The 55,963-nt window shown below is 71.5% G+C and carries 51 protein-coding genes and 3 tRNA genes (2 of these 54 cut by a window edge); 32 read left to right on the plus strand and 22 right to left on the minus strand.

The window, feature by feature from the left end; genetic code table 11:
- The 4 genes from gyrA to ACIF8S_RS17610 all read left to right on the plus strand — a co-directional run.
- On the plus strand, positions 1 to 2,245 hold the 3' portion of the coding sequence (gyrA, locus tag ACIF8S_RS17595; protein WP_399999966.1) for a DNA gyrase subunit A. It extends 353 nt beyond the left edge of the window; only the last 2,245 of its 2,598 coding nucleotides appear in the window; its start codon lies off the left edge, out of view; the stop codon is at positions 2,243 to 2,245.
- A gap of 18 nt (positions 2,246 to 2,263) precedes the next feature.
- Positions 2,264 to 3,010, plus strand: a complete 747-nt coding sequence (locus ACIF8S_RS17600; protein WP_349795597.1) for a DUF3566 domain-containing protein — start codon at positions 2,264 to 2,266, stop codon at positions 3,008 to 3,010.
- Positions 3,011 to 3,130: 120 nt separating this feature from the next.
- Positions 3,131 to 3,204: transfer RNA gene (locus ACIF8S_RS17605), tRNA-Ile, on the plus strand.
- 202 nt (positions 3,205 to 3,406) lie between these two features.
- Positions 3,407 to 3,784, plus strand: coding sequence for a VOC family protein (locus ACIF8S_RS17610; RefSeq protein ID WP_399999967.1), 378 nt, complete (start codon positions 3,407 to 3,409; stop codon positions 3,782 to 3,784).
- Positions 3,785 to 4,081: 297 nt separating this feature from the next.
- Here the strand turns inward: ACIF8S_RS17610 and ACIF8S_RS17615 are convergent, their stop codons facing one another.
- Positions 4,082 to 4,525, minus strand: coding sequence for a DUF6344 domain-containing protein (locus tag ACIF8S_RS17615; protein WP_399999968.1), 444 nt, complete (start codon positions 4,523 to 4,525; stop codon positions 4,082 to 4,084).
- A 339-nt stretch (positions 4,526 to 4,864) separates the two neighbouring features.
- Between ACIF8S_RS17615 and ACIF8S_RS17620 the strand changes: the two genes are divergently transcribed.
- Complete coding sequence (locus tag ACIF8S_RS17620; protein WP_003999697.1) at positions 4,865 to 4,993, plus strand: DLW-39 family protein; 129 nt, start codon at positions 4,865 to 4,867, stop codon at positions 4,991 to 4,993.
- Between the two features lie 142 nt (positions 4,994 to 5,135).
- Positions 5,136 to 6,476 (plus strand): hypothetical protein, encoded by a 1,341-nt coding sequence (locus ACIF8S_RS17625; protein WP_399999969.1) that lies wholly within the window; start codon positions 5,136 to 5,138, stop codon positions 6,474 to 6,476.
- A gap of 213 nt (positions 6,477 to 6,689) precedes the next feature.
- On the opposite strand, the gene ACIF8S_RS17630 is transcribed toward ACIF8S_RS17625, so the two are convergent.
- Both ACIF8S_RS17630 and ACIF8S_RS17635 read right to left on the minus strand, forming a co-directional pair.
- Positions 6,690 to 8,234 (minus strand): protein kinase, encoded by a 1,545-nt coding sequence (locus ACIF8S_RS17630; protein WP_399999970.1) that lies wholly within the window; start codon positions 8,232 to 8,234, stop codon positions 6,690 to 6,692.
- Positions 8,235 to 8,385: 151 nt separating this feature from the next.
- Positions 8,386 to 8,934 (minus strand): DNA-binding protein, encoded by a 549-nt coding sequence (locus ACIF8S_RS17635; RefSeq protein ID WP_215210635.1) that lies wholly within the window; start codon positions 8,932 to 8,934, stop codon positions 8,386 to 8,388.
- A gap of 182 nt (positions 8,935 to 9,116) precedes the next feature.
- On the opposite strand from ACIF8S_RS17635, the gene ACIF8S_RS17640 reads away from it, so the two are divergent.
- Positions 9,117 to 9,189, plus strand: a tRNA-Ala gene (locus ACIF8S_RS17640).
- A gap of 241 nt (positions 9,190 to 9,430) precedes the next feature.
- On the opposite strand, the gene ACIF8S_RS17645 is transcribed toward ACIF8S_RS17640, so the two are convergent.
- A complete protein-coding gene (locus ACIF8S_RS17645; RefSeq protein ID WP_399999971.1) occupies positions 9,431 to 10,129 on the minus strand; it encodes a DUF5324 family protein in 699 nt (232 codons plus the stop codon).
- Positions 10,130 to 10,482: 353 nt separating this feature from the next.
- Here ACIF8S_RS17645 and ACIF8S_RS17650 point away from each other — a divergent pair, with 353 nt between their 5' ends.
- Both ACIF8S_RS17650 and ACIF8S_RS17655 read left to right on the plus strand, forming a co-directional pair.
- A complete protein-coding gene (locus ACIF8S_RS17650; RefSeq protein ID WP_399999972.1) occupies positions 10,483 to 11,010 on the plus strand; it encodes a peptidylprolyl isomerase in 528 nt (175 codons plus the stop codon).
- A gap of 100 nt (positions 11,011 to 11,110) precedes the next feature.
- Positions 11,111 to 11,998 (plus strand): rhomboid family intramembrane serine protease, encoded by an 888-nt coding sequence (locus ACIF8S_RS17655; RefSeq protein WP_399999973.1) that lies wholly within the window; start codon positions 11,111 to 11,113, stop codon positions 11,996 to 11,998.
- Between the two features lie 302 nt (positions 11,999 to 12,300).
- Here the strand turns inward: ACIF8S_RS17655 and crgA are convergent, their stop codons facing one another.
- Positions 12,301 to 12,555 carry a cell division protein CrgA gene (gene crgA / locus ACIF8S_RS17660; protein WP_024886287.1) on the minus strand — a complete coding sequence of 85 codons (255 nt, stop codon included), beginning with the start codon at positions 12,553 to 12,555 and terminating at the stop codon, positions 12,301 to 12,303.
- 140 nt (positions 12,556 to 12,695) lie between these two features.
- Between crgA and ACIF8S_RS17665 the strand changes: the two genes are divergently transcribed.
- From ACIF8S_RS17665 to ACIF8S_RS17685, 5 genes are all read left to right on the plus strand, one after another.
- A complete protein-coding gene (locus ACIF8S_RS17665) occupies positions 12,696 to 13,478 on the plus strand; it encodes a DUF881 domain-containing protein (RefSeq protein WP_366280341.1) in 783 nt (260 codons plus the stop codon).
- Positions 13,479 to 13,699: 221 nt separating this feature from the next.
- A complete protein-coding gene (locus tag ACIF8S_RS17670; protein WP_156700673.1) occupies positions 13,700 to 13,861 on the plus strand; it encodes a hypothetical protein in 162 nt (53 codons plus the stop codon).
- Positions 13,858 to 14,496, plus strand: coding sequence for an aminodeoxychorismate/anthranilate synthase component II (locus ACIF8S_RS17675; protein ID WP_399999974.1), 639 nt, complete (start codon positions 13,858 to 13,860; stop codon positions 14,494 to 14,496). The genes ACIF8S_RS17670 and ACIF8S_RS17675 overlap by 4 nt, the downstream gene beginning before the upstream one ends.
- Positions 14,493 to 15,599 (plus strand): class E sortase, encoded by a 1,107-nt coding sequence (locus ACIF8S_RS17680; RefSeq protein ID WP_399999975.1) that lies wholly within the window; start codon positions 14,493 to 14,495, stop codon positions 15,597 to 15,599. Before ACIF8S_RS17675 ends, ACIF8S_RS17680 begins: the two co-directional genes overlap by 4 nt.
- A gap of 13 nt (positions 15,600 to 15,612) precedes the next feature.
- Positions 15,613 to 16,377, plus strand: a complete 765-nt coding sequence (locus tag ACIF8S_RS17685) for a class E sortase (protein WP_399999976.1) — start codon at positions 15,613 to 15,615, stop codon at positions 16,375 to 16,377.
- Positions 16,378 to 16,498: 121 nt separating this feature from the next.
- Here the strand turns inward: ACIF8S_RS17685 and pknB are convergent, their stop codons facing one another.
- The 6 genes from pknB to ACIF8S_RS17715 all read right to left on the minus strand — a co-directional run bounded on the left by pknB (position 16,499) and on the right by ACIF8S_RS17715 (position 24,641).
- Positions 16,499 to 18,469, minus strand: a complete 1,971-nt coding sequence (gene pknB / locus ACIF8S_RS17690) for a Stk1 family PASTA domain-containing Ser/Thr kinase (protein ID WP_399999977.1) — start codon at positions 18,467 to 18,469, stop codon at positions 16,499 to 16,501.
- 169 nt (positions 18,470 to 18,638) lie between these two features.
- Entirely contained in the window at positions 18,639 to 20,114 is a 1,476-nt protein-coding gene (locus tag ACIF8S_RS17695) for a peptidoglycan D,D-transpeptidase FtsI family protein (protein ID WP_399999978.1), read from the minus strand.
- Positions 20,111 to 21,547 carry an FtsW/RodA/SpoVE family cell cycle protein gene (locus ACIF8S_RS17700; RefSeq protein ID WP_349795561.1) on the minus strand — a complete coding sequence of 479 codons (1,437 nt, stop codon included), beginning with the start codon at positions 21,545 to 21,547 and terminating at the stop codon, positions 20,111 to 20,113. The genes ACIF8S_RS17695 and ACIF8S_RS17700 overlap by 4 nt, the downstream gene beginning before the upstream one ends.
- A 27-nt stretch (positions 21,548 to 21,574) precedes the next feature.
- On the minus strand, positions 21,575 to 23,113 hold the full coding sequence (locus ACIF8S_RS17705; protein ID WP_400000068.1) for a Stp1/IreP family PP2C-type Ser/Thr phosphatase: 1,539 nt from the start codon (positions 23,111 to 23,113) through the stop codon (positions 21,575 to 21,577).
- Positions 23,114 to 23,245: 132 nt separating this feature from the next.
- Positions 23,246 to 23,755 (minus strand): FHA domain-containing protein, encoded by a 510-nt coding sequence (locus ACIF8S_RS17710; RefSeq protein WP_024886297.1) that lies wholly within the window; start codon positions 23,753 to 23,755, stop codon positions 23,246 to 23,248.
- 10 nt (positions 23,756 to 23,765) lie between these two features.
- Positions 23,766 to 24,641 (minus strand): FhaA domain-containing protein, encoded by an 876-nt coding sequence (locus tag ACIF8S_RS17715; RefSeq protein WP_399999979.1) that lies wholly within the window; start codon positions 24,639 to 24,641, stop codon positions 23,766 to 23,768.
- Between the two features lie 650 nt (positions 24,642 to 25,291).
- Here ACIF8S_RS17715 and ACIF8S_RS17720 point away from each other — a divergent pair.
- From ACIF8S_RS17720 to ACIF8S_RS17735, 4 genes are all read left to right on the plus strand, one after another.
- A tRNA-Leu gene (locus ACIF8S_RS17720) sits at positions 25,292 to 25,375 on the plus strand.
- A gap of 464 nt (positions 25,376 to 25,839) precedes the next feature.
- Positions 25,840 to 27,324 carry a DUF2252 domain-containing protein gene (locus tag ACIF8S_RS17725; protein ID WP_399999980.1) on the plus strand — a complete coding sequence of 495 codons (1,485 nt, stop codon included), beginning with the start codon at positions 25,840 to 25,842 and terminating at the stop codon, positions 27,322 to 27,324.
- 81 nt (positions 27,325 to 27,405) lie between these two features.
- A complete protein-coding gene (locus ACIF8S_RS17730; RefSeq protein ID WP_399999981.1) occupies positions 27,406 to 28,245 on the plus strand; it encodes a hypothetical protein in 840 nt (279 codons plus the stop codon).
- A 53-nt stretch (positions 28,246 to 28,298) separates the two neighbouring features.
- On the plus strand, positions 28,299 to 28,628 hold the full coding sequence (locus ACIF8S_RS17735; RefSeq protein ID WP_024886301.1) for a rhodanese-like domain-containing protein: 330 nt from the start codon (positions 28,299 to 28,301) through the stop codon (positions 28,626 to 28,628).
- A 58-nt stretch (positions 28,629 to 28,686) separates the two neighbouring features.
- Here the strand turns inward: ACIF8S_RS17735 and ACIF8S_RS17740 are convergent, their stop codons facing one another.
- Genes ACIF8S_RS17740 through paaA form a run of 5 tightly spaced genes read right to left on the minus strand, consistent with a single transcriptional unit; the run spans position 28,687 to position 32,312 of the window.
- Positions 28,687 to 29,745: a 2Fe-2S iron-sulfur cluster-binding protein gene (locus tag ACIF8S_RS17740; RefSeq protein ID WP_399999982.1), complete on the minus strand. Its 1,059-nt coding sequence runs from the start codon at positions 29,743 to 29,745 to the stop codon at positions 28,687 to 28,689.
- The gene (paaD, locus tag ACIF8S_RS17745; protein WP_399999983.1) at positions 29,745 to 30,284 is read right to left on the minus strand and encodes a 1,2-phenylacetyl-CoA epoxidase subunit PaaD; all 540 of its coding nucleotides are present in this window, start codon (positions 30,282 to 30,284) and stop codon (positions 29,745 to 29,747) included. Before paaD ends, ACIF8S_RS17740 begins: the two co-directional genes overlap by 1 nt.
- The gene (gene paaC / locus ACIF8S_RS17750) at positions 30,278 to 31,015 is read right to left on the minus strand and encodes a 1,2-phenylacetyl-CoA epoxidase subunit PaaC (protein ID WP_399999984.1); all 738 of its coding nucleotides are present in this window, start codon (positions 31,013 to 31,015) and stop codon (positions 30,278 to 30,280) included. The genes paaD and paaC overlap by 7 nt, the downstream gene beginning before the upstream one ends.
- Positions 31,012 to 31,299, minus strand: a complete 288-nt coding sequence (gene paaB / locus ACIF8S_RS17755; protein WP_024886305.1) for a 1,2-phenylacetyl-CoA epoxidase subunit PaaB — start codon at positions 31,297 to 31,299, stop codon at positions 31,012 to 31,014. The genes paaC and paaB overlap by 4 nt, the downstream gene beginning before the upstream one ends.
- The gene (gene paaA, locus ACIF8S_RS17760; RefSeq protein WP_399999985.1) at positions 31,296 to 32,312 is read right to left on the minus strand and encodes a 1,2-phenylacetyl-CoA epoxidase subunit PaaA; all 1,017 of its coding nucleotides are present in this window, start codon (positions 32,310 to 32,312) and stop codon (positions 31,296 to 31,298) included. Before paaA ends, paaB begins: the two co-directional genes overlap by 4 nt.
- 314 nt (positions 32,313 to 32,626) lie before the next feature.
- Here paaA and ACIF8S_RS17765 point away from each other — a divergent pair, with 314 nt between their 5' ends.
- The 3 genes from ACIF8S_RS17765 to ACIF8S_RS17775 are packed head-to-tail and all read left to right on the plus strand — an operon-like array spanning position 32,627 to position 35,743.
- Entirely contained in the window at positions 32,627 to 33,709 is a 1,083-nt protein-coding gene (locus ACIF8S_RS17765) for a DUF5819 family protein (RefSeq protein ID WP_399999986.1), read from the plus strand.
- Positions 33,706 to 34,950: an HTTM domain-containing protein gene (locus ACIF8S_RS17770; protein ID WP_399999987.1), complete on the plus strand. Its 1,245-nt coding sequence runs from the start codon at positions 33,706 to 33,708 to the stop codon at positions 34,948 to 34,950. The genes ACIF8S_RS17765 and ACIF8S_RS17770 overlap by 4 nt, the downstream gene beginning before the upstream one ends.
- A 10-nt stretch (positions 34,951 to 34,960) precedes the next feature.
- On the plus strand, positions 34,961 to 35,743 hold the full coding sequence (locus ACIF8S_RS17775) for a TrmH family RNA methyltransferase (protein ID WP_399999988.1): 783 nt from the start codon (positions 34,961 to 34,963) through the stop codon (positions 35,741 to 35,743).
- A gap of 7 nt (positions 35,744 to 35,750) precedes the next feature.
- Here ACIF8S_RS17775 and paaN read toward each other — a convergent pair whose 3' ends face one another.
- Positions 35,751 to 37,442 (minus strand): phenylacetic acid degradation protein PaaN, encoded by a 1,692-nt coding sequence (gene paaN, locus ACIF8S_RS17780; RefSeq protein ID WP_399999989.1) that lies wholly within the window; start codon positions 37,440 to 37,442, stop codon positions 35,751 to 35,753.
- A 160-nt stretch (positions 37,443 to 37,602) separates the two neighbouring features.
- Between paaN and ACIF8S_RS17785 the strand changes: the two genes are divergently transcribed.
- Entirely contained in the window at positions 37,603 to 39,117 is a 1,515-nt protein-coding gene (locus tag ACIF8S_RS17785; protein WP_399999990.1) for a 3-hydroxyacyl-CoA dehydrogenase, read from the plus strand.
- Positions 39,114 to 39,704: a TetR/AcrR family transcriptional regulator gene (locus tag ACIF8S_RS17790; protein WP_399999991.1), complete on the plus strand. Its 591-nt coding sequence runs from the start codon at positions 39,114 to 39,116 to the stop codon at positions 39,702 to 39,704. Before ACIF8S_RS17785 ends, ACIF8S_RS17790 begins: the two co-directional genes overlap by 4 nt.
- 48 nt (positions 39,705 to 39,752) lie before the next feature.
- On the opposite strand, the gene ACIF8S_RS17795 is transcribed toward ACIF8S_RS17790, so the two are convergent.
- Positions 39,753 to 40,238, minus strand: a complete 486-nt coding sequence (locus tag ACIF8S_RS17795; RefSeq protein ID WP_190096499.1) for an Lrp/AsnC family transcriptional regulator — start codon at positions 40,236 to 40,238, stop codon at positions 39,753 to 39,755.
- 189 nt (positions 40,239 to 40,427) lie between these two features.
- Between ACIF8S_RS17795 and pdhA the strand changes: the two genes are divergently transcribed.
- From pdhA to ACIF8S_RS17825, 6 genes are all read left to right on the plus strand, one after another.
- Complete coding sequence (pdhA, locus tag ACIF8S_RS17800; RefSeq protein ID WP_399999992.1) at positions 40,428 to 41,570, plus strand: pyruvate dehydrogenase (acetyl-transferring) E1 component subunit alpha; 1,143 nt, start codon at positions 40,428 to 40,430, stop codon at positions 41,568 to 41,570.
- Positions 41,567 to 42,571 carry an alpha-ketoacid dehydrogenase subunit beta gene (locus ACIF8S_RS17805; protein WP_399999993.1) on the plus strand — a complete coding sequence of 335 codons (1,005 nt, stop codon included), beginning with the start codon at positions 41,567 to 41,569 and terminating at the stop codon, positions 42,569 to 42,571. The genes pdhA and ACIF8S_RS17805 overlap by 4 nt, the downstream gene beginning before the upstream one ends.
- Positions 42,571 to 44,031: a dihydrolipoamide acetyltransferase family protein gene (locus ACIF8S_RS17810; RefSeq protein ID WP_399999994.1), complete on the plus strand. Its 1,461-nt coding sequence runs from the start codon at positions 42,571 to 42,573 to the stop codon at positions 44,029 to 44,031. Before ACIF8S_RS17805 ends, ACIF8S_RS17810 begins: the two co-directional genes overlap by 1 nt.
- An 82-nt stretch (positions 44,032 to 44,113) precedes the next feature.
- Positions 44,114 to 45,145, plus strand: coding sequence for an NTP transferase domain-containing protein (locus ACIF8S_RS17815; protein ID WP_399999995.1), 1,032 nt, complete (start codon positions 44,114 to 44,116; stop codon positions 45,143 to 45,145).
- Positions 45,142 to 46,548 (plus strand): molybdopterin molybdotransferase MoeA, encoded by a 1,407-nt coding sequence (locus ACIF8S_RS17820; protein WP_399999996.1) that lies wholly within the window; start codon positions 45,142 to 45,144, stop codon positions 46,546 to 46,548. Before ACIF8S_RS17815 ends, ACIF8S_RS17820 begins: the two co-directional genes overlap by 4 nt.
- Positions 46,545 to 47,639 carry a potassium channel family protein gene (locus tag ACIF8S_RS17825; RefSeq protein ID WP_399999997.1) on the plus strand — a complete coding sequence of 365 codons (1,095 nt, stop codon included), beginning with the start codon at positions 46,545 to 46,547 and terminating at the stop codon, positions 47,637 to 47,639. The genes ACIF8S_RS17820 and ACIF8S_RS17825 overlap by 4 nt, the downstream gene beginning before the upstream one ends.
- Positions 47,640 to 47,712: 73 nt before the next feature.
- On the opposite strand, the gene ACIF8S_RS17830 is transcribed toward ACIF8S_RS17825, so the two are convergent.
- Complete coding sequence (locus ACIF8S_RS17830; protein WP_145829393.1) at positions 47,713 to 48,561, minus strand: ABC transporter permease; 849 nt, start codon at positions 48,559 to 48,561, stop codon at positions 47,713 to 47,715.
- A complete protein-coding gene (locus ACIF8S_RS17835) occupies positions 48,558 to 49,574 on the minus strand; it encodes an ATP-binding cassette domain-containing protein (RefSeq protein WP_399999998.1) in 1,017 nt (338 codons plus the stop codon). The genes ACIF8S_RS17830 and ACIF8S_RS17835 overlap by 4 nt, the downstream gene beginning before the upstream one ends.
- A 451-nt stretch (positions 49,575 to 50,025) precedes the next feature.
- On the opposite strand from ACIF8S_RS17835, the gene ACIF8S_RS17840 reads away from it, so the two are divergent.
- The gene (locus ACIF8S_RS17840) at positions 50,026 to 51,009 is read left to right on the plus strand and encodes an NAD(P)H-quinone oxidoreductase (RefSeq protein ID WP_399999999.1); all 984 of its coding nucleotides are present in this window, start codon (positions 50,026 to 50,028) and stop codon (positions 51,007 to 51,009) included.
- Positions 51,010 to 51,033: 24 nt separating this feature from the next.
- Here ACIF8S_RS17840 and ACIF8S_RS17845 read toward each other — a convergent pair whose 3' ends face one another.
- Entirely contained in the window at positions 51,034 to 51,753 is a 720-nt protein-coding gene (locus tag ACIF8S_RS17845; protein WP_400000000.1) for a hypothetical protein, read from the minus strand.
- A 210-nt stretch (positions 51,754 to 51,963) separates the two neighbouring features.
- Here ACIF8S_RS17845 and ACIF8S_RS17850 point away from each other — a divergent pair, with 210 nt between their 5' ends.
- Positions 51,964 to 52,503: a bacterial proteasome activator family protein gene (locus ACIF8S_RS17850; RefSeq protein ID WP_349795518.1), complete on the plus strand. Its 540-nt coding sequence runs from the start codon at positions 51,964 to 51,966 to the stop codon at positions 52,501 to 52,503.
- A gap of 166 nt (positions 52,504 to 52,669) precedes the next feature.
- On the opposite strand, the gene ACIF8S_RS17855 is transcribed toward ACIF8S_RS17850, so the two are convergent.
- The gene (locus tag ACIF8S_RS17855) at positions 52,670 to 54,310 is read right to left on the minus strand and encodes a protein kinase (RefSeq protein WP_400000001.1); all 1,641 of its coding nucleotides are present in this window, start codon (positions 54,308 to 54,310) and stop codon (positions 52,670 to 52,672) included.
- 353 nt (positions 54,311 to 54,663) lie between these two features.
- Between ACIF8S_RS17855 and ACIF8S_RS17860 the strand changes: the two genes are divergently transcribed.
- Positions 54,664 to 55,963, plus strand: the 5' portion of a protein-coding gene (locus tag ACIF8S_RS17860; protein WP_349795514.1) for a protein kinase. Its footprint extends 281 nt past the window's final position; only the first 1,300 of its 1,581 coding nucleotides appear in the window; it begins with the start codon at positions 54,664 to 54,666; its stop codon lies off the right edge, out of view.

The raw sequence follows: 55,963 nt of genomic DNA on the forward strand, positions 1-55,963 counted from the left end.
CAACGGCAACTTCGGCTCCCCGGGCAACGACCCCGCTGCGGCGATGCGCTACACCGAGTGCAAGATGGCGCCGCTGTCGATGGAGATGGTCCGTGACATCGACGAGGAGACCGTCGACTTCACGGACAACTACGACGGCCGCTCCCAGGAGCCGACCGTCCTGCCGGCGCGCTTCCCGAACCTGCTGATCAACGGTTCGGCCGGTATCGCCGTCGGCATGGCGACCAACATCCCGCCGCACAACCTGCGCGAGGTGGCGGCCGGCGCCCAGTGGTACCTGGAGAACCCCGAGGCCTCGCACGAGGAGCTGCTGGACGCGCTGATCGAGCGCATCAAGGGCCCCGACTTCCCGACCGGCGCCCTGGTGGTGGGCCGCAAGGGCATCGAGGAGGCGTACCGCACGGGCCGCGGCTCGATCACCATGCGCGCGGTGGTCGAGGTCGAGGAGATCCAGAACCGCCAGTGTCTGGTGGTCACGGAGCTGCCGTACCAGACCAACCCCGACAACCTCGCGCAGAAGATCGCCGACCTGGTGAAGGACGGCAAGGTCGGCGGCATCGCCGACGTGCGCGACGAGACGTCCTCGCGCACCGGTCAGCGCCTGGTCATCGTGCTGAAGCGGGACGCGGTCGCCAAGGTCGTCCTGAACAACCTGTACAAGCACACGGACCTGCAGAGCAACTTCGGCGCCAACATGCTGGCCCTGGTGGACGGCGTGCCCCGCACGCTGTCCCTGGACGCCTTCATCCGGCACTGGGTCACGCACCAGATCGAGGTCATCGTCCGCCGTACGCGCTTCCGGCTGCGCAAGGCGGAGGAGCGGGCGCACATCCTGCGTGGTCTGCTGAAGGCCCTGGACGCCATCGACGAGGTCATCGCGCTGATCCGGCGCAGCGACACCGTCGAGATCGCGCGCGGCGGCCTGATGGACCTCCTGGAGATCGACGACATCCAGGCCAACGCCATCCTTGAGATGCAGCTGCGCCGACTGGCCGCCCTGGAGCGCCAGAAGATCGTCCAGGAGCACGACGAGCTGCAGGCGAAGATCAGCGAATACAACGAGATCCTCGCCTCCCCGGTGCGCCAGCGGGGCATCGTCAGCCAGGAGCTGGCGGCGATCGTCGAGAAGTTCGGCGACGACCGCAAGACGAAGCTGATCCCGTACGAGGGCGACATGTCCATCGAGGACCTGATCGCCGAGGAGGACATCGTCGTCACGGTCACGCGTGGCGGCTACATCAAGCGCACCAAGACCGACGACTACCGGGCGCAGAAGCGTGGCGGCAAGGGGGTGCGCGGCGCGAAGCTGAAGGAAGACGACATCGTCAACCACTTCTTCGTGTCCACGACGCACCACTGGCTGCTGTTCTTCACCAACAAGGGCCGCGTCTACCGCGTGAAGGCGTACGAGCTGCCCGACGCCGGCCGCGACGCGCGCGGACAGCACGTGGCCAACCTGCTGGCCTTCCAGCCGGACGAGACCATCGCCCAGATCCGCGCGATCCGCGACTACGAGGCGACGCCCTACCTGGTCCTGGCCACCAAGGCCGGCCTGGTGAAGAAGACCCCGCTGAAGGACTACGACTCCCCGCGGTCCGGCGGTGTCATCGCCATCAACCTGCGCGAGCAGGAGGACGGGACCGACGACGAACTGATCGGTGCCGAGCTCGTCTCGGCCGATGACGATCTGCTGCTGATCAGCAAGAAGGCGCAGTCGATCAGGTTCACGGCGACGGACGACACGCTGCGCCCCATGGGACGCGCGACCTCGGGCGTCAAGGGCATGAGTTTCCGCGAAGGGGACGAGCTGCTCTCGATGAATGTTGTTCGACCCGGTACGTTCGTGTTCACTGCCACAGACGGCGGGTACGCGAAGCGGACCGCAGTCGACGAGTACCGGGTTCAGGGTCGCGGCGGCCTCGGCATCAAGGCCGCCAAGATCGTCGAGGACCGCGGGACCCTCGTCGGCGCGCTGGTGGTCGAGGAGACCGACGAAATTCTCGCCATCACGCTGTCAGGTGGTGTGATTCGCACGCGAGTCAACGAGATCAGGGAAACCGGCCGTGACACCATGGGCGTCCAACTGATCAACCTGAGCAAGCGCGATGCCGTGGTCGGCATCGCCCGTAACGCCGAAGCAGGACGCGAGGCGGAGGAAGTCGACGGCGACGTGGCCGTGGACGAGACCGCCGACGGGGACGCGACCACCGGCACGGACGAGGGCGAGGCGCCCTCCTCCGAGTAGCACGAGGAGTGAGTCAGCGTGAGCGGAGCCACGGGCGCCGGACCGGCCGGTACCAGTACGGGGACGGACGGCGGCGGCCGTGGCTCCGCCGCGCGGGCGGCCGATCCGCACACGACCAATCTCAAAGCGATCAAGGCGCCGGTCTCCGACGCCTCCTCGTCCACCAGGCAGGGATCCCAGGGGGGAACCGTGACGGACACCCGAGGCCCGCAGCAGGCCGCACCCGGGCAGGGTGCCGCCGCTCAGTCGGCCTCACCGCTGCCGGGCGAACGGCAGCCGCAGCAGCAGGCGGGCCCGTACCACCCGCCGCAGGCCTACCCGGCCCAGGCCGGCGCCGCGGCCGGCCGCACCGGGGCGGTGCGCCGGCCCCGCACGGGCGCCAGCACCACCCCGCGGGTGCGCAAGGCGCGCCTGCGGGTGGCGAAGGCCGACCCGTGGTCGGTCATGAAGGTGAGCTTCCTGCTGTCGATCGCCCTCGGCATCTGCACGATCGTCGCGGCCGCGGTGCTGTGGATGGTCATGGACGCCATGGGCGTGTTCTCGACGGTCGGCGGCACCATCTCCGAGGCGACCGGCTCCGAGGGGTCGAACGGCTTCGACCTCCAGTCGTTCCTGTCGCTGCCCAACGTCCTGATGTTCACGACGGTCATCGCGGTCATCGACGTCATCCTGGCGACGGCGCTCGCGACCCTGGGCGCGTTCATCTACAACCTCTCCGCCGGTTTCGTGGGCGGTGTCGAGCTGACGCTGGCCGAGGACGAGTGACCTGCTCAGCGGGCGCGCGCCGCCCGCTGTGACGGCCTCCCGACAATCGATTTTGGGACTGCCCCGGTCGTGCGCTAATCTTCAGGAGTCAGCGCGCGGGACACACACCGCAAGCGCGGCGGGGCTATAGCTCAGTTGGTTAGAGCGCATCCCTGATAAGGATGAGGCCACAGGTTCAAATCCTGTTAGCCCCACAGTGAGAAGAGACCCCCAGTCGGTGCGACTGGGGGTCTTCTGATGTCCCGGGGGTTGTGGGCCGGACGGGGCGAGGTGGGGTGAGTGCCTCGCGCCGGCCCGTCATCGCCCGGTACGGTCGCGGGCGCGTGCCGGGGTGCGGGCGTGAGACTCCCCGTACGGCCGGGCCGGATGATCCCGAGGTGGAAGTGGGTCCCGTTCATGGCGAGCCGTATCGGTGAACTCGTACTCGAATGCCGCGACCCGGAGCTGCTGGCGCGGTTCTGGTGCGAGGTGCTGGACTTCGTGGAGCTGGAACGCGACGGGGACGACATCGAGATCGGTCCCCGTGAAGGGTTCGGGGGCGCGCAGCCGACGATCGTCCTCAGCCGCAACGACGACCCGCAGCCGGGCAAGCCGCGGCTGCACATCGACGTCAACGCCACCGACCGCGACCAGGACGCCGAGCTCGAACGGCTGCTGGAGCTGGGGGCGCGGCCCGCCGACATCGGTCAGACCGGCGAGGAGTCGTGGCACGTCCTCGCCGACCCGGAGGGCAACGTGTTCTGCCTGCTGAGGCGCCGCCTGAACCCGCTCTGAGGGCTCGGAGACGTCGTTGGGGGGCACCCATGGGCCCTTGGTCCCTTTGAGTGCTGTCAGGGCCTGTCAGTCGCTCACATAGCCGTGTGCGGGCGTGTGAGGGGGATCGTCGCGGCGGGCTCATGGCCCGTCGGGCTCGTGTATCGGGTACGCCCCGGACCCCGGTCGGATGCCGACCGGGGTCCACGGGGGTGTTCGGCTCGTGTCGTGCCGTTGTGCTGTACGCAAGTTCGCCAGGACTCCGGGAAGCAGCGACGGCACGAGGAGGGTCGAGTCGGAAACAGCGGGCCGAGGGCCTCAGCGCTGGAGCGGGATGCGGCCGGCGGCGGCGGGCGCGGGCAGGGTGGAGGCCGAGTCCTCGGAACAGTGTGCGGGGACCAGCTCGGCATCCGGTCGTGCGGTCGAGTCCCGCTCCGCGCTCCGATGCCGTTCCTCGGTGCTCTCCGGCTCCGCGGCGGCGTCCTCGTGGGGCCGGTGCCGGCAGCTGGGGGACTTGCCGTGCGCCTCGGCGTGGATGCGCTGCTTCATCGTGGGGGGCAGTGCCCTGACCAGTGGCCAGGACCACAGGGACGTCGCCGGCGCGGGCGCCTCCGTCGTGGACGCGCTGTCGCTGTTGCGGGTCTCGCCGGTCTGCGGTACGGCCGCCGCGGCGGCCGTGGTGATGAGACCGAGCGCCGTGCACAGCGCGAGGAAGGCGGTGACGACGGTGTTCCACAGCTTCATGACCTTGTTCCTGGCCATGGCCCCTCACTTTCGGGTTGGGCGATTTGCGTACTTTCCTCATGATGTGTATGAGGGCCTCGAAGTGGTGGACCGACGCCCGTGCCGCGTGGATGTTCAGATGAACACCACTCGGATGGGCGTATGAGGGCGGAAAAGCCCTGGAGAGATGAGGAAAGGGAGCAAAAGACACCGTGCGTGCGGGTGTGATCACCCTCCGATCGGACCGTCCGCGCCGCGTGGATCCAGTTGCCTCCGAGGGCAGTTGGAGGCGGCGACGCAGGTCACCGATCGGTATCGGCCGGTGTGTATAGTCGGGCGCCAGAGGTCCCCTACGTCAAGGAAAGACGAGGTCGCGCGGTGAAGAAGCTTCTCCTGGTCGCACTGGCCGCCATCGGCGGGCTCCTCGTGTACCGCCAGATCCAGGCGGATCGCGCCGAGCAGGATCTGTGGACGGAGGCGACTGACTCCGTGCCCACGGGTTCGTGAGTACCGACATACGACGCTGAACAGACCCCGGCCGCAGATGCGGTCGGGGTTTTGTGTGGCCGGGACCTTGTGGCCGTGCCGCGCCCGCGGTGCAGGATGGGCGGCACGGTGCGAGGCCCGGCGACGGCGACGAGGGGGGCGCGTGAGGGGACGGCAGGGCACGGCGCGGAGCACGGCGCGGTCGTCGGGGCGGGGCCCGCACCCCGCCGTCAGGCGTCTGGGCCTGGTGGTCGCGCTCGTCCTGGGGCCGGTACTGCCGGCGCAGCAGGCCCGGGCCGTCGAGGAGGACACCACCCCCGCCTACGTCTTCGCCGCGGACGCGCAGCGGGTCGAAGGGGCCCCGAGCACCGCGGACGCCGTGGAACTGGAGCCCGGCCGGACCTACCGCAGCACTCTCCCGGCGGCCGGCGCGGTGTACTACCGCCTGGAACTGGACGACACGGCCACCGCCTACGTCTCCGCCACCGCCGTTCCGCCGCCCGGACGCACCGTCTCCGCCGCCGACGGCGTCAAGGTGACGGTGGAGGACACCGACGGCCGTTCCTGCGACGTGGACACGGCGAACCTCGGCGCACCCGGCACCCCCCGCCCCGTCGCCGCGTGGGCCATGCGGGAGATCTCCCCCAGGAGAAGCCTGTGCGCGGAGGCCGGGACGTACTACGTGACCGTGGAACGCGCCGCACCGGACGCGCGGGACGCCTCCCCCGACCCCTGGGAGCTGGAGCTCACCACGGTGTCGGAGCCCCGGCTGGAGACGGCGGGCCCCACGAGTGCGCCCGACGCGTGGAACTCGGCCACGCCCGCCCCCGCCCAGGGCCAGGCCCAACGGCGTCCGGGCGGCGAGGGCTTCGCGCAGGCGACCCCGCTCGGCGAAGGGGTGTGGCGGGACGACATACGGCCGGGCCAGACGCTCTTCTACCAGGTGCCCGTCGACTGGGGCCGGCAGCTCCACGCCACCGCCGAACTCGGCAGCTCCGGCACGGACACCTCCGGCTACGTCGCCTCCGCGCTCGACCTGGACCTCTACAACCCGGTACGCGGCCACGTCGAGGACCTGGGCATCGGTTACGACGGCGGCCAGAAGGCGAAGGCGCTCAAGCCCCTGCCTCCGGTGGCGTACGAGAACCGGCACGCCTCCGGCCGGCAGGTCACGGCGATGCGGTTCGCCGGCGCGTACTACCTCGTCGCGCACCTCTCCGCGGAGGTCGCGGAGAAGTTCGGCGACGGGCCCGTGCCGTTGACGCTGCGCGTGCGGCAGAGCGGGGCGGCGCAGGAAAGGCCCGGTTACGCGGGTCGTGCCGTGCCGTCGGACGTCTTCACGGTCGCGGGGAGCGGCGGGGGGACGGCCGGCGCCGGGGAGGGCGGCGCGGACGGCGACACCCTGTACCGGGTGCTCGCGGCGGGCGGCATCGGCACCGGGAGCGCCTTGGTGGTGGGGCTCGGGCTGTGGACGGTGGTGGCCCGGCGGCGGGCCGCGGTGTAGAGGCGGTCACCTGGGTGGGGCACGGGATCGTGCGTGCGTGCGTGCGACAGCGGCGGGTCCGCCTCACGGCCCCGCGGCCCCGGAGTCCTGCGGTCCCGTAGTCCGGTGGTTCCGGGGTCCCGCGGTCCCGTAGTCCGGTGGTTCCGGAGTCCCGCGATCCCGGAGTCCCGGAGTCCTGCGGTCCCGGGACGCCTGGGTCCCCTGGGCCCGAGTTCAGATGCGGGTGAGGGCCCAGAACCCCACGGCGTAACAGGCCAGGGCCAGCAGCAGGACGGGCACGGTCACCCGCGCCGGAGGGCCGGGCCGGCGGTTGCCGCGTCGGCGGTGCGACCGGGGGCCTGCCGTGTGCGGCGCCGGAACCGTGTCCGGAGGCGGAACCCGCGAGGACTCGGCGGTGTATTCAGCAGTGGAGGCATCGGGCCGTACGGGCGGTTGCGGCAGGGGGGAGTGCGGCGGATGGGTGGGTTCGTAGGGGGAGACGTCGGACGCGGGCTGCTGGTGGCCGCTGTACGGGGGATGAGGCGCGTACTGCGGGGGCTGAGAAGGGCGCTGGGGGGAGCGAGGAGCGGGCACGGAGGGCCCTGGCGGGGTGAAGAGGGAGGGCGCGGCAGGCGCGGCGCCCTCGGGCGGCGGCAGGGGGAAGCTGCCGGTGTCCGACATGCCCCCGGGCCGCGGGACGGCGCCCGGTGGCGTCGTGGGGGAGCCGGTGGTGCCCTGGCGTGGATCGACGGGGGCCGGTGCGGGTGGGCCGCCCACCACGGAGTCGGTCGTCTCCTCGGCTCCGGGCGGAGGTGCCCCGGGCGTCCCGGGTCTCCCGCCCGTGGCCTCGCCCTCTCTGGTCAGGTCATCCACCCCCGGACGCAGCCCGGACGCCTTCCTCAGCGGGCCTTCGGGGGCGAAACCGGCGGGCAGCGGGCCCAGTTGGTCGAAGATTTCGATCAGTTCGTCGTCGGGCCCCGGCTCCGGCAGCAGCTCCGCGGCCGAGGCCAGCGCCTTGCGCGCCCCGGTGGCCGTGCGGAAGCGGGCCTCCGGGGCGGGCTGGAGCAGGGTGGCCACGACCTGCCACAGCGGCTCGGGGATGCCCTGGGGTGCCCCGGGCGTTCCGTGGTCGGCGAAGTACTGGATGAGGGCCTTGGCGTCCGGTTTCGCGCCCTCGAGCAGATACAGCGCGACCAGACCCACGGCGAACAGGTCGGCGGGGAAGTCCGGTTCGGCGCCCATCATCTGCTCCGGGGCCAGATACCCGGGTGTGCCGACCACCAGGTTGGTCTCGGTCAGCCGGGGCTCGCCCAGCCGCATCGCGATGCCGAAGTCCGACAGCCGCAGCCTGGGCCTGCCCGTGCCGGTGGCTTCGAGGAGCACGTTGGCGGGCTTGATGTCGCGGTGCACCACGTCCTCCGCGTGCACCGCCGCGAGTCCCGCGAGCAACTGGTCGAGCAGGGTGCAGACGAACGCGGGCGGCAGCGGCCCGTAGTCGCCGACCAGGTGGACCAGGGACCCTCCGGCGACCAGGTCCATGGTGAACAGGACCTTGTCGTCGTCGGCGGCCCAACTGGTGGGGGCGAGGACATGGGGATGGTCGATCCGTAACGCCTGCTCACGCACGAAGCGCAACAGCGAATGGGCGTCGCTCTGCAGCAGGACCTTCGCCGCCACGTAGCGGCGACGGCGGTGGTCCCAGGCACGCCAGACGGCTCCGACGCCCCCGCGTCCGATCGGGTCGACCAGCTCGTACCGGCCGGCGAAGACCTCACCCATGGCTGTACGTCGCTCCTCCCCCTGAGGTGTCCCCCTGTCTCTCCCCCATGACGAGCGATACGACTCCCCCTGAGCCCCCGCTACTGGCCCGCTTCGCCTGCGTCGCACGTGTCACCGGCGGCCGAACCCCCTTCGGCCGCCGGGAGGTGCGTCAGTTCTGGTGGGACTGGTAGTGCGTGACCGCGTCGGACGTGCGGCCGGCTCCGTAGACCCGGAGGAACTCCGCCAGCTCGGGGTGTGAGGGCGCCAGGGTGTCGGCGGCCTCGATGATGTCGCCGGCCGCCGCCACCGAACGCAACAGGGACTGGATCTCACGGACCACGCGCTTCACCGTGGGCGCACCCGAACTGGTCGTGCTCGTCGTGGTGTTGGTGAGCACGGATCCCCCCTGGGACTTCTTGATCTCCTCCATGCGCTCGGTCGCCTCGGCGGCGCTCACGCTGCCGTCGGCCACCTGCCCCGCCAGGTCCTGCAGCAGCTGCACGCGCTGGACCACGGCCGGGTTGCCGATCTTCGCCCGCTGGCCGCTCATCAGCTGCGACAGCATCGGTGCGGACAGTCCCAGGACCCCCGCCAGCCGGGCCTGGTTGAGGCCCAGGTCGTCTATGAGCCTACGGAAGAGCGCCCCCAGCGGCTCCCCGTACCAATTCCGCTGCAGTTCCCGCGCTCTGGCGGTGGCTTCCTGCTGTGCGGCGTCCATTGCGTCTCCCCATCGCTTCCCCATGAACCGTGGGTTCGCTAGAGCGAACCACGCCGAGCATCTTACGGAGAGTGGTTGGTCACGGGGACCCCCAATCTTTTTGCGGAACCCCCGGGGGGACCCGGTACTCTGGTGTCGGGCGCCTGCCGGGACGTGTTTCTCCTGGTGGACGCTTTCCTTCCGGGGCCTTAGCTCAGTTGGTAGAGCGCTGTCTTTGCATGGCAGATGTCAGGGGTTCGACTCCCCTAGGCTCCACAGGGAAGACCCCTCCCACCTGCGGCAACGCGGTGCGAGGGGTCTTGTTTCACGTGAAACGGCGCGGGGGGGGGGGGGGGGCACCCCGGGGCCCCCCCCCCCCCGGCGCGGGGGGGGGGGGGGGGGGGCCCCGCCCCGGGGGGGGGGGGGTTGTTTTTCCTCGTCAACGGGGGGGGGGGGCGGGGGCCCCCGGCCCCCCCCCCCCCCGCGCCGTTCGCGTCGTGCGGGGTGCTGCCGACCGTCAGGTCTCGTCGCGCTTGGCGGCCTCTTCCTCGGCCTCCTTGGCCTCGACCTCCGGATCGAGGGCGCCCACGTCGCTGCCGTCGACCGACGTCAGAGTGGTCGAGCCGGACACGTCCGTCGCGGCCGGCGGTTCCACCAGCCAGTCCGGGTTGGCCTGCTTGTCCCACCACTTCCACGCGGCGAAGGCTCCGCCGACCACGGCCCCCAGGATCAGGACCGTCTTCGCGGCACGGCCCGCCTTCGCCCGCCGCTGCTGCTTGCGCACGAGCTTCTGAATCTGCTGGGCCGATACCTGGCCCCGCAGGGCGGCGAGAGCGGCTGCGCTGCGGGCCGCGGCCTCCTCGCGCGCCGGTCCGGCGGCGGCCACCGCCTGTTCGATCACCGGCCGCGAATACTCCGCGGCCTGGCGAGCGGCCAGGCGCGTACGAACGGCGGCCTGCTGGGCGGCCTTGTCGACCTTCGGCGGCATATGGGTCCGGGCCTGCTCCAGGTACGGCTGCACATGAGTGCCGTACTGGACGAGGGCCTGTCCTGCGGCCTGCGTCACCTTGGGCGCGAGCCGTACGCGGGCCTCTTGTGCGTAGTGCGCGGCCCTGACCTTGGCCGTGTCGGCGTAGGGCGCCACCACTTCCGCGGCGTGCAGCACGCTGTCCTTCGCCGAACCGGTCGCGGCGCGCACGCTGTCGATGCGGGTCACGAGTTCCTCCTCCTCGGTGGCGTACGGTATTTCGACTTTCCACCCTTTTACGGATCATGCCTGCCGGGTCGCCACGCGGCATGCGTGGGCGGGCGAACGGGTGCCGTCCTCGGTGACCGACGGCGATATCAAGAACGGCGATATCGAGGGCAAGCGGACGAATACGGTGCAACGGGTGCTTGTCGCCGACGATGCCACGGATCGGTGCGATGTGCCCCCGTCACGGGAGGACTCGTGACGGCTTTCGTGAGGGAAGCGACCCGGAGGCACTCTCTGTGCACGAAGGCCGGGCGACTCGACGCCCGGTCCGTGCGAGGATCAGGGAGTCACGGAAAGACAACGGAAGGCACATCGTGGCTACGCAGCTCTACGCCACCCTGAAGACCAATCACGGCGACATCCAGGTTCGGCTCTTCCCGGACCAGGCGCCGAAGACGGTCAAGAACTTCGTCGAGCTCGCCAAGGGCGAGCGGGAGTGGACCCACCCCCGGACCGGCCAGAAGACCACGGACAAGCTCTACGACGGCACGGTCTTCCACCGGGTGATCAGTGGCTTCATGATCCAGGGCGGTGACCCGCTGGGCAACGGCACCGGCGGCCCCGGCTACCAGTTCGCGGACGAGTTCCACCCGGACCTGCGCTTCGACAAGCCCTACCTGCTGGCAATGGCCAACGCCGGCCCGGGCACCAACGGCTCGCAGTTCTTCATCACCGTCGCCCCGACGGCCTGGCTGAACCGCAAGCACACGATCTTCGGTGAGGTCACCGACGGCGCGAGCCAGAAGGTCATCGACGCCATCGTGTCGGCGCCGACCAACCCGCGCACCGACCGCCCGGTGAACGATGTGGTCATCGAGTCGGTCGAGATCAACGAGGGCTGACCCCTCGTCCCCGAGGGCGAAAGCCTCGAAGGGAACCAATCGCCCCGCTCATCCGTAAGGATGGGCGGGGCGGGGTTTTTCCAACGACCTAGGGGATCTCATGGACGACCAGGCCGCCGACAGCGCTCAGGACGCCGGGCGCGCCCCTGGCTGCTACCGCCATCCGGACCGTGAGACCGGTGTCCGCTGCACCCGGTGCGAGCGGCCGATCTGTCCGGAGTGCATGGTCGACGCGTCCGTGGGATTCCAGTGCCCGGAATGCGTCCGCAGTGGTGGGGGCACCGGGCACGCGCCGTCCGTCTCCGCGCCCCGCACGCTGGCCGGCGGAAGCATCGCGGCGGATCCCCGGCTGGTGACGAAGATCCTCATCGGGATCAACCTGGCGGTCTTCCTGGCCGTGAACATCCAGTCGTCGTTGCTGAACGACCTCGTTCTGGTCGGCACCTGGCCGCCGGCGCCGTTCCTGCCGACCCAGGGCGTGGCGGAGGGCGAGTGGTACCGCCTGCTGACCTCGATGTTCACGCACGAGGAGTTCTGGCACGTCGGCTTCAACATGCTGGGCCTGTGGTGGCTGGGCGGACCGCTGGAGCAGCATCTGGGCCGGGCGCGCTATCTGGCGCTCTATCTGATCTCGGGTCTGGCCGGCGGCGCCCTGACGTATCTGCTGGCTGCGGGGACCTCCGCCTCGCTGGGTGCGTCCGGTGCCGTCTTCGGCCTGTTCGGCGCCACCGCCGTGCTGATGCGCCGGCTCCGCCAGGACATGCGGCCGATCATCGCCCTGCTGGTGATCAACCTCGTCTTCACCTTCGGGTGGAGCGGCATCGCCTGGGAAGCGCACATCGGCGGGCTGGTCGCCGGTGCCGTCATCGGCTACGCCATGGTGCACGCCCCGCGTGAGCGGCGGGCGCTGGTGCAGTACGGAACCTGTGCGGTGGTGTTGGCGGCGGTCGTGCTGATCACCCTGCTGAGGACCGCACAGCTCACGTGATTCAGGGGTTTGTCCACAGACGGTGGCGGATCTTGTGCATACGGTGCGACCGGGTCACCTGGCGTGCGTACGGACCGCTCTTTCTGCAGGTCAACCCACATGCGAACAAGCTTTCGGTTGGTGGTGTTTCTGTCACACCGGCGTCAACCTCGGAGGGGGTTATCCACAGATCGGGTTCCCTGTCCACATGTGGACAAGGGCTGTGGATAACTTAGGGGATAACCCTGCCCAGAGCTGCTGGAACCCCTCCGGGCAGGGCTGCGTTCAGTGACCGGTGGGCACGGTCCGCGCCCGGTCCGGCCCTACTTCCACTGCGTGGAGACGCCGAACCCCGCGGCGATGAAGCCGAAGCCCACCACGATGTTCCAGTTGCCCAGCGCGTCGATGGGCAGCGAGCCGTCGGTGACGTAGAACACGACGATCCAAGCCAGGCCGATGAGGAACAGGGCCAGCATCACCGGCGCGACCCAGGCGCGGTTGGTCAGCTTGATCGCGGCCGTCTGCTTGGCCGGAGGCGGCGTGTAGTCGGCCTTCTTGCGGATACGTGACTTCGGCACGAGGGTCTCTCCTGTCGATGCGCTGCGTGGCCGCGCAGGGTCTGGGTCGGGCTCGGGGCAGCGTACAAGGGGACTCTGAGTGCTCCCCCGGGCGTCCGTTAGCGTAGTGCTTCCGCGGCGCCGAAGGAGATAAGGGTACGTTGAGCAATTCTGCCGACTTCCCGGGGACGGAATCCAGTCCCGCACCCCGCCCGCGCCGAGTGCGACCGGTGCGGGTGCTCACCGCGGGAATCTTCGCCCTCGCGGGCCTTCTCTTCTTCATCAGCTTCGACACGGCCAAGGGCACGAACATCCGCACCGACGCCTCCTTGCTGAAGCTCTCCGACCTGATCCACGAGCGCAGCCGCAAGAACGGTGAGCTGGACGAGTCCAACGGCGCCCTGCGCAAGGACGTCGAGGCCCTGGCCGAGCGGGACGACGGCAGCACCGAGGCGGAGGACGCCAAGCTCGCCGAGCTGGAGGAGCGCGCCGGCACGCAGGAGCTGAAGGGCAAGGCGATCACGGTCACCCTGAACGACGCCCCGCCGGACGCCACCGCCAAGCTCCCCGGCTATCCCGAACCGCAGCCGGACTACCTGGTCATCCACCAGCAGGACCTCCAGGCCGTGGTGAACGCGATGTGGCAGGGCGGCGCCGAGGGCATCCAGGTGATGGACCAGCGGCTGATCTCTACCAGCGCGGTGCGCTGTGTGGGCAACACCCTGATCCTTCAGGGCCGCGTCTACTCGCCGCCGTACACGATCACCGCGGTCGGGGAGCCGGAGAAGCTGAAGAAGGCGCTCGCCGCCTCACCGGCGATCCAGAACTACATGGTGTACGTCAACGTCTACGGCCTCGGCTGGAAGGTCGAGGACGAGGGCACCAAGACGCTGCCCGGTTACTCCGGCACGGTGGACCTGCACTACGCGGAACCCGTCGACTAACACCCGGACCGGGCCGGGCTCGTCCAGTCCGTCCTTGGTTTCACGTGGAACATGCGGGGCTGATCGAGGCGATCGGCCCCGCGGCACGTACTCAGAGGTGTACGCGGCCTCCGGTCGGCTTGTCACACAGCCTGTGGAGGCCGGGAAACAGAGGGCGTTGCGCCGTTAGTCTGGTGGCGTACGGCGTGGGTCTGGTGCCGTGGTACGACGGAAGGGACGGCATGTACAGCTGGATCTGGCGGCATCTGCCGGGCAACGGATGGGTGAGGGCACTCATCTCACTCGTGCTGATCACCGTCGTGGTCTACGTCCTCTTCCAGTACGTCTTCCCGTGGGCGGAGCCGCTGCTGCCCTTCAACGATGTGACGGTGGACAACCAGTGAGCGCGCGCATTCTCGTCGTCGACAACTACGACAGCTTCGTCTTCAACCTCGTCCAGTACCTGTACCAGCTGGGCGCCGAGTGCGAGGTCCTGCGCAACGACGAGGTGTCGACGGGCCACGCCCAGGACGGCTTCGACGGCGTGCTGCTGTCCCCGGGCCCCGGCACCCCCGAAGAGGCCGGGGTCTGCGTGGACATGGTGCGCCACTGCGCCGCGACCGGGGTGCCGGTCTTCGGCGTCTGCCTGGGCATGCAGTCGATGCAGGTGGCGTACGGCGGCGTGGTCGACCGCGCTCCCGAGCTGCTGCACGGCAAGACCTCCCCGGTGACGCACGAGGGCAGGGGCGTCTTCGCCGGGCTGCCCTCCCCGTTCACGGCCACCCGCTACCACTCGCTGGCCGCCGAGCCGGCCACGGTCCCGGCGGAGCTGGAGGTCACGGCCCGTACCGCGGACGGCATCGTGATGGGACTCAGGCACCGTGAACTCCCGGTGGAAGGGGTGCAGTTCCACCCCGAGTCGGTGCTGACCGAGCACGGCCACCGGATGCTGGCCAACTGGCTCGCGGAGTGCGGTGACACGGAGGCCGTGGCGAGATCCGCGGGGCTCGCCCCGGTGGTGGGCAGGTCCTCGGCGTGACCGCGCTGCGCCCCGAGCGCGAGTCCGGCGCCCATGGGTACGGCGCCGGCGACCAGGGCACCTCGTACGGCGGGCAGCCGTACGGGGTCCAGGGCGCGTACGGGGACGGCTGGTACGGCGGGGCGGCGACGCCCGACCCCTACGCGGGCACCGCCGCCGACGCCACCACGCGGCTGCCGCCGATCGACGAGGAGACCGTCGCGCTGCGCGTCCCGGACCCGCCGGAGCGCGCGGTACGCGAGGAAGCCCCCGCTCCAGGGGGCCGGGCGGCCCGCAGGAAGGCGGCCAAGAAGCGGCAGGGGCGCCGTGGAGGCTCCCACAAGGCCGCCGACGGGTCATCGGCCGGGCAGGGCCGTGACGACGCCTCTGAGAGGGCGTCACGGGCGCCGCTGTCCCGGGTCGAGGCGCGTCGGCAGGCGCGGGCGCGCAAGGCGAGCCCGGCGGTCGTCGCGAGCCGGGCCATCGGCGAGGTGTTCATCACCACCGGCGTGCTGATGCTGCTGTTCGTCACCTACCAGCTGTGGTGGACGAACGTGCGCGCACACGCGCAGGCCGGCAAGGAGGCCAGTGACCTCCAGCAGGACTGGGCGAACGGCGAGCGCCAACCGGGGGCGTTCGAGCCGGGCCAGGGCTTCGCGCTGCTGCACATACCCAAGCTGGACGTGGTGGTGCCGATCGCCGAGGGCATCAACAGCAAGAAGGTCCTCGACCGGGGCATGGTCGGCCACTACGCGGAGGGCGCGCTGAAGACGGCGATGCCGGACGCGAAGACCGGCAACTTCGGACTCGCGGGCCACCGCAACACGCACGGGGAGCCGTTCCGGTACATCAACCGGCTGCAGCCGGGCGATCCGATCGTCGTGGAGACGCAGGACACGTACTTCGTGTACAAGACGGCGTCGACGCTGCCGGTGACGCCACCGAGCAACGTGAGCGTCCTCGAACCGGTGCCCAAGGGCTCGGGCTTCACCGGGCCCGGCCGCTACATCACGCTGACCACGTGCACACCTGAGTTCACCAGCAAGTACCGCTTGATCGTCTGGGGTCAGATGGTCGAGGAACGGCCGCGCAGCAAGGGCAAGCCGGATGCGCTCGTCAGTTAAGGGCAGAGGAAACGTGGCAGCGACCGCCGACGACACCGCACAGCACTCCGACGCGCCCGCGTCCCCGCCGCCCAGGGCACGCCGCCGCCTGGGGCCGGTGGCCTTGGTGATCAGCTTCTTCGGGGAGATGCTCATCACCGCGGGCGTGGTGCTGGGCCTGTTCGTCGTCTACTCGTTGTGGTGGACGAACGTCGTCGCGGACCGCGCGGCGGACCGGCAGGCGGACAAGGTGCGTGACTCCTGGGCCCAGGAGTCCGACGGCGGCGACAAGAGCGCACCCGCTGTCTACGACAGCAAGAACGGCATCGGCTTCCTGCACGTGCCCGCGATGAGCGGCGACGACATCCTCGTCGAGAAGGGCACGTCGATGAAGGTCCTCAACGACGGCGTGGCCGGCTACTACACCGATCCCGTGAAGGCGACCCTGCCGACGTCCGGCAAGAAGGGCAACTTCTCCCTCGCCGCCCACCGGGACGGCCACGGCGCCAAGTTCCACGGCATCCACCACATCAAGAAGGGTGACCCGATCGTCTTCGAGACGAAGGACACCTGGTACGTCTACAAGGTTTTCGGCATCCTCCCGGAGACCTCGAAGTACAACGTCGACGTCCTCGCCAAGGTCCCGGCGGAGTCCGGCCGCAAGAAGGCCGGTCACTACATCACGCTGACGACCTGCACGCCGATCTACACCAGCACGTACCGCTACATCGTCTGGGGCGAACTGGTCCGCAAGGAGAAGGTGGACGAGAACCGCACTCCGCCGGAGGAACTGAACTGACCCGGGCGCCTCGCGCCCGAGGCCCCGGACCGACGAAGAGAGCCCCCGGCCGACGAAGAGAGCCCCGGCCCCCTCCGAAGAGGGGTCCGGGGCTCCTGTCGTGCGGGGTGCCTATCGCGGGTCAGCGGTTACCGAAGAGGCCGCCGTCACCGCCGCCGCCTCCGCCGACCGTGAACAGGGCCACTCCCGTGCCCTTGTCCACCGGGGTGCCCTGGGTCGGGTTGGACCCGAAGACGCGGGCGTTGGGGTCGTTCGGACCGGTGACACCGGCGACGGCGAGTCCCGCCTCCCCGAGGATGCGCTGGACGTCCTCGAGCCTCTTGCCGTTGATCTCCGGCACGGCCACCTTCTCGGCCGCCTTCGCCTTGCCGATGAAGATCTGCACCTCGGTGCCCTTGCTGACCTGCGTGTTCGCCTGGAGCGAGGTGCGGATGACCTTCCCGACCAGGTTGGGGTCGTCGGTCTCCTCCTCGACGCAGGTGCCCACGAGGTCGTTCGCCGTCATCTGGGCCTTCGCGTCGTCACAGCTCTTGGTGACGACGTCCGGGACCGTGGCCTTGTCCTCGGCCTTGGCGACGGTGAGCGTGACGGTGGTGCCCTTCTCGACCTCTTCGCCGAGACCCGGGTCCTGCTTGGTGACGGTGCCCGGCTCCTCGCCGCTCACCTCTTCCTTGACCTCGACGACGAACTGGTACTTGTCGCTCTCGAGTTCGGCCTTCGCGTCGTCGATGTCGTCACCGATCACGCTCGGCACCGCGACCTTCGGCGCCCCGGTGGAGACCACCAGCTCGACGGTGGACTCCTTGTCCACCTTGGTCCCGGGCTTCGGATCCTGTGAGCAGATGTTGCCCTTGGCCTGGTTCTCACAGGGCTTGTCGGTGAAGTTCAACGTCAAGTCGCTGTTGTCGGCGAGCTTCTGGGCGGCCGCCCTCGTCTCGCCGACGAAGTTCGGGGTCGGGACAGTGCTGTTGCCCACGCCGCCGCTGCCGTTGATCGCCCAGCGGCCGATCAGGACGGCGCCGATCAGGACCAGCACACCTGCCACGACCAGCAATATCGTGGAGGTGTTGTTCTTCTTCGGCGGGCGGCGACGGCTCTGACGCTCGTCGTAGCCGTAACCGCCGTCGTCCGGGTTCATGGGCGGCAGCATCGAGGTGGCCCCGCCGGCGTCCGCACGCAGCGCCGTCGTCGGCTGGTCGTCCGGATAGCCGCCGTAGCCGACCGAGCCCATGGCCGCGGTCGCCGCGACGGGCTGGCCGTCGAGGCAGGCCTCGATGTCGGCGCGCATCTCGTCGGCCGACTGGTAGCGGTAGTCGGGGTCCTTGACCAGCGCCTTCAGTACGATCGCGTCCATCTCGGGCGTGATCTCGGGGTCGAAGACGCTCGGCGGCTGCGGTTCCTCCCGTACGTGCTGGTAGGCGACCGCTACCGGCGAGTCGCCCACGAAGGGCGGCCGGACGGTCAGCAGCTCGTAGAGCAGGCAGCCGGTGGAGTACAGGTCGGAACGCGCGTCCACCTGTTCGCCCTTGGCCTGCTCCGGCGAGAGGTACTGCGCGGTGCCGATGACCGCCGCGGTCTGGGTCATCGTCATGCCGGAGTCGCCCATCGCGCGGGCGATGCCGAAGTCCATGACCTTGACCTGGCCGTTGCGCGTCAGCATGACGTTCGCGGGCTTGATGTCGCGGTGGACGATGCCGGCCCGGTGGGAGTACTCCAGCGCCTGGAGGATGCCGATGGTCATCTCCAGCGTGCGCTCCGGCAACAGCTTGCGGCCGCTGTGCAGCAGCTCACGGAGCGTGGAGCCGTCGACGTACTCCATGACGATGTACGGGATGGAGACCCCGTCGATGTAGTCCTCGCCCGTGTCGTAGACCGCAACGATCGCGGGATGGTTGAGCGAGGCGGCCGACTGGGCCTCCCGGCGGAACCGGGCCTGGAAGGACGGGTCGCGCGCGAGATCCGCGCGCAGCGTCTTCACCGCCACCTGGCGTCCGAGCCTGGTGTCATGTGCGTGGTAAACCTCCGCCATGCCACCACGGCCGAGCACCGGGCCCAGCTCGTACCGGCCGCCTAGGCGACGCGGCTCTTCCATAGCTACCTACCAGCCCTCTCCGTCGGTCCCGGGCAGCACACTTGTGCCGCCGGAGGCTGCCGTCCGGGCCTACCGTACCCGGCTCGTTCTGTGTGACCTGGCCAAGTACGTCAGCCGATACAGGACCGGTACCGCAACGTGCACCGATGTGAGGCAGACGTGATGGGCGTCACTGCTTGCCCTTCAGGACCGCCTCCATCACGCTCTTGGCGATCGGTGCGGCGAGACCGCCACCGGAGATGTCGTCACGCACGGCGTTCTCGTCCTCGATCACGACCGCCACGGCGACAGGGGAGCTGCCGTCGTCGGTCTTGGCGTAGGAGATGAACCATGCGTACGGGTTCTCGCTGTTGTCCACACCGTGCTGAGCGGTACCGGTCTTGCCACCGACGGTGACGCCGTCGATCTTGGCGTTGGTTCCCGTGCCGTCCTCGACGACCGTCTCCATCATCGACTGGAGGATCTGCGCGTTCTTCGCCGACAGCGGCCGGCTCATCTCCTCCGGGTCCGTCTTCTCGATGACGTCGAGGCTCGGGGCCTGGAGCTCGTCCACCATGTACGGCTTCATCAGGCTGCCGTTGTTGGCGACGGCCGAGGCCACCATGGCCATCTGCAGCGGGGTGGCCGCGGTGTTGAACTGGCCGATGGAGGACAGGGCCACCTGCGACGGCTCCATGTTGTCCGAGAACACCGAGGCGGTCGCGCGGACCGGGGTGAACTGCTCCTCGGTGAAACCGAACTTCTTGGCCGTCTCCAGCATCTTGTCGTTGCCGAGGTCGGCGCCGGCCTTGCCGAAGACGGTGTTGCAGGACACCCGCAGCGCCTCGCGCAGGGTGGCGTCCTCGCAGGGCAGGTTGCCCTCGTTCTTCAGTTCGGTCTTGGTGCCCGTCATGACCCACGGCAGCGGGGTCTCGGTCTTCTCGTCGGCGTCGGCGACCAGCCCGTGCTCCAGGGCGGCGGCCGCGGTGACGACCTTGAAGGTCGATCCGGGCGGGTAGACCTCGCGCAGCGCCCGGTTCAGCATCGGGTCGTCCGGGTTGTTCTTCTTCTGCAGCTTGCTCCACGCCTCGGCGTCCGTGTCGAGGCTGCTGCCGGCGATGGTGGACGGGTCGTACGACGGGTACGAGGCCATCGCGAGGATCTTGCCGGTGGACGGCTCGATCGCCACCACGGAACCCTTGCCGCCCTGCTTCTTCAGGCCCTTGTAGGCGGCCTTCTGCGCGGCGGCGTTGAGGGTGGTGACCACATTGCCGCCTTCCTTGTTCTTGCCCGTCAGCATGTCGAGCGTGTTGCGGAAGAAGAGGCGGTCGTCGTTGCCGGTGAGGATGCCGTCCTCGATGGCCTCGAGCTGGTTGGCGCCGTACGCCTGGGACACGAAGCCGGTGACCGGGGCCCACATGGGGCCGTCCTTGTAGGTGCGCTTGTACTTGAAGTCGCCCTTGGTGGTGGTGTGCCCGGTGATGGGCTCACCCTCGACGATGATGTCGCCGCGCGGTGAGGCGTAGCGCTCGATGGCGACACGGCGGTTGTTCTCGTCGGTCCTCAGCTCGTCGGCCTGTACGTACTGCAGCCAGTTGTCCCGGATGAGCAGAGTGAGGACGAGCAGGCCACAGAAGATCGCGATCCGGCGCAGGGGCTTGTTCACGGGCGGACCACCTGGGTCATCTCGGCGTCGGGGTTGGTGGCGGGCGCGGGGGCCGGACGGCGCGCGGTGTCACTGATTCTCAGCAGGATGCCGATCAGCGCCCAGTTCGCGATGACGGACGAACCGCCGTAGGCCAGGAACGGCATCGTCATACCGGTCAGCGGGATCAGGCCCATGACGCCGCCGGCGACCACGAAGACCTGGAGCGCGAAGGCGCCGGACAGACCGATGGCGAGCAGCTTGCCGAACGGGTCGCGGGCGGCGAGGGCGGTGCGCACGCCGCGCTCCACGATCAGCGCGTACAGCAGCAGGAGCGCCATCAGGCCGGTCAGGCCCAGCTCCTCGCCGAAGGTGGCGAGGATGAAGTCGGAGTTGGCGGCGAACCGGATCAGCTCGGAGTGGCCCTGGCCCCAGCCGGTGCCGAGGGTGCCGCCGGAGCCGAACGCCCACAGCGCCTGCATGGCCTGCTCGGAGTGGCCGCCCACGCCCGCGCGGGAGAGCGTGTACTCCTTCATCGGGTCCAGCCAGGCGTCCACGCGCTGCTGGATGTGCGGCTCGAAGCTGGCGACGCCGACGGCGCCGACGGCCGACATCAGCAGACCGAAGACGATCCAGCTGGTCCGCTCGGTGGCCACGTACAGCATGATCACGAACATGCCGAAGAACAGCAGCGAGGTACCGAGGTCGGTCTCGAAGACCAGGATGAGGATCGAGACCATCCACACGACCAGGATCGGGCCGAGGTCACGGCCGCGCGGCAGGTAGAGGCCCATGAAACGGCGGCTGGCCAGCGCCAGCGCGTCCCGCTTCACCATCAGGTAGCCGGCGAAGAACACCGCCAGGACGATCTTGGCGAACTCACCGGGCTGGATGGAGAAGCTGCCGACCTTGATCCAGATCTTGGCGCCGTAGATGTTCTGGCCGAGACCCGGCACCAGCGGGAGCAGCAGCAGGAACAGTGCGCCGACCATGGAGATGTACGTGTAGCGCTGCAGGACACGGTGGTCCTTGAGGAAGACCAGCACGGCCACGAACAGGGCGATGCCCATCGCGGTGTACATCAGCTGCCGGGGCGCGGCGGTGCCCGCCTGCTTGATCTGCTGCAGCAGTTCGGACTGGTCCAGGCGCCAGATGGCGACGAGCCCCAGGCCGTTGAGCAGCGTGGCCAGCGGCAGCAGCAACGGGTCCGCGTACGGCGCGAACTTCCGCACGGCGAGGTGGCCGACGCCCGCCAGCAGGCCGAGGCCCAGGCCGTAGCTCAGCAGCCCGGCCGGCACCTCGCCGTTGATGGCGAGGCCCACGTTGGCGTAGGCGAAGACCGGGATGACCACGGCGAACACGAGCAGTGCGAGCTCCGTGTTGCGGCGGCTGGGCGCGCCGATGGCGCCGATCGTGGACGTGTGCTGCGTCGACGGGTTGGTAGTACTGCTCATCGTGTGACAGGGCCTCTCACGGCTTGCCTACTGCTTACCGCACAGCGAGACGACCTTCTGCTCTTCCTCCGAGAGGCTGGGGCCGGGGCTGGTAGTGGGTGCGGTCGTGGACGGGGTCGTGGACTGCTCCGGGGCCTTCGCCGAGTCCGAGGGGTTCGGCGTCGGTGATGCCTTGGACGAGAAGGACGCGGGAGTGGTTCCCGTGGTCCCTCCGGCCTCGCCCGCTCCGGTGCGCGCGTTGGCCTCGCTGTCGGCGGCGCGCCGCTCGGCCTGCTTCTTGCACGCGGAGGCCTGGACGGCCAGCTCCTCGATCTTCTCCCGGGCGCCGTACAGGTCGCCCTCGACGATGGTCGCCTCGACCTGCTTGCGCTGGTAGGGCGGGAGGTACTTGAGTTCGATCTCGGGGTGGTCCTTCTCGACCTTCGAGAGGGAGACCCAGGCCAGGTCCTGGTTGATGCCCCGGTACAGCGCGACGTGCTCGCCCTGGGCGCCCACGAAGTACTGCGTCTGGGTCCAGCGCCAGCCGCCGTAGAGGCCGGCGCCGATGACGGCCAGCGCGAGCAGGCTGTACACGGACCGCTTCAGCCACCGGCGGTTCTTGGCGGGCTTGACGAAGTCGTCGTCGCCGTAGCCGAAGCCGTCGGTCTGGATGAAGCCGGTGACGTCGCCGCTGCCGGGCGGGCCGAACTCGCCGCCGCCCCCGCCGCGCCGCCGCCCGAGGCCGGCCGCCCGGCCCGCGGGGGTCTGCATGATGCCGTTGTCGTTGGGCTGGTTCTGGTTCTCGGCGACGGCGCCGACCACGACCGGGGTGTCGGACAGCTGTCCGGCCAGGGTGTCCCCGGTGTCGAGGTCCAGGACGTCGGCGACGATCACCGTGATGTTGTCGGGCCCGCCACCACGCAGTGCCAGCTCGATCAGGTTCTGCACCGTCTCCTCGGGGCCCTGGTAGCTGGCCAGGGCCTCTTCGAGGGTCTGGTGGGAGACCACGCCGGACAGGCCGTCGGAGCAGATCAGGTAGCGGTCGCCGGCCCGCACCTCGCGGATGGAGAGGTCGGGTTCGACGTGCTCGCCGCTGCCGAGGGCCCGCATCAGCAGCGAGCGCTGCGGGTGGGTGGTGGCCTCCTCCTCGGTGATCCGGCCCTCGTCCACCAGACGTTGCACCCAGGTGTGGTCCTGGGTGATCTGGGTGAGGACGCCGTCGCGCAGGAGGTAGGCGCGGGAGTCGCCGACATGCACCATGCCGAGACGCTGGCCGGTCCACAGCAGGGCGGTCAGGGTGGTGCCCATGCCCTCGAGCTGGGGGTCCTCCTCGACCATCATGCGCAGCTGGTCGTTGGCGCGCTGGACGGCCGTGCCGAGGGAGGTGAGCAGGTCGGAGCCGGGCACGTCGTCGTCGAGGGCGACGATGGTGGAGATCGCCTCGGAGGAGGCGACCTCACCGGCGGCGGCGCCGCCCATGCCGTCGGCGATGGCGAGCAGGCGGGGACCGGCGTAACCGGAGTCCTCGTTGCCCTCCCGGATCATGCCCTTGTGCGATCCGGCGGCGAAGCGCAGGGACAGACTCATGCGCACCTCGCCCGTCGGCTCCGGGTACAGCCGGTCGTGTCGAGCCACACTGCCCACCCTCCGGTCGGGAGCGCGCCGGGACCCTGGGTGAGGACCCCCACCGCGTGCTCGCTCCGCTCGCTCATTCTCGTACTACTTCCGCAGCTCGATGACGGTCTTGCCGATGCGGATCGGTGCGCCCAGCGAAATCGGTGTGGGGGTCGTCAGCCGGGTCCGGTCCAGGTAGGTGCCGTTGGTGGAGCCCAGGTCCTCGACGATCCACTGACCGTCGCGGTCCGGGTAGATCCTGGCATGGCGGCTGGAGGCGTAGTCGTCGTCCAGCACGATCGTGCTGTCGTGCGCCCGGCCCAGGGTGATGGTCTGGCCCTGGAGGGCGACGGTGGTGCCGGTGAGGGTGCCCTCGGTCACGACGAGCTTGGTGGGGGTGTTGCGGCCGCGGCGGCCGCCGCCGCCGGACTGCTGGCGCTGCTGCGGCGGTGCCTGGCGGTTCGCCTGCTGCCGGCCTGCCTCCCGCCGGGCGCCGCGCTGGGTGACGCGAGTGCCGAACAGGTCACTCCGGATGACCTGCACGGCCACGATCACGAACAGCCACAGTACGGCCAGGAAACCCAGCCGCATGACCGTGAGGGTCAGCTCTGACATTGCCCCCGCTTCACCCTTCGGCTTGCCTATAGATAACGGTGGTGCTGCCCACGACGATCCGCGAGCCGTCGCGGAGCGTAGCGCGGGTGGTGTGCTGCCCGTCCACCACGATGCCGTTGGTGGACCCGAGATCCTGGATCGTCGAGGGCGTTCCGGTCCGGATCTCGCAGTGCCGGCGGGAGACGCCGGGATCGTCGATCCGCACGTCTGCCTCGGTGCTGCGGCCCATCACCAGGGTGGCGCGGGAGATCTGGTGGCGTGTGCCGTTGATCTCGATCCAGTAGCGGGTGCGTCCGCCGGGCGCGGGGGCGGCCGGGGGCCGCTGTCCCGCCGCGGCCGGCGGGTAGCCGTAACCGCCGGGACGGCCTCCGGGCGGCGGCGCGGCCGGCATGGGCGGGGCGCCCGCGGGGGCGGCCGGCGGGTAGCCGTAGCCACCGGGGCGTCCGGCGGGCGGGGCGCCGGCGGGGCCGGCCGCTCCGGGGGCCGCCTGGCCGGCTGCGGCCTGGCTGGCGGAGGAGGCGAGCGTGCGGCTGCGCACGCGGTACAGGCCGGTGTCGAGGTCCTCGGCCTTCTCCAGGTGCACCTTGATCGGGCCCATGAAGGTGTACCGCTGCTGCTTGGCGTAGTCGCGCACCATGCCGGCGAGCTCGTCGCCGAGCTGGCCGGAGTACGGGCTCAGCCGCTCGAAGTCCGGGGTGCTCAACTCGACGATGAAGTCGTTGGGCACGACGGTGCGGTCGCGGTTCCAGATGGTGGCGTTGTTGTCGCACTCCCGCTGGAGCGCACCCGCGATCTCCACGGGCTGCACCTCGGACTTGAACACCTTGGCGAAGGTGCCGTTGACCAGACCTTCGAGACGCTGCTCGAATTTCTTCAGGACTCCCATGAGGCACCTCCTCCGTCGCTGCCGTCCTGTGTACTGCCCCGTGCACCGTTCCGTGCACCGCTTACCTGGTACTGCTTACTGATCGTATCCACGCGCCGCCCGATCGGCTGGTTCCCCCTGTCCGCCCGGCCGCCGGGTGTCGACGCCTGACGAAGTTCCCTCCGGGGCTCCTCTTCGAACTCCATCGGCCGTGCTGGTGCGCGTCGTTCTGCCATGGATCGTAGAGGGGGCCACAGACCAGTGTCCCGCACCCTGCGGCGGACTCCGCCCGCCTCCTGGGGAGACGGCTGGTACCGGTACGAGGTTGATACGTGAAGCGGTCATGGTCGCGACATGGCCGCAACGGGGATGGGCGGCGGTGCGGGCAGGTCGGCGACGGTGTGCGGGTGGGCGGGCGGTCCGGGTGCGAGAGCTGCCGGGGCGTTCCGGTCGGGAACGGGTCCGTGGGTGTCGAAGGGGCGGCCGAGGGGTGGCGGGACGGTGCCGGGGAGACGTCCTCCGGACGCCGGGTGGCGCCCCCGCCGGCGTTGTGCCCGGTCGCGGGCGGTGCGCGGACAAGGGATGTGAATCCACCCCGACCAGCGTGCTAATGTTCTCGATGTCGGAAGGCGCCAGGCCCCAAGGGGCAAGGCCCGGAAGACACACCCAATGCGCGGGTGGCGGAATAGGCAGACGCGCTGGATTCAGGTTCCAGTGCCCGAAAGGGCGTGGGGGTTCAACTCCCCCCTCGCGCACACCGTCGAACGGGCGGCATCCATCGGATGCCGCCCGTTTCGCATGTGTGGGGGGTGTGCGTGCATGGGGGCGTGTGAGGAAGATCTCATGATCGAATTCGCGTCGCCCCGGGCGGCAAGAGGGGTGATCTCCGCCTGTAACGGGCCGCGCCGGGAGTGCCGGGCGGGTGGTGCACGTTCCGCCGGTAGTCGGACGGTCCTCGACTCGTTCGAACTCGTTCGACTAATGCGGCTGGTTCGGCCGGGGTTCGTCTGCCGTCGTCCACGGGGTGTGTGGGTCGCCCACGGTGGTGTGGATTGTCCCGGGGCGGTATGGGTTGTCCACAGGACGCCCCGAGGGCATCGACGGTACCCACGGGCGCTGTCCACAGGGCTGACGTCCCTGCCGCCCACGGCTGTACGGTCGGCACGATCGATGTCGGCAGGTGTGCACCGCATACACGTGCAGGGGGGAGGCGGTCGTGGTGAGTGACGCCCGAGCCGGAGGAGTCGAAGTGGTCGCCGGGACGACCGGAGCGGCCGGATCCGGGAAGGCGGGGGCCGCGAGCGCGGACGCCGGGCAGGAACGGCGGCTGCCGCAGGTGGCCGGATTCGGACGGTGGCCCGCCGCGGGCACGCCGAAGCAGGAGGGCAAGGCACTGCGCGAGCGGGTGCCCCGCAGCGCCCACGCGGCCTTCGGCCTCGATCCCTCCCGCCCCGACGCCGTGACCGCCGTGGAGGAGTCCGGCCACGGCCGGCTGCCCGAGCTGACCCCCCTACGCGTCGGCCGGATGGCGGCCACGCCGTTCGCCTTCCTGCGCGGATCGGCCGGCCTCATGGCCTACGACCTGGCCCGCACGCCCGTCACCCGCATCGGCGCCCAGATCTGCGGCGACGCCCACGCGGCGAACTTCGGCCTCTACGGCGACGCCCGGGGCCGCCTGGTCATCGACCTGAACGACTTCGACGAGACCGTGCACGGCCCCTGGGAGTGGGATCTCAAGCGGCTAGCGGCCTCGTTGGTGCTCGCCGGGCGGGAGGCCGGCGCGGACGAGGACACCTGCCGTGCCGCGGCTCATGACGCGGTGGGCGCCTACCGCCGGACCATGCGCCTGCTGGCCAAGCTGCCCGCACTGGACGCGTGGAACGCCATCGCCGACGAGGAGCTCGTCTCCCACACCGACGCGCACGACCTGGTGGGCACCCTGGAGAGGGTCGCCGAGAAGGCCCGCGCCAACACCAGCGGCCGGTTCGCCGCCAAGTCGACCGAGCGTACCGAGGACGGTGGGCGCCGCTTCGTGGACGCACCGCCCGTGCTGCGCCGGGTCCCGGACGCCGAGGCGGCCGCGGTCGCCGCCTCCCTGGAGCAGTACCTGGGCACGCTGCCGTCCGACCGGCACCCGCTGCTGGCCCGGCACGCGGTGCACGACGTGGCGTTCCGCGTCGTCGGTACCGGCAGTGTCGGCACCCGCTCGTACGTCGTGCTGCTGCTCGACCACCGGGGCGAGCCGCTCGTCCTCCAGGTCAAGGAGGCCCGCCCCTCCGCGCTGGTGCCGCATCTGCCCACCGCGGGCTTCGACGCCCCGGAGGCCGAGCACGAGGGCCGCCGCGTGGTCGAGGGCCAGAAGCGGATGCAGGTGATAAGCGACAGCCTGCTCGGCTGGACGACCGTCGGCGGCCGGCCCTACCAGGTGCGGCAGTTCCGCAACCGCAAGGGCAGCGTGGACCCGGCGGCGCTGGCCGCCGACCAGGTCGACGACTACGCCCGCATGACCGGGGCGCTGCTGGCCCGTGCCCACTCGCACAGCGCCGACCCCCGCCTGATCGCCGGGTACTGCGGCAAGAACGACGAGCTGGACGAGGCCGTCGCCACGTTCGCCGTCGCCTACGCCGACCGGACGGAGGCGGACCACACGGAGCTGGTCGCGGCCGTGCGGGCGGGGCGGATCGCCGCGGAGATGGGAGTCTGAGGCGGCCCGGCCCGGGGCGGGGCGGACGCATGCCACCGTGACGGGAGCGTGCCCGCCTCGCAGGTGGCCTACGCTGTCCGGGTGACGACCTCGGAAGGTGAGCAGGGTGGAGGCGCCGGCGCGCAGCGAACGCCCGCCGGCGGTGGCGCGGCGCGGCCCGAGGAGCGGCTGGAGCAGGCCGTACGGGCCGCCGAACAGGCGCTGATCGAGTTCGAGATCGCCGTGGAGACCTTCCGCGTCGAGGTCGAGAACTTCTCCCGGCTGCACGAACAGAAGCTCGGTCCGCTGTACGCCCGCGTCGAGGAACTGGACGCCCTGATCCTCGAGGCCAAGGCGTCCCGCAGCGACGACCCCGAGGACCGGCGGCGGGCCGACGAGGCGCGTGCCCGTCTGCTGCCCATCCCCGGCGTCGAGGAGCTGATGAACGGCTGGATGGACGGGGACGGCCTGTTCCCCGAGGCCACCGCCATGCTCACGGACCAGCCGGTCCGGCCGCCGCAGCGGGTGCGGCCCAGCGAGGAGGTCCGCAAGCTCTACCGGGACCTCGCCCGCAAGGCCCACCCCGACCTGGCGCAGGAGGACGAGGAACGCGCCCGGCGGGAGGAGTTCATCACCCGGGTCAACGCCGCCTACGCCCGCGGCAGCGAGACCGAGTTGCGCGAACTCGCCGAGGAGTGGGCCGCAGGCCCCGAGCTGAAGCGCGTCCCGAGCGCGGCGGACGAGCTCTACGCCCGCCTCGAATGGCTCTCCCGGCGCAAGGAACTGCTCACGGTGGTCGCCAAGAACCTGGAGGACAGCGCCATCGCCTCCATGCTGCGGCTGGCGCCCGACGACCCCGACCAGCTTCTTGCGGACATCGCCGCGCAGCTCAAGGCCGATGTGGCCGAGCGCGAGGCGCAGCTGGCCGCCCTGCGGGGCTGAAACGGGTGGTCGGCCGGTCGGGTAGCGTCGGGGACATGAGTTTTGGAGCTGGTGTGCCCACGGTCCAGGTCGGTGACCTCAAGGACGGCGACTTCCTGCTGGACGTCCGCGAGGACGACGAGTGGAAGGCCGGTCACGCCGAAGGCGCGCTGCACATCCCCATCAGTGAGTTCGTGGCCCGCTACGGCGAGCTGACCGAGGCCGCCCCGCAGGATGGACGGATCAACGTAATCTGCCGCTCTGGCGGGCGGTCGGCCCAGGTCACCATGTACCTGGCCCAGCAGGGCATCGACGCCGTGAACGTGGACGGCGGCATGCAGGTGTGGGAGGCCGCCGGACGCCCCGTCGTCACGGACGAGGGTCAGCCGGGGCACGTGCTCTGAGGGCGCCGGATACTCAGGGGCGTCCGGAGGTTGCCGGACGCCCCAGGAGCGAGTGGGGTCAGCGGTCGAAGTCCAGCTCCACCTTCTCCGTCACCGGATGCGACTGGCAGGCCAGGACGTATCCCGCTTCCGTCTCCTCCGACTCCAGGGCGAAGTTGCGGTCCATGCGTACCTCCCCGGAGACCAGGAAGGCCCGGCAGGTGCCGCACACGCCGCCCTTGCAGGCGTAGGGCGCGTCGGGCCGGTTGCGCAGGACCGTCTCCAGCAGGGATTCGCCGGTCTGCACGGGCCAGGTGCCCCCGCGTCCGTCGAGCCGTGCCGTGACTGTGCTGTGCGCGGGGGCGGCCGCGGTGGAGGGGGTCGTCGCTCCGGAGTCCACGTGGAAGATCTCCTGGTGGATGCGGGAGCGGGCGACGCCCAGCCCGCGCAGTGCCCGCTCGGCCCCTTCGACCAGCCCGTACGGCCCGCAGAGGAACCAGCCGTCCACCTGGTCCACGGGCAGCAGGGCCGGGAGCAGCCCGGCCAGCCGTTCCTCGTCCAGCCGCCCGGACGGCAGTCCCGCCTGCTGCTCCTCCCGGGAGAGGGCCGTCACCAGCTGGAACCGGTCGGGGTAGCGGTCCTTCAGGTCCGCCACCTCCTCCAGGAACATCGTCGAGGCGGTCGTCCGGTCGCTGCGTATCAGGCAGAACCGGGCGCGGGGCTCGCGTGCCAGCAGGGTCGAGACGATCGACAGGACCGGGGTGATGCCGCTGCCGCCGACGACGGCCGCGTACAGCCCCGGGGCCGGGGGGAGCGTGAAACGGCCGGCCGGGGTCATGACCTCCAGCTCGTCGCCGAGGTCGATCTCCTTCAGCGCGTACGTGGAGAAGGCGCCGCCCTCCACGAGCCGCACCCCGACCCGCAGGGTGCCCGGCGCCTCGCCGTCGGGGGCGGGGGAGCAGATCGAGTAGGTGCGGCGGATCTCCTGGCCGTCGGCGGTGCGCCGCAGCGCGAGATGCTGCCCGGGGACGTAGCGGAACTCCTCGCGCAGCTGCGGGGGGACGGCGAGGGTGAGGGCGACGGAGTCGTCGGTGAGCCGGTCGACCGCGGCCACCTGGAGCCGGTGGAAGCGGGCCATCACAACTCCTTGAAGTGGTCGAACGGTTCACGGCAGGCGAGGCAGCGGCGCAGCGCCTTGCACGCGGTGGAGGAGAAGCGGCTGAGCAGTTCGGTCTCGGCGGAGCCGCAGTGCGGGCAGCGCACGGGCTCCGGTTCGTCGGCCGGTCCGCCCGCACCGGTCCGCGTGGGGCCCAGGTCGACCCGGACCGGGCCGGAGGCGACGCCTGTGCGGGGCGGGGCGATACCGAACTCGCGCAGCTTGCGGCGCCCTTCGTCGGTGATGTCGTCCGTCGACCAGGCGGGGGCGAGGACCGTGCGCACCGTCACCTCGCGCACGCCGTGGTCGCGCAGCACCCGCTCTATGTCGAGGCTCATCACCTCGACGGCCGGGCAGCCGGTGTAGGTCGGCGTCAGGTCGACCTCCACGCTGTTTGTGCCGTGCGCGCGCACCGCGCGGACCACGCCCAGCTCGCGCAGGGTCAGCACCGGCAGCTCCGGGTCCGGGACCGAGCCGGCCAGCTCCAGCAGCTCCGCCTCCAGGGGCGTGACCGTCACCATGCCGCCCCCGGGTGGCTTCGGTGCAGGTGCTGCATTTCGGCGAGCATCCGGCCGAAGGGCTCGGTGTGCAGGCCCTGACGGCCCGCTCCGGCCGACCACGCCCCGACGCGGGGGCCTTCGGGCACCGTGAGGGTGGCGCGGCCCATGACGTCCGTGACCAGCTCCAGCCAGGTGCGTTCCAGGCCGGCCCAGTCGATGTCGTCGAGGCCCTCGACGGGCTGGAACAGCTCGCCGGTGTAGCGCCACAGCGCGTCGACGGCCCGCTGCATCCGGCCGTGGCTCTCGTCGGTGCCGTCGCCGAGCCGCAGGGTCCACTGCTCGGCGTGGTCGCGGTGGTAGGCGGCCTCCTTGACGGCCTTTCCGGCCAGCGGGGCGAACGGCCCGCCGCCGGAGGCCAGCCGGTGGTGCAGGAGGTGCTGGTAGGTGGAGAAGAACAGCTGGCGGGCGATGGTGTGGGCGAAGTCGCCGTTGGGCTGCTCGACCAGCTGGCAGTTGCGGAAGGCCCGCTCCTCGCGCAGGAAGGCCAGCTCGTCCTCGTCGCCGGCCGTGGACAGCAGTACCCGGGCCTGGCCGAGCAGGTCGAGCGCGATGTTGGCGAGGGCGACCTCCTCCTCCAGCACGGGGGCGTGTCCGGCCCACTCACCGAGGCGGTGGGAGAGCACCAGGGCGTCGTCACCGAGGGCGAGCGCGGCGGCCGTGGGCACGGTCTCCGCGGCGGGTGTCGTGGTCACAGGTGCTGCACCCCCTCAGGGATCTCGTAGAACGTCGGGTGCCGGTAGGGCTTGTCGGCGGCGGGCTCGAAGAAGGGGTCCTTCTCGTCGGGCGAGGAGGCGGTGACGGCGGAGGACGGCACGACCCAGATGGAGACGCCTTCGCCGCGGCGGGTGTACAGATCGCGCGCGTTGCGCAGGGCGAGCTCCGCGTCCGGTGCGTGCAGGCTGCCGGCGTGGGTGTGGGACAGTCCCCGGCGCGAGCGCACGAAGACCTCCCACAGCGGCCAGTCGGTGTGGGTCATGCGCGCGTAGCTCCCGTCTCGTCGTTCCTGTGCTTGGCCGCGTGGGCCGCTGCCGCTTCCCGGACCCAGGCGCCGTCCTCGTGGGCCTTCCTGCGCCGGGACAGCCGCTCCTCGTTGCACGGGCCGTTGCCCTTGAGGACCTCCCAGAACTCCGACCAGTCGATCGCGCCGAAGTCGTACTGCCCTCGCTCCTCGTTCCACCGGAGGTCGGGGTCGGGGAGGGTGAGGCCGAGCGACTCCGCCTGCGGAACGCAGATGTTCACGAAGCGCTGGCGCAGCTCGTCGTTGGAGTGCCGCTTGATCTTCCAGGCCATCGACTGCGCCGAGTGCTGGGACTCGTCGTCGGGCGGGCCGAACATCATCAGCGACGGCCACCACCAGCGGTCCACCGCGTCCTGCGCCATCGCGTGCTGCTCCGGGGTGCCCTTGCTGAGGGCCAGCAGCAGCTCGTAGCCCTGGCGCTGGTGGAAGGACTCCTCCTTGCAGACGCGGACCATCGCGCGGGCGTACGGGCCGTAGGAGCAGCGGCACAGGGGGACCTGGTTGGTGATCGCGGCGCCGTCCACCAGCCAGCCGATGGCGCCCACGTCGGCCCAGGTCAGCGTCGGGTAGTTGAAGATCGAGGAGTACTTCTGGCGGCCCGAGTGCAGCTTGTCGAGCAGCTCGTCGCGGCCGACGCCGAGGGTCTCGGCGGCGCTGTAGAGATACAGGCCGTGTCCGGCCTCGTCCTGCACCTTCGCCATGAGGATGGCCTTGCGGCGCAGGGACGGCGCGCGCGTGATCCAGTTCGCCTCGGGCTGCATGCCGATGATCTCGGAGTGCGCGTGCTGGGCGATCTGCCGGACGAGCGTGGCGCGGTACGCGTCCGGCATCCAGTCACGCGGCTCGATCCGCTCGTCGGCGGCGACCGCCGCGTCGAAGGCGCGCTGGAACTCGGCGGGGTCGCCGAGGCCCGCCGGTGCGTCTTGCGCGGTCGGACTGCCGGCCGTATCGCGGGCGGCTGCTGTCGCCATGGGGTCCCCCTCGACCTGGATGCTTCCCGGAGCACGCTCCCGACCGATCGTTCGGTTCGTGCGATTCCATGGTGAGACGGGCGCCGCGAGGTGTCAACCGCTGTGGATAACCTGCGGGTGCCGGTTGTGAACGGGGCCCGGGGCGGCCGGATGTGGTGACCGCCACGGGACGGAGTACCGGCGGGACTGTGCCCGGGGGGCCGGGGCTGAGTACCGTTCCGTGCGACGCGGCGGCGCGGTCCTGGCCGCGCACCGCGAGGGCCTCGCTGCCGGGCGGACGCGGCAAGGACCGGGAACTCGGGGATCGGGGCGGAATGAACGCGTACGACAAGGGCTCGGACGCACGGCACGGGCCGGCGCGGCCCGCTGTGCCGGGCCCGCGCGCCCCGTTTCCCGGACCCACACCGCCGTCGGACGTGCCGGGTCCGGCCGCACCCCACGACGCCCCCACGCCGGACGCACCGGAGACCGACGCCTCACCTGGTCCCGCACTCCCCGCGCTGGAGGTCCCCGGGGCCGACGAGTCAGCCGCGCCCGCGTCCGACGTACCGGAGCCCCACGCAGCGCCCGACCCCGTGCTTCCCGTACCGGGCTCCGAGGTGCCGGACGGCGACACCCCGGACGCGACCGCTCCGGGGACATCCGAGCCGACCGCCGTGCCCCTCGACAGCGGGGAGGCACCGAGCGGTCCCCCGGACCCGCCGCCCCCCGGTGCGCGGGAGGCGTTGGGCGGACCGCTCGGTGAAGCCCGTACCGGTGTGGCCGCTCTCTCCCTGCGCTATCAGATCGGTGCCGCGCTGGCCATCGCGGTCGTCGCCATCGCGGTGTGTGTGCACCTCGGCATGACGTTCCTGCACGTCGCGCCGGCGAACACGGTCAGCAAGAAGCACAGCGAGACCATCGCCGACTGGATCTACCCGGAGTTCGAGCAGAACTGGAAGCTGTTCGCGCCGAACCCGTTGCAGCAGAACGTGTCCGTGCAGGTGCGCGCCGAGATCCGCACGCCGGACGGCGGGAGCCGCACCACCGGCTGGTACGACCTGTCGGCCGAGGACGGCCGGGCCATCGACGGGAACGTGGCGCCCAGCCACACACAGCAGAACGAGCTGCGCCGCGCCTGGGACTTCTTCGTCTCCACGCACGACGACGACAACCGCCCGGTCGGCATGCGCGGGGCGCTCTCCGAGACGTATCTGCGCCGGATCATGGCCATGCGCCTCGACCGGGCGGACGCGGCCGGCCCGGACGGCGAACTGGCGCGGGTCCAGGTCCGCTCACGCACCGCCGACGTGCCGCCGCCCGCCTGGAGCGAGGAGAAGGTGTCCGGCAAGCCCGTGTACCGCGTGCTCCCCTGGTGGACGCTGCCCGAGAAGGAGACCCGGGGAGGCATCGGGTGAACCGCGTCTCGCTGGCGGTCTCGCGGGCGATCGCCCGCGTCACCGACTCCCCGCTCGGCCCGCACCAGACGGCGGTGCTCCGTATCGGCCTCGCCCTCACCTGGCTGCTGTTCCTGCTGCGCGAATACCCCCACCGCCATGAGCTCTACGGCCCCGACGGCCCGTGGAACTGGGACCTCGCCGCACAGCTGGTGACGACGAACCACGCGTTCACCGTGCTGCTCTGGTCGGACAGCCGGCTCTGGTTCGAGGCCGTCTACGCGCTGGCCGTGCCGGCGAGCCTGCTGCTGCTGCTCGGCTGGCGCACCCGCACCATGTCGGTGCTGTTCATGGTGGGTGTCCTGGCGCTGCAGAACCGCAGCGTCTTCATGGGCGACGGCGGCGACAACGTCCTGCACATCATGGCGATCTACCTGGTCTTCACCCGCTGCGGCCAGGTGTGGTCCCTGGACGCGCGGCGGGCGCGCAGGGCCCGCGAGGCACGCGCGCGGGGGGAGCTGCCACGCGACCGGGTGGGGCCCGCGTTGTGGGCGGTGTTCGGCTTCGCGCTGCTCCTGGCGTTCCTGGCGGGCCGGACGGACGGTGACTGGTTCATACCGGCGACGCTGTGGGGCGTGTGGCTCGCGCTCGCGGCGTGGTGGCTGGCCGGGCGCCCGGCAAGGAGCGGGCAGCCGCGGATCCTGCTGGACGTCGTCGCGAACGTCGTCCACAACGGCGCGCTGCTGGTGATCATGGCGGAGGCCTGCCTGATCTACGCCACGGCCGGCTGGTACAAGGTCCAGGGGTCGCGCTGGCAGGACGGCACCGCGGTCCACTACCCGCTGCACCTGGAGTACTTCTCCCCCTGGCAGGGACTGGCCGACCTGCTCTCGGCCAGCGGCACCATGGTGATGCTGGTGACGTACGTGACCGTCGTCGTGCAGGTCGCCTTCCCGTTCACACTGTTCAACCGGCGGGTCAAGAACGTCCTGCTGAGCTTCATGATCATGGAGCACGCGGTGATCGCCGTGGTGCTCGGGCTCCCCTTCTTCTCGATGGCGATGATCGCGGCCGACGCGGTCTTCCTGCCCACGTCCTTCCTGCGCCGGGTCGGCGCTCTGACGGCACGCGCGCGTGGGCGCCTGCGCCCGCCCGCGTCCAAGGCCCCGGTGCCGCCGCCACGGCGGCCGGCCGACCCCCCGGCCGGAAGCCCGGCGGAGCCCGCCCCGGTGACGGACGGCGTACCGGGAGCACGCACGTAGGCTGCGTGCCATGACCCACCCTGCCCAGGACCCCGCCGCCGCGTCCCCGGACCCGGTGGCCGCATGGCGCCGCGCCGCCCCGGACGCGGTACTGCTCGACGGGTTCCACGCCCTCAAGCACGCCGTGCGCTTCGGCGCCGAGGTGCTCATCGCGCTGACCGCCGACCGGGCCGGCGCGCTGGCCCTCGCCGACGAACTGGCGGAGGACGTGCGGGAGGCGATGGCGGCGCTGCTGACCGAGGTGCCGTACGGGACGTATGCGTCGTTGGTGCCGCGTCCGCATCCGACCGCCGTGGCCGCCCTGGCCGTACGGCCCGGCCGCGCGGAGAACCTGGCGAAGCTGGCGCACGCCCCCCGCACCGCTCCGGTGGTGGTCCTGGACCAGCCGCGCAATCTCGGCAACGCGGGGGCGGTGGTGCGGCTGGCCGCCGGATTCGGGGCGACCGGTGTCGTCACCACCGGCACGCTCGACCCCTGGCACCCCACCGTGGTGCGCGGCGGGGCGGGGCTGCACTTCGCCACCGCCGTGGAACGGCTGACCGTGGACGAGCTGCCGTCCGGACCGGTCTTCGCGCTGGACCCGGAGGGCGAGGACATCCGCTCCCTGAAGCTGCCGGACGACGCCCTGCTCGCCTTCGGCTCCGAGCGCAGCGGCCTCACGGCCGAGCTGCGCGCGCGGGCCGACCAACTGGTGGCGCTGCCGATGCGCCCCCAGGTCTCCAGCTACAACCTCGCGACCAGCGTGGCCATGACGCTGTACCACTGGAGCGCCACCGGGGGCGCACCCTCCTGAGGCGGGCTCACGCCTCCCGGCGCACCTCGATCACCCGGAAGCGGTTGGACACGAAGGCGCCGTCGCACAGGGCGGCGTTGGCCGCCGCGTTGCCGCCGGAGCCGTGGAAGTCGGAGAAGGCAGCGGTCTGGTTGACGTAGACCCCGCCAGTGAGGTTGAAGGACAGCTGGGCGGCCTCTTCCAGGCAGACCTCCTGGACGGCCTCCTCGACCTCCGGGGAGGTGGTGTAGGCGCCGACCGTCATCGCGCCCTTCTCCTGGATGGTGCGCCGCAGCAGCTCGGTGGCGTCGGTGGCCGAGTCGACGGCGACGACGAAGGAGACCGGGCCGAAGCATTCGCTCATGTAGGCGGCCTCGGAGTCCGGCTTGGCGCCGTCCAGCTTCACGATCACCGGGGTGCGGACCACCGCGCCCGGGAAGTCCGGGTTGCTGATCTCGCGGGAGGCGAGGGCGACCTCACCGAGCCCGGCGGCGGCCTCCAGGCGGGCCTTGACGTCCGGGTTGACGATGGCGCCCAGCAGGGCGTTGGCGCGGGCGTCGTCGCCGAGCAGGCCGTCGACCGCCTTGGCCAGGTCGGCGGCGACCTCGTCGAAGGATTTGGGGCCCTGGTCGGTGGTGATGCCGTCGCGGGGCACCAGCAGGTTCTGCGGGGTGGTGCACATCTGGCCGCTGTAGAGCGACAGGGAGAACGCCAGGTTGGACAGCATCCCCTTGTAGTCGTCCGTCGACTCCACGAGCACCGTGTTGACGCCGGCCTTCTCCGTGTACACCTGCGCCTGGCGCGCGTTGCTCTCCAGCCAGTCGCCGAACTCCGTCGAGCCGGTGTAGTCGATGATCCGGATCTCCGGGCGCGTGGCGAGCGTCTTCGCGATGCCCTCGCCGGGCCGCTCGGCGGCCAGCGCCACCAGGTTCGCGTCGAAGCCGGCCTCGGTGAGCACCTGCCGCGCGACCTGGACGGTGAGCGCGAGCGGCAGCACCGCGCGGGGGTGCGGCTTGACCAGGACCGCGTTGCCGGTGGCCAGGGAGGCGAACAGGCCCGGGTAGCCGTTCCACGTCGGGAAGGTGTTGCAGCCGATGACCAGGCCGATGCCGCGCGGGACCGGGACGAACGTCTTGGTGAGGGCGAGCGGATCGCGCTTGCCCTGCGGCTTGGTCCACTCCGCGGTGTCGGGCGTGCGGACCTGCTCCACGTACGCGTAGGCCACCGCCTCCATGCCGCGGTCCTGCGCGTGCGGGCCGCCGGCCTGGAACGCCATCATGAACGCCTGGCCGGAGGTGTGCATGACCGCCTGCGCGAACTCCATCGTCCGGTCGCTGATCCGCTTGAGGATCTCCAGGCAGACCACCGCGCGGGCCTCCGCGCCCGCGTCGCGCCAGGCGCGCATCCCGGCCCTCATGGCGGGCAGCAGCACGTCCAGGTCCGCGTGCGGGTAGCTCACGCCCAGCTCGACGCCGTACGGGGAGGTCTCGCCGTCCACCCAGCCGTCGGTGCCGGGCTGGCCGAGGTCGAGGCGGGTGCCGAGCAGGGCGTCGAAGGCGGCCTTGCCCGCCGCCATGTCCAGACTGCCGTCCTCCCCGTAGGCCTTCGGGTGCTCGGGGTGCGGGGACCAGTACGCGCGCGTACGGATCGCTTCCAGGGCCTGGTCCAGGGTGGGACGGTGGCGGGCGATCAGCTCGTGCGCGGTGAGTTCGGCGGCCATGCGGGACCAACTCCTCGTCTCAGGAACTCTTCGTCGAGCTCTTGGACCTTGCGGAAACGTAGTCAGGGACAGGCGGTCAGAGTTAGAGTAACCGAACGATCGGTCGGGACAAGGGGGTCCGCCGCATCTGTGGAAATCACCGTGCGGGAGGATCGCGCACATGACAGCACTCGACCTCAGCAGTCCCGTGGCCGTGGTCGGCACCGGCACCATGGGGCAGGGAATCGCCCAGGTCGCGCTGGTCGCGGGGCATCCCGTGCGGCTGTACGACGCCGCCCCGGGCCAGGCCCGCAAGGCCGCCGACGCGATCGGCGCCCGCCTCGACCGGCTGGTCGACAAGGAGCGTCTCACCGCCGACGAGCGGGACGCGGCCCGCGCCCGTCTGCGGCCCGTCGACGAGGTCTCCGGTCTCGCAGGCTGCGCCCTGGTCGTCGAGGCGGTCCTGGAGCGTCTCGACGTCAAGCAGGAGCTGTTCCGGACGCTGGAGGACGTCGTCGACGACGACTGCCTCCTCGCCACCAACACCTCGTCCCTGTCGGTCACGGCGATCGGCGGCGCCCTGCGCGTGCCCGGCCGCTTCGTCGGCCTGCACTTCTTCAACCCGGCGCCGCTGCTGCCGCTCGTCGAGGTCGTCTCCGGCTTCGCCACGGACGTCGCGTGCGCCACGCGCGCGTTCGAGACGGCGCGCGCCTGGGGCAAGACGCCGGTGGCCTGCGCGGACACCCCCGGCTTCATCGTCAACCGCGTCGCGCGGCCGTTCTACGCCGAGGCCTTCGCGGTGTACGAGTCGCAGGGCGCCGACCCGGCGACCGTCGACGCCGTGCTGCGCGAGTCCGGCGGCTTCCGGATGGGCGCCTTCGAGCTGACCGACCTCATCGGGCAGGACGTCAACGAGTCCGTGACGCACTCGGTGTGGCGGGCCTTCTTCCACGACGTGCGCTTCACTCCGTCCCTGGCGCAGCGCCGGCTGGTCGAGTCCGGCCGCCTCGGCCGCAAGACCGGCCGCGGCTGGTACGACCACCAGGAGGGCGCCGAGCGGCCCGAGCCGCACACCGCCGAGCCCGTGGCACCGCCCGCGTACGTCGTCGCCGAGGGCGATCTCGGGCCGGCGTCGGAGCTGCTCGCCCTGATCCGTGAGGCGGGCATCGAGGTGCGCGGGACGGAGGGGGACGACGGCTCCCGGCTGGTGCTGCCGAGCGGCGGTCGGCTGGTGCTCGCCGACGGACGGATCTCCGGGGAGTCCCGTGACGTGGTCCGGTTCGACCTGGCGCCGGACTACCGCAAGGCCACGCGTATCGCCCTGGCGCATGCCTCGCACACCTCGCCGGTCGCCGTCGCCGAGGCCACCGGGCTGTTCCAGGCGCTCGGCAAGAAGGTGAGCGTCATCGGTGACGTCCCGGGGATGATCGTGGCGCGGACCGTGGCCCGGATCATCGACCTCGCGGTCGACGCGGTCGCCAAGGGCGTCGCCACCGAGGAGGACATCGACACCGCGATGCGGCTGGGTGTGAACTACCCCCTCGGGCCCTTCGAGTGGAGCCGCCGGCTCGGCCGCGGCTGGGCCGGGTCCCTGCTGGACGAACTGCACGGGGTGGACCCCTCCGGCCGTTACGCGCCGTCCCTCGCCCTCCACCGGTACGCGTGCGCCACCGACCAGCGGGAGGACACTCCATGACCACCGCCAAGCGGGACACCTACACCCCGGAGACGCTGCTGTCCGTCGCCGTGCAGGTGTTCAACGAACGCGGCTACGACGGCACCTCCATGGAGCACCTCTCCAAGGCCGCCGGCATCTCCAAGTCGTCCATCTACCACCACGTGGCCGGCAAGGAGGAGCTGCTGCGCCGCGCGGTGAGCCGGGCGCTCGACGGACTCTTCGCGATCCTCGAGGAGGAGCACGCGCGCGTGGGACGCGCGGCCGAGCGGCTGGAGTACGTCGTACGGCGCATGGTCGAGGTACTGATCGCGGAGCTGCCCTACGTGACCCTGCTGCTGCGGGTGCGCGGCAACACGGACACCGAGCGGTGGGCCCTGGAGCGGCGGCGCGAGTTCGACCACCGGGTGGCCGGGCTGCTGAAGGCCGCGGCGGCCGACGGGGACGTGCGCGAGGACATAGACGTACGGCTGGTGACCCGGCTGGTCTTCGGCATGATCAACTCCATCGTGGAGTGGTACCGGCCGGACGGGCGCGGCATGAACGAGCGTGAGGTGGCGGACGCAGTGGCGCAGCTGGCCTTCGGAGGACTGCGCAAGGCGGTTTGAGGCGGTTCCGGGGCCTGAGTTCCCGCGCCCCCTGGGGCCTGCCTCGTCTCATCCCTGCGGCTCCAGGTCCTCCTCCTCGAAGACCAGCAGCGTGCGGGTGCTCAGCACCTCGGGAATGGCCTGGAGCCGGGTCAGCACCAGCTCGCGCAGCGTCCGGTTGTCCGGCGTGTGCACCAGCAGCAGCACGTCGAAGTCCCCGCCCACCAGGGCGATGTGCGAGGCGCCGGGGAGCTGCCTGAGCTGCTCGCGGACCGTGCGCCAGGTGTTCTGCACGATCTTCAGGGTGATGTACGCCGACGTGCCGTGACCGGCCCGTTCGTGGTCGACGCGGGCCCCGAAACCGCGGATGACGCCGTCCTCGACGAGCCGGTTGATCCGCGCGTAGGCGTTCGCGCGGGAGACGTGCACCCGTTCGGCGACCGACCGTATCGACGCGCGGCCGTCCGCCTGCAGCATGCGCAGGATGTCCTGGTCGATCGCGTCGAGGGGCCGCGCCGGCGGCAGCGGTCCGGTCCCTTCCTGCCCCTCGGCCATTTGTTCAGATGCCACCCGCCCCCACCTCTCCGCCGTGGACGTCCTGCATCCATCCCACGGTGTGGAGAACCGTTTGTCCACAGCCTGGTGCCACCCGTAGCCAAAATGTGCCGACGACCGAACAATCGGTTGGTGAGGCGCGTCACAGACGCCGTGCCTCCGTCAGTCGTCCCACGAGGAGGTGCCGTCATGACGGTCATGGAGCAGCGGGGGGCCTACCGGCCGACCCCGCCGCCCGCCTGGCAGCCCCGTACCGACCCCGCCCCGCTGCTGCCGGACGCGGAGCCGTACCGCGTGCTCGGCACCGAGGCGGCGACGAAGGCCGACCCGGGCCTGCTGCGCCGGCTGTACGCGGAGCTGGTGAAGGGCCGCCGTTACAACGCGCAGGCCACCGCTCTCACCAAGCAGGGCCGTCTCGCGGTCTACCCGTCCAGCACCGGCCAGGAGGCCTGCGAGGTCGCCGCCGCGCTGGTCCTTGAGGAGCGGGACTGGCTGTTCCCGAGCTACCGCGACACCCTCGCCGTCGTCGCCCGGGGCGTGGATCCGGTCGAGGCGCTCACCCTGCTCCGCGGCGACTGGCACACCGGCTACGACCCCCACGAGCACCGGGTGGCGCCGCTGAGCACCCCGCTCGCCACCCAGCTGCCGCACGCCGTCGGTCTCGCCCACGCCGCCCGCCTCAAGGGCGACGACGTGGTCGCGCTCGCCATGGTCGGCGACGGCGGCACCAGCGAGGGCGACTTCCACGAGGCGCTGAACTTCGCCGCCGTCTGGCAGGCCCCGGTGGTCTTCCTCGTGCAGAACAACGGTTTCGCGATCTCCGTCCCGCTCGCCAAGCAGACCGCGGCCCCGTCGCTGGCCCACAAGGCCGTCGGCTACGGCATGCCCGGCCGCCTGGTCGACGGCAACGACGCGGCGGCCGTCCACGAGGTCCTCGCCGACGCCGTGCGGCGTGCCCGCGCGGGCGGCGGCCCGACCCTGGTCGAGGCGATCACCTACCGCGTGGACGCCCATACCAACGCCGACGACGCGACCCGCTACCGCGGTGACGCCGAGGTCGAGACGTGGAGACAGCACGACCCGATCACCCTGCTGGAGGGGGAGCTGACCGGGCGCGGACTGCTGGACGAGGCCGGCGTCGAGACCGCCCGGCAGGACGCCGAGACCATGGCCGCCGACCTGCGCGCCCGCATGAACCAGGACGCGGAGCTCGACCCCATGGACCTGTTCACACACGTCTACGCCGAGCCGACCCCCCAGTTGCTGGCCCAGCGCGAGCAGCTGCGCGCGGAGCTGGCGGCCGAGACCGAGCCGGAAGGGACGCAAGGATGACCACCGTCGCCGTGAAGCCGGCCACCATGGCGCAGGCCCTCACGCGTGCCCTGCGCGACGCGATGACCGACGACCCGTCCGTGCACGTGATGGGTGAGGACGTCGGCACGCTCGGCGGCGTCTTCCGGATCACCGACGGCCTCGCCAAGGAGTTCGGCGAGGACCGCTGCACCGACACGCCGCTGGCCGAGGCGGGCATCCTCGGCACGGCCGTCGGCATGGCCATGTACGGGCTGCGCCCGGTCGTGGAGATGCAGTTCGACGCGTTCGCCTACCCCGCGTTCGAGCAGCTCGTCTCGCACGTGGCGAAGATGCGCAACCGCACCCGCGGCACGATGCCGCTCCCCCTCACCATCCGCATCCCCTACGGCGGCGGCATCGGCGGCGTCGAGCACCACAGCGACGCCTCCGAGGCGTACTACATGGCGACTCCTGGGCTCCATGTCGTCACACCCGCGACCGTCGCCGACGCCTACGGCCTGCTGCGGGCCTCGATCGCCTCCGACGACCCGGTGGTCTTCCTGGAGCCCAAGCGGCTCTACTGGTCCAAGGACGCCTGGAACCCGGAGCAGCCGACGGCCGTGGAACCGATAGGCCGCGCGGTGGTGCGGCGCTCCGGGAGGAGCGCCACCCTCATCACCTACGGCCCGTCCGTCCCCGTCTGCATGGAGACGGCCGAGGCCGCCCGGGCCGAGGGCTGGGACCTCGAGGTCGTCGATCTGCGCTCCCTGGTGCCGTTCGACGACGAGACGGTGTGCGCCTCCGTGCGGCGGACGGGACGCGCGGTCGTCGTCCACGAGTCGGGCGGCTTCGGCGGTCCCGGCGGGGAGATCGCGGCCCGGGTCACGGAGCGCTGCTTCCACCACCTGGAGGCGCCGGTGCTGCGCGTGGCCGGGTTCGACCTGCCGTACCCGCCGCCGATGCTGGAGCGTCACCACCTGCCGGGTGTGGACCGGATCCTGGACGCTGTGGGGCGTCTGCAATGGGAGGCCGAGAGCTGATGGCACAGGTGCTGGAGTTCAAGCTGCCCGACCTCGGTGAAGGGCTCACCGAGGCGGAGATCGTGCGCTGGCTGGTCGAGGTCGGTGACGTCGTCGCCGTGGACCAGCCGGTCGTCGAGGTCGAGACGGCCAAGGCGATGGTGGAAGTCCCCTGTCCCTACGGCGGTGTGGTCACGGCCCGCTTCGGCGCGGAGGGCACCGAACTGCCTGTCGGCGCGCCGCTGCTGACGGTGGCGGTCGGGGAGACGGCGGACGGCCGCCCGGCCGGTGACGGCGTCGCGGACACGGCGGGTTCCGATGGCGCGAGCGGCCGGCAGTCGGCCGCCGAGGGCTCCGGCAACGTCCTGGTCGGCTACGGCACCTCGCAGGCCCCGGCCCGGCGCCGCCGGGTCCGTCAGGCCCCCGCCGCCCCCGCGGTGAACGGGCGGCCGAGGCCGGCGGAGCCCGCGGAGGCGACGCGGACGGCGGACGCCCCGCGGGGCACACCCCGCACGGCACCCGGCACGCCCGGCAAGGGCACGGCGGACGGGCCGGTACCCGTGATCTCGCCCCTGGTGCGCAGGCTGGCCCGGCAGAACGGCCTGGACCTGCGGGAGATGACCGGCTCGGGCCCCGACGGGCTGATCCTGCGCGCGGACGTGGAGTACGCCCTGCGCGCCGCCGGGACCCAGAGCCGTACGGACACCGGGACCCGGAGCCGTACGGACGGGACGGCCGGCGAACCGGCCACGGCCGCCGCGCCGGTGGCCGCCGCCTCCGGGAGCGCTCCGTCGGTCACCCGGATTCCCCTCAAGGGCATCCGCGGCGCCGTAGCCGACAAGCTCTCCCGCAGCCGTACCGAGATCCCGGACGCGACCTGCTGGGTGGACGCCGACGCGACCGAACTGATGCGGACCAGGGCCGCGATGAACGCCGCGGGCGGGCCGAAGATCTCCGTCCTGGCCCTGCTGGCCCGGATCTGCACGGCCGCACTCGCCCGCTTCCCGGAGCTCAACTCCTCGGTGGACACGCAGGCCAGGGAGGTCGTCCAGTACGCGGACGTGCACCTAGGGTTCGCGGCGCAGACCGACCGCGGGCTGGTCGTCCCCGTCGTGCGGGACGCGCACACCCGGGACGCCGAGTCGTTGACGGCGGAGTTCGCCCGGCTGACCGAGGCGGCCCGGGCGGGGACGCTGACGCCCGGGGAACTCACCGGCGGCACCTTCACCCTGAACAACTACGGGGTGTTCGGCGTCGACGGCTCCACGCCGATCGTCAACCACCCCGAGGCCGCCATGCTGGGCGTCGGCCGCATCATCCCCAAACCCTGGGTGCACGAGGGCGAGCTGGCGGTCCGCCAGGTCGTGCAGCTCTCCCTCACCTTCGACCACCGGGTGTGCGACGGCGGTACGGCGGGCGGCTTCCTGCGGTACGTGGCGGACTGCGTCGAGCAACCGGCGGTGCTGCTGCGGACGCTGTGACCCCGTAGCGCCCCACCGGCCCCCGAGGCTTCCAGCGTGCCCCTGCGTTCCCTGTGATCGTGGGGGCACGCATACTCGGGGGGTGACCGAGTACCAGCCGTCCGCAGCACCCGCCGGCGACCCGCCCGGCGAGGCGTCCGGCGGCGCCCCGGAGGCACCCGCCGCGTACGACGCCGTCGTGCTCGCCGGCGGTGCCTCCCGGCGGCTCGGCGGCACCGACAAGCCGGCCGTGCGGGTCGGCGGACGGCCGCTGCTCGACCGGGTGCTCGCGGCGTGCGCCGACGCCAGCACCACGGTGGTCGTGGCCGACCCCCGGCCCACCGCCCGCCCGGTGGTCTGGGCCCGCGAGGACCCGCCGGGCGGCGGGCCCCTCGCCGCGCTCGACGCCGGCCTCCGGCACCTGACGGCCGAGCACGTCGTGCTGCTCTCCGCCGACCTTCCCTTCCTGGACCGCCGCACCGTCGCCGCGCTGCTGGCCCCCCTTCGCCGGGGCGCGGCCGACGGCGTGCTGCTGACCGACTCCGACGGCCGGGACCAGCCGCTCGTGGCCGCGTACCGGACCGGTCCCCTGCGCCGCGAACTGGCCGTGCTCACCGCCCGGCACGGTGGACCGTCCGGACTCCCCCTGCGCCGGCTGACCGGTGCCCTCGACCTTCTCCGCATCTCCGACCCGGTGGCGTCCTTCGACTGCGACACCTGGGACGACATCGCCACTGCCAGGGCACGCATCAGGGAGCATGGACACGTGTTGGACGAATGGATCTCCGCAGTCAAGGACGAGCTGGGCATCGACCTGGACGTCGACACCGGCCTGCTGCTCGACCTGGCCCGTGACGCCGCCCACGGGGTGGCGCGGCCGGCCGCCCCGCTGACCACCTTCCTCGTCGGCTTCGCGGCCGCCCGGGCGGGCGGCGACCGGGACGCCGTGGCCGAGGCCGTCCGCAAGGCCGTCGCGCTGGCCGGACGCTGGGCCGAGGAGGACACGCCGGAGGCCGCTTCCCCCGGCACCCCGTCCGCCGCTTCCCCCGGCACCCCGTCCGCCGGCGACGCCGCGGCCGACTCCGGTGGTACCGCGCCCGGTGCGGCACCCTGCACCCGCCCGGACGCGGGATGACCGCGCGTGCCGCCCGGCCCGGTGAGGACGCCGACGACCTCGACGTCGAGGAGGCGCTCGCCCTCGTGAAGGACGCCCACGACCGCACCGCCCACGACCACGCCACCGACGGCCACGCTTCGGGCGGCCATGTCCCGGGCGCCGCCACGTCCGGCGGTTCCGCGCACCGTGACGCCACGGAGTGGACGGAGGCCCGGGCCGTGGCCGAACGCGCCCCTCGCCTCGGCAGTGGCAGGAGCACCGGGTACCTGACCCCGGTGGCCGTCCCGTTCGGCTCCGCACTCGGCCTCACGCTCGCCGCCCCGCTCCTGGCCCTGACCGACCTGCCGTCCTTCGACACCTCCGCGATGGACGGCTGGGCCGTCTCCGGTCCCGGACCCTGGGACGTGCGGGAGAAGGGTGTGCTCGCCGGGCACACCGCGCACGCGCCGCTGACCGACGGCGAGGCCGTCCGGATCGCCACCGGCGCCCGCATCCCGCCGGACACCACCGCCGTGCTGCGCAGTGAGCACGGCCGCACCGACGACAAGGGCCGGCTGTACGCGACCGCCGAGACCCGGGCACCGCACACCGTCTCGCACGGCCAGGACATCCGCCCCCGGGGCCAGGAGTGCCGCAGCGGCGACCAACTGCTGCCGGTGGGCACCCTGGTCACCCCGCCGGTGCTCGGCATGGCCGCCGCCGCCGGTTACGACACGCTCACCGTCGTCCCCCGTCCCCGCGCGGCCGTCTTCGTGCTCGGAGACGAGCTGCTCGGCGAGGGGCTGCCGCACGACGGGCTGATCCGGGACGCGCTGGGCCCGCTGCTCCCGCCGTGGCTGCGCGCGCTGGGCGCCGAGGTCGTCGACGTGCGGCGGGTCGGTGACCAGAAGGACGCCCTGCACAAGGCGCTGACGTCCTGCGACGCCGATGTGGTGGTCACCACCGGCGGCACCGCCGCGGGACCGGTCGACCATGTGCACCCCACGCTGCGGCGCCTGGGAGCCGAGCTGCTGGTGGACGGCGTCGCGGTGCGTCCGGGCCATCCGATGCTGCTGGCCCGGATCAAGGAGGGCCAGTACCTCGTCGGCCTGCCGGGCAACCCGCTCGCGGCCGTGTCCGGCCTGGTCACCCTCGCCGAGCCCCTGCTGCGGACCCTCGCCGCCCGCCCCGCCCCCGAGGGGTACGCGCTGCCGCTCAGGGACGCGGTGCAGGGGCACCCTTACGACACCCGGCTGGTGCCCGTCGCCCTGCGCGGTGACCGGGCGTTGCCGTTGCTCTACAACGGTCCGGCCATGCTGCGCGGGATCGCCGCGGCGGACGCGCTGGCCGTCGTACCGCCCGGGGGTGCGAAGCCGGGGCAGGAGGCGGAACTGCTGGACCTGCCCTGGGCGTCCGGGGGAATCGGGGTGTGTTTCACGTGAAACTTCCGGGCCAGGACGTCATCGCCCGCCAGGCGGACGAGCATCTGGTGACGTACCGGGTGAAGCTGCCGCGCAAACTGGTGGAGCACCCGATCCGGCAGGTCGCCAAGCGGCTGTCGACAGCTCTGCTGGTGCTGGTGGTGACGGCACTCGTCGTGTACGCCGACCGGGACGGCTACACCGACAACTCCGACGGATCCGTCGATCTCCTCGACGCCTTCTACTACGCGACCGTCACCCTCTCCACCACGGGGTACGGCGACATCACGCCGGTCACGGACGCGGCCCGGCTCACCAACATCTTCGTCATCACGCCGCTGCGGGTGATGTTCCTGATCATCCTGGTCGGCACCACCCTCGAGGCCCTCACCGAACGTACCCGGGAGGAATGGCGACTGACCCGCTGGAGGTCCACGTTGCGCGATCACACCGTAGTCGTCGGGTTCGGGACCAAGGGCAGGTCCGCGATCAGGACGGTCTGTGCGACGGGGCTCCGCAAGGAGCAGGTCGTGGTGGTCGATCCCAGCGCCAAGGCGATCGACGCGGCCACGGCGGACGGCTATGCGGGCGTCATAGGGGACGCGACGCGCAGCGAGGTACTGAAGCGCGCGGAGCTCCAGCGGGCCCGCCAGGTCATCATCGCGACCCAGCGCGACGACACGGCGGTCCTGGTGACGCTGACGGCACGCCAGATCAACCGGAACGCGAAGATCGTCGCCGCGGTCCGCGAGGAGGAGAACGCCCCGCTGCTCAAGCAGTCGGGTGCCGACGCGGTCATCACCAGTGCCAGCGCGGCCGGGCGGCTGCTGGGCCTGTCGGTGCTGAGCCCGGCGGCCGGCATGGTCATGGAGGACCTGATCCAGCAGGGCACGGGGCTCGACGTCGTCGAACGGCCGGTCATAAAGGCCGAGGTGGGGAAGTCGCCGCGGGAGATGGACGACCTGGTGGTGAGCGTCGTACGCGGGCACCGGGTGCTTGGCTACGACGACCCGGACGTCGGGACGCTGGAGCTGACGGACCGGCTGATCACGATCGTGCGGGCGACGCCGGGCAGCCAGGTGGCCCCGGACGTCCGGCCGCTCCGCAGCTGAGGCCGCTCCGCAGCTAGGAAACGGCACGGCCCCGGGGATCGCGTCCTCGGGGCCGTACCGCGTCCTGGGCCGGCTACTTGCGGTTGTACAGCCGCATGGTGACCGGTCCGAAGACGACGACGAACAGGGCCGCCCAGCCCACCGTCCACATGACGTCGGCGGCCGGCCAGTCACCGGCCATGAGTCCGCGGACCGCCGACGCCAGGTGCGTGACCGGGCTGTTGTTGACGAACGCCTGGAGCCAGCCCGGCATGGTGCGCGGGTCGACGAAGACGTTGGACAGGAAGGTGAGCGGGAAGATCACCATCATGCTGACGCTCATCACCGACTTCTCGGTGCGCAGCAGCAGCCCGAACATCGTCCAGATCCACGAGAAGGCGAACGAGAACAGCAGGAGCAGCGCGATCCCGGCCAGCACGCCGTGGACCCCGCCGTCGGCGCGGTAGCCGAGCAGCAGCCCCACGGTGAGCATCACCACGGAGGCGATGGTGTAGCGCAGGGCGTCGCCGAGCAGATAGCCGACCATCGCCGAGGGCCGCCAGATCGGCAGCGAGCGGAAGCGGTCGAAGACGCCCTTCTCGATGTCGATGTTCACCGAGACGCCGGTGTACATGGTGATCATGACGACCGACATCACCAGGATGCCGGGGAGGACGAACTGGATGTAGTCCTTCGGTGAACCGGCCAGCGCACCGCCGAAGAGATACGTGAACATCAGCAGGTTCATGATCGGGAACGCGGTGACGTCGAACAGCTGCTCCGGCACGTGCTTGATCTTCAGGATGGCGCGCCAGCCGAACGTCAGCGACGTGGACAGGGAACTGGGCCGCGGCGGGCGCTCCTTGGCGACCAGCAGGGCCGCCAGGGACTCGGCGCTGACGGGCGCGAGCTCCTTGGTCTCCGTGCTCGTGGCCGTGCTCATGCCGCCACCTCGTCCTTCGTGTCGGTGCCGGGGCCGTCCACGGCGCCGGTGTCGTGTCCGGTCAGTGCCATGAAGACCTCGTCGAGGCTCGGCTGGCCGAGGGAGAAGTTGTCGACGGTGACGCCGGCCCGGGACAGTTCGGTGAGCGCGCGTGCCGCCTGGTCGGCCGCGCTGTCGCTGGTCGAGGCGTTCAGCCGGGCGGTCAGCGCCACCGGGTCGGGCTCCAGCTGCACCTCCGCGAGCAGCAGGTCCCGCAGCAGCCGCTCCGCGTCCGGCCGCCGGTCGGGGTCGCGCAGCCGCAGATGGACGGACCCGGCGCCCACGGACGCCTTGAGCTCGCCCTTGGTGCCCTCGGCGATCACCTTGCCCTTGTCGATCACCGCGATCCGGGAGGCGAGCTGGTCGGCCTCGTCCAGGTACTGCGTGGTCAGCAGCACCGTGGTGCCCTGGGCGACCACCGCGCGCACGATGTCCCACACCTGGTTGCGGCTGCGCGGGTCGAGACCGGTGGTCGGCTCGTCGAGGAACAGCAGATCCGGGGTGTTGAGGATGGACGCGGCGATGTCGATGCGGCGCCGCATGCCCCCGGAGTACTGCTTGACCTGCTTGCCCGCCGCCTCGGTGAGCCCGAAGGCCTCGAGGAGCTGGGCGGCGCGGTCGCGGGCCGCGGGCTTGCGGTGGCCGAGCAGCCGGCCCAGCAGGACGAGGTTCTCGGTCCCGGTGAGGTCCTCGTCCACCGACGCGTACTGGCCGGTGAGGCTCACGCGGGCGCGCACGGCGTCCGCGTCGCGCACGACGTCATGGCCGAAGACGTGCGCCTCACCGCCGTCCGGACGCAGCAGGGTGGCGAGCATCTTCACGGTCGTGGTCTTGCCCGCGCCGTTCGGTCCGAGGACGCCGTAGACCGTGCCGGTCGGCACGGTGAGGTCGACCCCGTCGACAGCCCGTGTCTCACCGAAGGTCTTGACCAGGCCCGCTGTCTCGATCGCCGTGCCGGACGTCTGCGTGCTCATGCTTCGGGTCCTTCCGCGTGCTTGGGCTACGCATGGAGAGACCTTTACCGTCGCGCAAACTCATCGGTACCGCACGCGGATTTACGCGTTCGCGTCGTGTGCGGGGTTGTTCGTGGCGAGGGCTGCGCCCTCGAACCCGGTTCGCGCAGTTCCCCGCGGCGCTGGGGGTGCGGTCTCCCGGCGTTGGCGGTGCGCCCGTGTCGGGTGCGGGGCTTTCGGGGGCTCCGCCCCCGGACCCCCGTTCGCGCAGTCCCCCGCGCCCCTAGGGGTGTGCAGTCCCGTGTCCCTGAGGGTCCCGGCTCCCCGGGCCTCTGGGGGTGTGCAGTCCCCGCGCCGCTGGGGGTGATGCTCCCCGCGCCGCTGGGGGCCCGGCTCTCCAGGCCCCTGGGGGCGTGGGTGGGGATGTGGGTGTTTCGGGCATGGGGGCGGGGGCGGGGGTACCGTCCCCCTCATGTATGCGATCACGATTCCCGAACCCGGTGGGCCCGAGGCGCTGGTCTGGGACGAGGTCCCCGATCCGGTGGCCGGCGAGGGCGAGGTCCTCGTCGAGGTGGTGGCCGGGGCGGTCAACCGGGCCGACATCCTGCAGCGGCAGGGCTTCTACAACCCTCCGTCCGGCTCGTCCCCGTACCCCGGTCTGGAGTGCTCCGGCCGGATCGCGGAGATCGGCCCCGGGGTGAGCGGCTGGGCGGTCGGCGACGAGGTCTGCGCGCTGCTCACCGGCGGCGGTTACGCCGAGAAGGTGGCCGTGCCCGCCGGACAGCTGCTGCCCGTCCCCGAGGGGCTGACCGTCGACCGGGCGGCGGCGCTCCCCGAGGTCGTCTGCACGGTCTGGTCGAACGTCTTCATGATCGCCCACCTGCGCCCCGGCGAGACGCTGCTCGTGCACGGCGGCTCCAGCGGCATCGGCACCATGGCGATCCAGCTCGCCAAGGCCGTGGGGGCGAAGGTCGCCGTGACCGCGGGGACGAAGGAGAAGCTGGAGCGCTGCGCCGAACTGGGCGCCGACATACTGATCAACTACCGCGAGCAGGACTTCGTGGCCGAGCTGAAGCAGGCCACGGACGGCGCGGGCGCCGACGTCATCCTGGACAACATGGGCGCCAAGTACCTGGACCGCAACGTCCAGGCCCTGGCCGTCAACGGCCGCCTCGCGATCATCGGCATGCAGGGCGGGGTGAAGGGCGAGCTGAACATCGGCGCCCTGCTCGCCAAGCGCGCCGCGATCAGCGCCACCACGCTGCGCGCCCGCCCGCTGGAGGAGAAGGCGGCCATCGTCGCGGCCGTACGGGAGCACGTGTGGCCGCTCGTCTCCGGCGGTCACGTCCGTCCGGTGATCGACCGGGAGATCCCCATGCCGGACGCCGCCGAGGCGCACCGGGTGGTGGAGGACAGCTCCCACATCGGCAAGGTCCTGCTGGTCACGCCGAACTGAGCGAGGTCGTCCGGGCCGCGGGGTTCAGCGCACCCCGCGCTCCTGCCGCATCCTCAGCCCCAGGAAGGCGAGGCCGAGACCGAGCCCGATCAGGACCAGGCCGCTGCCCAGCGGCAGGATCCGCAGCACCGGTTCGACGGCGGCCTCGGTGCCGGCGACGGCGTTCGGCTCCGCGGCCGCCGACGAGGTGGCGGGCACCGGCGCCGCGGCGGAGGACGGCGCGTCGGCGCCGCCGGGGTCCGTGTCCGCGGCACCGGCCGGGTCCTGCGCCGGACTCGTCGCGTCGAGCCGGGCGTTCGGCCTCCGGGCCCCGTCGTCGGGCCGTCCGGCCGCGTCGCGGGCGCCCTCGCCCTCCTCAGTCTCCCGGCCGCGCCCGGGCGCAGTGGTCTCCCGGGACTTCTCGGGCGCCGTCTCCCGCCGGCCGGGCCGCTCCCGGCCCTCACCGGGGCCGCTCCCGGCACGGGACGCGGAGGGCGAGGTGGAGGGCGACACGGAGGACGGGGCGGAGGGGGAGCGGGACACCGACCGCGGTTCGGCGTTCCGGGGGTCGTCGGCGTCCGACGGCGGAGGAGCGCTCCGCGGGTCGTCGGCGTCGGACCGTGGTGGTGCGGCGCTCCGGGGGGCGGTGATGCCCGGCGGCGGCCGCTCGGCCCCGTACGCCACACCGGCCGTGCCGGGCGGCCCGGCGACCGGGCCGAAGGGCAGCACCGCCGCCCCCGCCCCCAGAACGAGACTCGCCCCCATTACGCGCAGCCATGGAGTCACGACCGTGACCTCCCGCGCCGGCCGGTGCTCGGCCGCACCGTCGGCAAGATGGGCCGGATGGACGCCAACAGCCTCGCACCGCCGGGCGGACCCGGCATGTCGGACAGGGCCGTCGGAAGGACCCCGCGCCGACGGCGGCTACCGGGGGCGGCACCACGGTGCGAACGGGGTGTGCGCGACAATGGCCCCATGGAGATGCCGAGGAACGAACGGTCGCCGGAGAATCCGCAGATCCTGGTCGTCGGCCAGGACGGTATGGCGCTCAGCGGCGGCAAGGGCGACGAGGACTCCCGTGAGACGCCGGTGACGGAGCAGGTGGAGCAGCCGGCGAAGGTCATGCGGATCGGCAGCATGATCAAGCAGCTGCTGGAGGAGGTGCGGGCGGCTCCTCTCGACGAGGCCAGCCGGGCCCGGCTCAAGGAGATCCACGCCAGCTCGGTGAAGGAGCTCGAGGACGGCCTGGCCCCCGAGCTGGTCGAGGAGCTGGAGCGGCTCTCCCTGCCCTTCACGGACGAGACCACGCCCAGCGACGCCGAGCTGCGCATCGCGCAGGCCCAGCTGGTGGGCTGGCTGGAGGGCCTCTTCCACGGGATCCAGACGACGCTCTTCGCCCAGCAGATGGCCGCGAGGGCCCAGCTGGAGCAGATGCGCCGCGCGCTGCCGCCGGGTGTCTCGGAGGGCCCGGAGGACGTCAACCCGGGCGGTCGCTCGGGCGGCCCCTACCTGTAAGCACCGCTGAGGCGCGGGCCCGCCCGTCGGTGCCCGCCGACACGCGGGAGGCCCCCGCCCCCCGCCCCTCGCCCGAACGGCCCGAACCGCACGAAGGGGCCCGGCACGGATGCCGGGCCCCTTCCGTATGTCCGCGCGCGCTCCGCCCCGCGGCGGAGCGGCCGGGTCAGGACGGCGGGTTGCCCGTCGAGACCTTGAGCGTGATCTGCGGCATGTCCTCCGGGTCGACGTCCGTCCCGGGCGGCGGGAACTGCTCACGGATCGAGCCGTCGCCGTAGGTGTTCTCGTCCACCTTGACGATCTTGAGGTTGTTGCCCCAGCCCGCGGCCTGGAAGCAGGCCTTCACCGAGGCGATGTGCTTGAACTTGAAGTTGGGCAGCTGGACCTTCTCCGGGTCGTTGTACGACTCCTGCGGGTCCTCGCACTTCTCCGGGTCGATCGTCTTCGACGTGTCCGGCCCGCGGTAGCCCTCGGCCCTGGTCGCCGAGGGTGACGCGCCGCCGGCCTGCGGGTCCTCGTCGTTGTTGTTGATGAGCAGCGCCGCGATCAGGCCGCCGACCGCCAGCACCGAGACGACGATCGAACCGATGATCACCGGGGTGTTCCGGCCGCCGCGCCCTGCGTTGCCGTTGCCGGGGGCCTGGGGCGAGATCGTGTACGGCGGCGGGGTCGACGCGCCCTGCTGCGCGTAGGGCGTCGGCGCGGGCGTCGGGTAACCGCCCTGCTGCGGGTAGCCGTACGACGGGGAGGGCGTGGCCGGTGCCGGGGTGCCGTACGGGTGCGGCGGCGGGGGCGTCGGCTGGTACGGCGTCCGGACGCTGCCCGGGGGCGCCTGGTGCGCCTGGTCGACCGGCGGGAACACCGCGGAGCCGACACCGGCGCCGCTCGGCGTCTGCGAGCCGGGCACGATGCTCGGCGGGGCCGCCTGGACGGACTGGGCCACCCGCAGGCACTCCCCGCGCATGGCCTCCGCGCTGGGGAACCGCTCGTTGGGGTTCTTCTTCAGGGCGCGGGAGATCAGCGCGTCCACCGCCGGCGGCAGCGAGCGGTTGATGGACGAGGCGAGCGGGGGCTCCTCCTGCACGTGCGCGTAGGCGATCGCCAGCGGCGAGTCCGCGTCGAACGGCAGCCTGCCGGTGACCAGCTGGAACAGCATGATGCCGACCGAGTAGAGGTCGGAGCGCGCGTCGACGCCCCGGCCGAGCGCCTGCTCCGGGGAGAGGTACTGCGGCGTGCCGACGACCATGCCGGTCTGCGTCATCGAGGTGACGCCGGACTGCATGGCGCGGGCGATGCCGAAGTCCATCACCTTGACCACGCCGCGCTTGGTCATCATCACGTTGCCGGGCTTGATGTCGCGGTGGACCAGTCCCATCTCGTGGCTGATCTCCAACGCCGCCAGCACATCGGCGGTGATCTTGAGGGCCTTGTCGGCGGGCATCGCGCCCTGCTGCCGTACGTCTTCGTCGAGCACGGAGCCGAGCGGGCGGCCCTCGACGTACTCCATGACGATGTACGGCGTCGTCATGCCGTCCACGTCGTCCTCGCCGGTGTCGAACACCGAGACGATGTTGGTGTGCGTGAGCTTCGCCACGGACTGGGCCTCGCGGCGGAAGCGCTCGCGGAAGGCCTGCTCCCGGCCGAGTTCCGTGTGCAACGTCTTGATGGCGACCTGACGGTCGAGCACCGAGTCGTAGGCGAGGTGCACCGAGGCCATGCCGCCCTGGCCGAGCAGGTCCCGCAGTTGGTAACGTCCGCCGGCGAGCGCCCGCCCCGTGTGCCGGCCCTGTGCGCCGTCCTGGCTCATGCTTTGCGTCCCCCGTAGCCTCTCCGGCGTCCGGCGCCGCCGTCGGTGACTGTTCGTCTGTAGATCGAAAGTGTTATTCCCGGCCAAGTCTGCCCCAGGGCACCGACACGTCAAGCGCGGTGCCCGTTCCGTGACCGTACGCGAAAGAAGCGTCGCGGAAGCGTTACAGCGGTCGTACTGCCGGTACACGGAATTTGCACGACAGTACGGGGAGCGGGTTTGATGACCGGTCCGTCTCGTGCCGGTCCCGGCAGCCCGTCCCGGACCGGAGGCCCCGGCGAAGGCTGTAGCGTGGCCGACGGAGACCGTAACAACACCGCGCGCACCGCGGGCAGAAACGACGGCGAGGACTGATGGCACAGCAGCAGCGCGCTCAGGGCCCGTCCGACCCCGAGGCGACTGGCGGCGGCATCTCGGACGCGCCGGACAACTGGGGCAACGGCGGGCTGGTCGGCGACGGCCGGTACCGGCTCACGCACCGGCTCGGCCGGGGCGGCATGGCCGAGGTGTTCGCCGCGGAGGACGTGCGCCTCGGGCGCACGGTCGCCGTGAAGCTGCTGCGTTCCGATCTGGCCGAGGACCCGGTGTCGAAGGCGCGCTTCACGCGCGAGGCGCAGTCGGTCGCCGGGCTCAACCACCACGCGATCGTCGCCGTGTACGACTCCGGCGAGGACACGGTCGGCGGGCAGTCCGTGCCGTACATCGTGATGGAGCTGGTCGAGGGCCGCACCATCCGTGACCTGCTGATGAACGCCGAGGCACCGGGCCCCGAGCAGGCGCTGATCATCGTCTCGGGTGTGCTGGAGGCGCTGGCCTACTCACACCAGCACGGCATCGTGCACCGTGACATCAAGCCGGCCAACGTCATCATCACCAACAACGGCGCGGTGAAGGTGATGGACTTCGGCATCGCCCGCGCGCTGCACGGCGCGTCCACGACGATGACGCAGACCGGCATGGTCATGGGTACCCCTCAGTACCTCTCCCCGGAGCAGGCGCTCGGCAAGGCCGTCGACCACCGCTCCGACCTGTACGCCACCGGCTGCCTGATGTACGAACTGCTGGCGCTGCGTCCGCCGTTCACCGGTGAGACGCCGCTGTCGGTGGTCTACCAGCACGTCCAGGACATCCCCACGCCGCCGTCGGAGGCCTCCGACGCCTGCCCGCCGGAGCTGGACGGGCTGGTCATGCGCTCCCTCGCCAAGGAGCCCGACGACCGCTTCCAGACGGCCGAGGAGATGCGCGGGCTGGTCCAGTACGCGCTGCAGATGCTCTACGACCAGGGCGGCCACACCGGCACCTGGAACACCGGCCCGGTCGACATGCACGAGGGCCCGCGCACCCCGGCGGCCGGCTACGCCGGTACGGCCGCGATGCCGCACCCGGACGCCGCCGGCACGACGGCCATTCCGCAGCCGATCCTGCCCGCCGGCTACGGCGGCGGGGACGACGGCGGCTTCGAGGGGCACGGCAACAAGGGCAGCGGGCGCGGCAAGCTGTGGATTCTCGCGGTGCTCGCGGTGATCGCCGTGGCGGCCGGTGTCGCCCTCGCGCTGAACAACGGCGGCGGCGGGGGCGAGGGCGGCAAGACCGACACCTCACCGTCCGTCACGCAGAGCACCGAGGACGAGAAGGCCAGCGAGTCGCCGAGCG

The organism is Streptomyces sp. NPDC085937, assembly GCF_044540535.1.
Lineage (GTDB): Bacteria > Actinomycetota > Actinomycetes > Streptomycetales > Streptomycetaceae > Streptomyces.

Excerpts from the sequence above, each read along its gene's own strand:
- pdhA (WP_399999992.1), top strand. The coding sequence starts at position 40,428 with ATGACGGTCATGGAGCAGCGGGGGGCCTACCGGCCGACCCCGCCGCCC.
- paaA (WP_399999985.1), bottom strand. The coding sequence starts at position 32,312 with ATGGCGACAGCAGCCGCCCGCGATACGGCCGGCAGTCCGACCGCGCAA.
- pknB (WP_399999977.1), bottom strand. The coding sequence starts at position 18,469 with ATGGAAGAGCCGCGTCGCCTAGGCGGCCGGTACGAGCTGGGCCCGGTG.
- ACIF8S_RS17615 (WP_399999968.1), bottom strand. The coding sequence starts at position 4,525 with ATGGCCAGGAACAAGGTCATGAAGCTGTGGAACACCGTCGTCACCGCC.
- ACIF8S_RS17820 (WP_399999996.1), top strand. The coding sequence starts at position 45,142 with ATGACCGCGCGTGCCGCCCGGCCCGGTGAGGACGCCGACGACCTCGAC.
- ACIF8S_RS17850 (WP_349795518.1), top strand. The coding sequence starts at position 51,964 with ATGGAGATGCCGAGGAACGAACGGTCGCCGGAGAATCCGCAGATCCTG.
- ACIF8S_RS17775 (WP_399999988.1), top strand. The coding sequence starts at position 34,961 with ATGACCCACCCTGCCCAGGACCCCGCCGCCGCGTCCCCGGACCCGGTG.
- paaB (WP_024886305.1), bottom strand. The coding sequence starts at position 31,299 with ATGACCCACACCGACTGGCCGCTGTGGGAGGTCTTCGTGCGCTCGCGC.
- ACIF8S_RS17700 (WP_349795561.1), bottom strand. The coding sequence starts at position 21,547 with ATGAGCAGTACTACCAACCCGTCGACGCAGCACACGTCCACGATCGGC.
- ACIF8S_RS17670 (WP_156700673.1), top strand. The coding sequence starts at position 13,700 with ATGTACAGCTGGATCTGGCGGCATCTGCCGGGCAACGGATGGGTGAGG.
- ACIF8S_RS17795 (WP_190096499.1), bottom strand. The coding sequence starts at position 40,238 with ATGGCCGAGGGGCAGGAAGGGACCGGACCGCTGCCGCCGGCGCGGCCC.
- ACIF8S_RS17835 (WP_399999998.1), bottom strand. The coding sequence starts at position 49,574 with ATGAGCACGCAGACGTCCGGCACGGCGATCGAGACAGCGGGCCTGGTC.
- ACIF8S_RS17630 (WP_399999970.1), bottom strand. The coding sequence starts at position 8,234 with ATGGGTGAGGTCTTCGCCGGCCGGTACGAGCTGGTCGACCCGATCGGA.
- ACIF8S_RS17855 (WP_400000001.1), bottom strand. The coding sequence starts at position 54,310 with ATGAGCCAGGACGGCGCACAGGGCCGGCACACGGGGCGGGCGCTCGCC.
- ACIF8S_RS17790 (WP_399999991.1), top strand. The coding sequence starts at position 39,114 with ATGACCACCGCCAAGCGGGACACCTACACCCCGGAGACGCTGCTGTCC.
- ACIF8S_RS17715 (WP_399999979.1), bottom strand. The coding sequence starts at position 24,641 with ATGGGAGTCCTGAAGAAATTCGAGCAGCGTCTCGAAGGTCTGGTCAAC.
- ACIF8S_RS17610 (WP_399999967.1), top strand. The coding sequence starts at position 3,407 with ATGGCGAGCCGTATCGGTGAACTCGTACTCGAATGCCGCGACCCGGAG.
- ACIF8S_RS17840 (WP_399999999.1), top strand. The coding sequence starts at position 50,026 with ATGTATGCGATCACGATTCCCGAACCCGGTGGGCCCGAGGCGCTGGTC.
- ACIF8S_RS17785 (WP_399999990.1), top strand. The coding sequence starts at position 37,603 with ATGACAGCACTCGACCTCAGCAGTCCCGTGGCCGTGGTCGGCACCGGC.
- paaD (WP_399999983.1), bottom strand. The coding sequence starts at position 30,284 with ATGGTGACGGTCACGCCCCTGGAGGCGGAGCTGCTGGAGCTGGCCGGC.
- ACIF8S_RS17710 (WP_024886297.1), bottom strand. The coding sequence starts at position 23,755 with ATGTCAGAGCTGACCCTCACGGTCATGCGGCTGGGTTTCCTGGCCGTA.
- ACIF8S_RS17830 (WP_145829393.1), bottom strand. The coding sequence starts at position 48,561 with ATGAGCACGGCCACGAGCACGGAGACCAAGGAGCTCGCGCCCGTCAGC.
- ACIF8S_RS17845 (WP_400000000.1), bottom strand. The coding sequence starts at position 51,753 with ATGGGGGCGAGTCTCGTTCTGGGGGCGGGGGCGGCGGTGCTGCCCTTC.
- ACIF8S_RS17805 (WP_399999993.1), top strand. The coding sequence starts at position 41,567 with ATGACCACCGTCGCCGTGAAGCCGGCCACCATGGCGCAGGCCCTCACG.
- ACIF8S_RS17810 (WP_399999994.1), top strand. The coding sequence starts at position 42,571 with ATGGCACAGGTGCTGGAGTTCAAGCTGCCCGACCTCGGTGAAGGGCTC.
- ACIF8S_RS17635 (WP_215210635.1), bottom strand. The coding sequence starts at position 8,934 with ATGGACGCCGCACAGCAGGAAGCCACCGCCAGAGCGCGGGAACTGCAG.
- ACIF8S_RS17705 (WP_400000068.1), bottom strand. The coding sequence starts at position 23,113 with ATGAGTCTGTCCCTGCGCTTCGCCGCCGGATCGCACAAGGGCATGATC.
- paaN (WP_399999989.1), bottom strand. The coding sequence starts at position 37,442 with ATGGCCGCCGAACTCACCGCGCACGAGCTGATCGCCCGCCACCGTCCC.
- ACIF8S_RS17740 (WP_399999982.1), bottom strand. The coding sequence starts at position 29,745 with ATGGCCCGCTTCCACCGGCTCCAGGTGGCCGCGGTCGACCGGCTCACC.
- ACIF8S_RS17655 (WP_399999973.1), top strand. The coding sequence starts at position 11,111 with ATGGACGACCAGGCCGCCGACAGCGCTCAGGACGCCGGGCGCGCCCCT.
- ACIF8S_RS17765 (WP_399999986.1), top strand. The coding sequence starts at position 32,627 with ATGAACGCGTACGACAAGGGCTCGGACGCACGGCACGGGCCGGCGCGG.